Below are 40,477 nucleotides of genomic sequence, written 5' to 3' on the forward strand. Positions count from 1 at the left end.
TATAAAGTGGGTTGGGCTTTTATAAATCAGGAACATATCAATCGATTTTTTATTTATCCAATCCCACTAATTTTCGCAGTGGCATTTTCGGATAAATCAGCGATACTTTTATTCTATTTTTTATGATCTTTTGCACTTGTTCTTTTTCAGTCATGTAATTTCTCCAGTTTTTTTAATAAATGGTCGAGTAGTTCTCACATCTACTCGACCAAAACCTTCACTTAATATCATGAAAATCGACTTCATTTCTTTTTTAACTTTCAAAAAGAAACAATACCGATAATCGCTCTAACAATACTCAACAATGCCCAAAATATCTTTTTTATTGAAAGTACAATGTTAAACATACTGCTTAATAGACCACTTACTCCGATGCCTACTTTAGCTAAAATTTGTCTTTCCATGATTGAATCAACGATATTACTAAGCTTAGTATTTTTTATTTTTCCCTTCTTCATCATAGAAACTAATTCTAATTGAAAAATCCATGTTTTTTGTACGTAGCAGAAAATACGTCATCTTTTTGACTTTTCGCCGTCAATGATTTGATCGGATGTCGATTCAAATTTTTTTAGCAGGTAGATTTTTCTAATATTCAAGATTAATGTTTTCATCACTCCGTAAACAGGAATACAAATCAACATTCCCATGATACCAGCAACACTTCCAGCACCTATCAAAACTAAAATAATCGTTAAAGGATGAATATTCATCGTTTTACCAAATAATAATGGTTTGATAAGATTCCCATCTAGTTGCTGAATAATTAAGATTGCAAGCGCTACATATAATGCTTGCCACGGGGAAACAAACAAGGCAACAAGCACTGCTGGAATCGCACCAATAAATGGACCAACATATGGGATAATATTAGTGATCCCGCAAATAACAGCCAATAATAAAGCATAAGGCTGATTGATCAGAACCATTGCGATGAAACTCAACACACCAATAATGACTGCATCGAGCATTGTACTACTAATATAAGCTGACAAAGTTTCATTCAATTCTTTGACTGTTTGCCTTAATTCCCCACGAATACTCTGTGGGAAAAAATGAGATAAGGCATCAATAAACTTATGATCGTCTTTAAACATGAACAGCAAGATGAATGGTACTGTAAATAACAGAATAAAAAATTGCATCATAAATGAAATCAATTTTGAGACACTACTTGTCAAACTAACCAAAATAAGATTGAAGATATTACTAAGAGATAGATTGGCAGTAGCGAACTGTTCTTCGAGATTGATTCCTTTAAACTCTTCTCGCTGACTTAACTCATTTAGCCATTGACTGGTTTCTTCCGCATATAAAGGAAGATTTTTCGTTAATTGAATCGTTTGTTCTACTAGTTGCGGGATGACATTCATAATCGCTAAAACGACTAATATTATTAGAAAAATCAATGTAAATAAATAACCGTAAACTCTAGATACACGATGTTTTTCTAAAAATAAGACAACTGGATTAAACATATAGTAAAAAAAACCTGCGACAATTAAGGGTAATAAAATTGCCGAGACCATGTTTAAAACTGGTTTAAATACATTAGGCATCTGGAGAATAAAAAAGACACCGATAATTGTTAGCACTATTTCGACTGTCCAAAATAATAACTTTGACTCTCTAAATTTTCCTTGCATATCTTTCCTCCAACATATGATACCTATATTTTATCATTCTAAGTAAATTAAAGCGCTATTTTAATAGTAAAATAATCATTTTCCTTTTTAACAAGCAAAAAACAAATGTCTGTTTCCCATCTTTCCTTTGAAATAACCAATTGCTTGAATTTGAAAAGGAAACTCGCTGTTCTCTAGTTTTTTTAGTTTACATAATTTATTTACTGCCCTTATTACTCGATAAAAAAAGCAACACAAGCAATCCTATTGAAGGATCACATGTGTTGCTTTTGGTCTATTCTTCATTCGTAATTTCATAAACACAAGTATCAGCTTTATCTATCCATCTCATCGGTTGAATCTTTTTTTGAAGGAGGTGGACCTTTTCGCTCTGGACTCTTCCACGTGCCTGAACCTAAACCTAGAATTGTTTTGATTGCTGGAATAAAGGTGGTCACAATGGTCAGAGCATTTATCATCCAATAAAGCAACATATATAATGGTGCAAAAAATAAATACTTGAATTTTCTTCCTCGGTCATCCAAGATGAGTGAGGCGCCCAATTGAAAAATTCCTGAGATCATTTCAAAGCAGACAAAAAGGAAAGATAAAGTGAGCATGTGATAGATTCCTTCCGTGTTCCCCTCCAAAATAAATTTGAATAAACTCCATAAAAAAATAAAACTAGAAATCCAAAAGAAAAATGACCAAATGATACTGAAAGTTTGGTCAATGAACATGACCGTGTGTCCAATATTTCTAAATGGATGCAACATTATTTTTTTGAAATTCGTCAACCAAACTTCTGTTCCACCTTTAGCCCAGCGTTTCCTTTGGCGATAAAGCATTCTCAAAGATTCCGGAACCTCCATAAAAAACATGATTTGTGGAGCAAAAAGGGAAAGCCATCCATCCATTTGATGGTCCCAAGCGATACTAATATCTTCCGTTGCTCGGTCTTGCCTGAATAATCCAACATCGATCAATGCGTCTTTTCGATACATCGTATTTGCCCCGCTGTAAGCATAGATACTTCCTAATACACCAATTTGTGTCCGTTTTATGATTCCCACAATGCTAGAAAATTCGACTGTCTGTGACTTTGCAATCAATTTCGTTCTATTTTGCACATCCATATTGGCTGTAACTGCAGAAATATTTGTCGAATCTTGGCGAAGAAAATAGTTGACATACATATTCAAAGAATCAGGTTCTGGCACTGTATCTGCATCATTACTCAGAATCAATTTTCCTTTTGCAAATCCCATACCGATATTGAAAGCATGTGCTTTCCCCTTGTTCTTTTCAATTCGGATCACCCGTAGCTTGGGATATTTTTTTTGTAGCCGAGCTAAGATTTCAGGTGTACTGTCAGTAGAACCATCGTCTGTTACCAATACTTCATAATGTTCATAGTTTATTTTGGTCATTAAGTATTCTATTGTATTTTCAATCACGATTTCTTCATTGTGAGCAGGAACCATGATCGTAATGAATGGCTCGACCTCTATCGGGATATCGTCCCACTCTTTTTGTTTATATTTAAAAAGAAAGGTATAACACAACACACCGATAAACCAAGAAAAACCGCCAATAATTGGGTACGTAACTAGAACCAAAAACAGGATTGTTAAAAGAATATCGAATACATAATTACCAGTTTGAAAAAAAGTCATCATAGCTCCACACCACCTTTCTTATAAAGGTTGCGTACAAAATCTGTATCTAAGTTTTGTTCTTCCTGTACGGAATAACTACACACTTCTTTGCGAACTTCTTCAGGTCCAAACCGTTCATTAAATGCTTTGCTTAGTAACTGCCGTCTTTTCTCTAAACGATCTTCGTCATATTGGACCTTTTTTTGCAAAAAATTTTTAAAGTGAAAATTATTTCGTAGGGTCAATCCAATGTAAAATATAGCAATTACAATAAACATGATACTTAAGAAAACAACTAAAAATTTTAAAGTCTGTAACTCATCTTTATAAACAACTAAATGATTCTTCCATGCTTTTTCGGGGAAAATAAACGGTAGTAATAACCAAACGAAAGGTAGTATCACACAAATCCAACCAATAATGGCTACTACCGTTTGTAAAAGTTTTAGCGCATAGTTCTTTTTCTCAAAATATGCATCGGAGACTAGTAATTGTTCTACTTCCTCACGGGTAATTTTAGGTTTCATCTCTTTGCCTCCTTGTATATTAAAAAAATATTAAGTATTTATTATAATTTTGCCGTTTTTTCAAATGTTTTACAAATAATTCACCTTCCACAATTGAAAATTTGATTGATTTCTACTTAAAAACAACGATCTCTCGAAAAAATTTCTTACTTTTGGAGAGACAAGCGACGATGTATTTAATTAAATGGTTTCAATTTTCTGCGTGTTTGTTCATGTAATCAAAAGATTATTCTATCACTTCTTCATTTGGTCTTCAATGCTTTGTTGACTTTCCTTTCATTGAATATTCTTCCCAGATTTATTGTCACTGTTCATTGGTTTGATAAATATGTAGTTGGTAACTTGAATGACCATCGCTTAAAGCAAGAAATGAAACGACTAGCGATAGTTAGCCGTTTATGCGTAAGAGGCTAGTAGATAGCGCTGTACCAAACAGCCATTTAATGCCCTTCGTGTTTTCTAATTCATCTCTACTTTGCCGGATTTTATTCATTTAAGTAGATAAAAAAACTTGCGGATCATGTGAATAACAACATGATCCGCAAGTTTTTTCTTATGAAAGCAACTGCATTAAAAATCCTGAGATAATCAAGACAATTGCTCCACCTAAACGATTCCCCATTTGAGCAAATGCAATGAGTTCCATTCGATTCGCAGCAGAAAGTACTGCAACATTACCGGTGCCGCCCATTGAATTATTACATAGACCAGCTGTGATGGAAGACTCGATTGGATAAAGACCAAATAATCGACCAACAAAGCCAGATACTACAGAAATAACAATGACACTTGTTAAACAAAGTACCACAAACTGCCAAGTTAATGCAGAGGCTAATACATTTAAATTCAAAAGCGCAATCCCGATACCAGCAAGAACAGCCGCAGTCAAGTTTTTCACAATTAAGTTATTAAACATAATAGCTGCATCTTCATAATATTCAGGCAAGATATTCGTAATTTTACAAATGACAACGATAATGATCATAAACGCATACGCATGAACTTTTGGAACAAAGTAATTACAAATTTGGCCAAGAATGAAAAAGGTGATTGAAACCATCAATCCTACACCCAATTGAGAAATATTTGGTTTCACTGTACGAGGTTTCCCATCGCCAAGCTCACCTTTTTCCATTAGTTTTCCATTTCCGTTGATTTTAGGCATTGATTGTCCAGCACGTGCCACCAAAGCTGCACCGATAATGGCTAACACATTGGTCATTGCTGTTGCCGGAATCAAACGAGAAATAATTGCCGAAGCATCCGTCCCCAAAACATTGGCATAAATGCTGGATAACGGCACAGCACCAGCACCAACTCCGCCAGCCATTGCAGGGAGCGAAACATACAATACTGAATCAGCAAAGCCATTGCCAATCAACATTCCTACTAAGCCCACTGCAAAAAAGGAAGCGACCATTGAAATCAATGCCACTGGAATAAAACGTACAGAAGCTTTCATTAGTAAATTACGATTCATTCCTAAAATGCTCCCTGTAATCAATGCAGCAATATAAAAATCTAAAAAGCCCATATTATTGATGAAATTCTCCGTTGCATGGACTACATACTCAGGTAAAATACCAAAAGTTGCGATAGCTGCTGATGCAAAAATGGCAAAAACAGAACCACCACCAAGATAACTTTTTACAATTGGAAGTTTGGAACCAATGAAATGGAATAAATTTCCTAAAATAACTAATACAGCAATTGGACCAATCATGTTCGTCGGTAATTTCCCTAACGCCATTGCGACGATCAATACGACCACCATGATTAAATACAAGAGCAAACTGATACCACTAATTTTTGTTGACCAAATACTGGTCTTTTTTTCGTCTTCAACCGCTGAAACAGCTGTTGCTTTTTGTACCATACTTACAGATCCTTTCTCCTTTAGCAATATGTAAGAAAAACAGAGCAGCTTCGATGAACTACCCGCTTTTCTTACAATCTTGCACACAACTACTTCTAATTATTCTGCTACTAATTCTGTGTACTCTGGTACCCATTTAGCATCTGTAACAGCGGCTTTGATGTCTGTGATTTCTTCACGGTTTAACTCTTGTTCCACCACTGATTTGGCAACCGTTTCTGCAATGATTTGAGAAAATTCTGTAATTTTTGCAACAGGAGGTAAAATTGATGCTCCTGGTTGGGTCACATCAACGATTCCACCCAAAGCACGACTAGCTTGAGAAATAATTTCTGCATTCACACGTGTTGCAGTTGAAGCAATCAAACCTAGTCCAAGCCCTGGATACATCAATGCGTTGTTTGCTTGACCAATTTGGTAAGTGACACCTTGATAGTCAACATCCGCTGCGGGAATCCCAGTCCCTACTAAAGCTTTTCCATCTGTCCAAGTAATTAAATCCTGCGCTTTTGCTTCAGCAAGTTTTGTTGGATTTGACAAAGGCATAATAATCGGGCGTTCTGTATGGGCAGCCATTTCTTTAACGATTTCTTCAGTAAAGGCTCCCGGTTGTGTTGATGTACCAATCATAATTGTTGGGTGGATTGCTTTTACCACTGCAGTTAAATTAGTCAATTCTGCTGCATTTTCAAATTCGTCACGAGTTCGTGCAAAAGGAATTTGGCCTGGCGTTAGTCCTTCTGTGTCTGTAAATAGTAAACCTTGTTTGTCCACTTGGTAAAAATGGTTGCGTGCTTCTTCTTCTGGAACACCTTGACGAATCATTTCATCTAAAAGAATATTTGCAATCCCAACACCAGCAGTTCCGGCACCAAATGTTAAAATCGTTTGGTCTTTCAGTGCTTCACCAGAAATATTCAAACCACCTAAGACACCAGCTAAAACAACAATCCCTGTTCCTTGGATATCATCATTGAATGTAGTGATTTGGTCTTGATATTTTTCTAAAATAGTAGCTGCATTTCCACGACCAAAATCTTCCCAATGTAATAATAATTCAGGAAATAAATCAGTTGCCGCACTTACAAATTGATCAACAAATTGATAATAAGTTTCCCCTTCGATACGTTCATGACGATTACCTAAATATAATGGATCATTTAGTAATTCTTGGTTGTTTGTTCCTGCATCAATGGACACTGGCAATACTTGTGCCGGATTGATGCCAGCGGCTGCAGTATAAACCATTAATTTTCCAATCGCAATATCCACACCATTGACGCCCCAATCACCCATGCCTAAAATTCCTTCTGCATCAGTCACAACGATTAGACGAATATCTCGACCATCAGCAGCATTTTTTAGACTTGCTTTTATACTTTCTGGATCATCAATTGAAAGAAAAGCTGCGTCTTGTGGTTTCAAGAAAATTTCATTATATTGTTCAATTGAGTCAGCGACTACTGGATCATAAACAACTGGCATAAACTCAACTAAATGTTCACCCATCAATTTGTAGAAAAGTGTACGATTTGTATTAAATAAGTTCATTAAGAAAATTCGTTTTTCTAAATCAGATGGTTTGCTTAAATATTGACCATAAGCTTGAACTGATTGTTGTTCTAATGTTTGTACTGTACTAGGAAGCATCCCTGTAAGACCAAATTTTGCGCGCTCTTCTTTCGTAAATGCTGTTCCTTTGTTTAAAAATGGATTGTTCAATAAATTTAATCCTGTAAGCATAAAAAATTCCTCCTAAGTTTTACTACATGCGAAAGTATAGTCGTCGCTTTTAGCTATAGTCAAAACCAAGGGTCACGATAAATTTTATTTATATGTAGAGATAAAAAAAGTATGGCAAGTCCATGCCATACTTCTGTCGCTAACAGACATCTTTCAGTTAGGTGATTGATTCAAAAATAAGTTGGGCAACTTTAAAAATAGGGAATACTATTTTTGAAGTTTTTCTTTTTTCGAAGCTGATTGCTTTGAGCCACAACCATTATTCACGGTGTTCCCAAAGCAACTCCTCCATATAGCTTACAGTCACTTCAAAATATGAAGAGCTATTTTGAGTGCTTGCTCGCTATCTTGTCGGAGCTGACCGCTTTGTGCCACAACCTTATTCACGGTGTTCCCAAAGCAACTCCTCCATATAGCTTACAGTCACTTCAAAATATGAAGAGCTATTTTGAGTGCTTGCTCGCTATCTTGTCGGAGCTGACCGCTTTGTGCCACAACCTTATTCAAAATCTTCAAGTATTTCTCGAACCTCATCCGTCGTCTTCGTATTCATCAATTGCATACGTAAATCACTAGCACCTGGAAATCCTTTCACATATATCTTAAAGAAACGATGCAAGCCAACTATCGAACGCGGAACCAATTCCGCATATTGATCTTGCAAATCTAGTTGTAAATGCAATAAATCAAGTAGTTCTTTTGAAGAGTGTTCTTTAGGTTCTTTTTCAAAAGCATATGGGTTTTTGAAAATCCCCCGGCCAATCATCACCCCGTCTACGCCATATTCTTCAGCTAATCGGAGCCCAGTCTGTCGGTCAGGAATATCTCCGTTAATCGTAATCAATGTTTGTGGCGCCACTCGATCTCGAATGGCTAACACTTGAGGAATCAAATCCCAGTGTGCATCCACTTTACTCATTTCGTCGCGCGTTCTTAAGTGAATTGACAGATTCGCAATATCTTGTGCTAAGACATGTGATAACCATTTGTCCATTTCTGCGATATCTTTATACCCGAGTCTTGTTTTCACACTGACAGGAAGTCCGCCTGCTTTTGCAGCTTCAATTAGCTCTGCCGCAACTTCAGGACGTAAAATCAATCCGCTCCCTTTCCCATGACCAGCCACATTAGGAACAGGACAGCCCATATTCAAATCAATTCCCTTAAAGCCCATTTCTGCCAAGCCAAGACTCATCTCACGGAAAAATTCTGGTTTATCTCCCCAAATATGGGCCACCATTGGCTGCTCATCTTCAGTAAAAGTCAAACGTCCTCGAACACTTTGTCTACCATCTGGATGGCAATAACTGTCCGAATTAGTAAATTCTGTAAAGAAGACATCTGGTGCGCCTGCCGCTTGAACAACATGGCGAAAAACAACATCTGTCACATCTTCCATTGGTGCTAAAATAAAAAAGGGCTTTGGTAATTCTGCCCAAAAATTATTCATCATTATTTATCTCCGTTCTCTCTTCATTCCAATTCAAAAAAACATGCTTATTATACTAGGATTTTGAAAAAGAAGCAAAGGGAAGAACTTTCAGTTATTTTTCTTATTATAGTTATCCAAATCTTTTCCAAACAAAAAGTTGAGCAAAATAAGAGGATATTTTACTCAATCTTTCTTTTCATTATATTTAAGCATTCACACGTTTGATTTCTCGATGATGATTGAGTAAATAAGCCAATCCAGAATTGACAAGAACCAATACCGTTAACGTCGTGACAAGTGGGGCTATCGCTAATCCATTTGTAGAATAACCGATAATTCTTTGGATAAAATGGAAAAAGTATGCACGAGCTACCTCACCGCCAAGTTGGATACCCATTGCTAAAACAACTGGGATAATCAGCAACAAAACAAGGAAAATCAATTTCTTTAAGCCGGTGAAACGGTCATTGAAGATCCCCGCTAAGAAGCCTAGTGAGCTTGCCAACATTAATAAAACAAACAAGACGAACCAATTGAGGAAAAAGCCATCATTCGTATATTGATTGATCAGAGTCAAAGATAATCGGAAATCAGGACGAACTGTTTGATCAAGAAACTTAACTAGTAAACAAAGAATTCCCGAATAAATAAAAGCTAAAATCATATTACTGATCAAATTAATAATAAAAATCGTCTTACGAGAGAAACCGTTTTGAATAAATAATTTAAAATCAGTATTATTACCAATAAAAGCTAAAATGAACATATAAATCAGTGAAGGAAAAAGAGCATCTGATTGAATAACTTCTGTAGAATTTGCCATGAATATCCCAATTAACGGGAATAAGACGCCGAATAAAAGATAAAAGGCAAAGAAAATAGCCAACGATTGTGCTTGATAAAGTAAACGATAAGTAATAGCTGTTTTTATTCTCATGTTAATGTCCTCTCTTTCGATTCGTTAAGTGCACAAAATAATCTTGTAAACTTAATGGTGCTACCTCAATATTTTCAGGAAGTTCTTTGGATACAGGACTATTGACATAAGCAGTCATTGATTTACCCAAGTTTTCTTCACCGATCACTTTTTTTCCTTGGATAAAGTTCAACACTTCCTCTCTTGGCCCAGTAATAACTTTTCCTTCGCTCAGCAACTCTTCGACTGAATCTGTCCGAATCACTTTTCCACGATCTAAAATAATGACCTCTTCCAACAAATTAGTGATCTCTTCAATCAAGTGAGTAGAGATGATAAATGTGCGTACCCGTGTTTCATACGTATCAAGCAAGTAATCATAAAACAATTCTCGATGATTCGCATCTAATCCTAATACTGGTTCATCCAAAAATACATAGTCACAAGGAACGGCTAATGCCATGATTAGCTTTGTAATACTTCGATAACCAGTGGACAATTTCCGGAATTTTTGTTTCAAATCTAATTCAAAATCTTCAGCCATTTTGTTAGCTAAATCCCAGTCAAAATCGCCATAAAATCCTTCTGTTAATTTAAATAATTTTTTTATTTTTAATTGAGGTGGAAACAAGTTGTCTTCACTCATCAAATACAACTGAGTCAATTGGGCCTCATTTTCAGTCACAAGTTTTCCATCTAGAACAACCTGACCTTTGGAAGCGAAGCTACGATTATTGATGATATTTAATAGTGTGCTTTTTCCTGCTCCGTTACGCCCTAGTAAACCATAAATTTTTCCTTGTTCAAAAGTCAAAGAGATATCCTTCAAGATTACTTTTTCACGATATTGTTTTTCAACTGCTGCTATAGTTAGACTCATAACTGATACCCTCTTTCTATCAATTCTTTCAACTGTTCCATCGTAATCCCTAATTTTTTTGCATCTGAAATCAAGTTTAAGACCTCTTTATTTAGGAACTCTTCTTTTCGAAATTTTTTAATCTTTTCTTGTGCACCTGCTAAGACAAACATCCCGATACCTCGCTTCTTCTCAATCAATTCGGCATCTACCAATAGGTTCATCCCTTTTAAAACAGTTGCTGGATTGATTTGATATCCCTTTGAAATCTCTGTTGTTGAAGGAATCTGTTCACCTTCTTGATAAGAGCCATTCAAGATTCCCTCAATAATTTGATCTGCCACTTGCTGGAACAACGGCCGTTCTCCTGAATAATTGAATTTCATTTCTTCACCCCAGTCTTCTTGTTAGTTACTCATGTAGTTAACTATATATCCGATAACCCTCCTTGTCAACAAAAAAATAAACCTAGGACAGGCTTAATGTCCTAGGTTCTTAGCTTCTCTTTATTTTTTAAAATAGGTTGCTGTATCAGCTTCATCTTTTTTCAATTGCGTAATCAAATCATCCACATTCGTAAACTTTACTTGATCTCGCAAAAATTTATTCCAGCGAACAGCTACATGCTCGCCATAAATATCTTGACTAAAGTCTAAAATAAATAATTCAACAGTTAGCTCTCGCCCCTCACCAAATGTATCATTATGACCAATTGATCCCATTGCTGGATACCAGTTGTCACCAACCTTGATTTCAGAAACGTAGACACCTTCTCTAGGTAAATGAACCGTTCCTTTGACTTTTACATTTGCCGTTGGGAAACCTAACAAACGTCCCCGAGCGTCACCATGAACCACGACGCCTTCAATTTCGTAGACACTACCTAAAAGTTTGGTTACTTCTGTCACATCACCTGCGTCCAACAATTGACGAATACGTGTGGAACTGATTTTTTCACCAGCTTCAACCTCTTTTTGAACCGTTACGACCTCAAACCGATTGTTTGCATATTCAGGAAGATGTTCTACATCTGCAATATCTTTTGGTCCATACGTATAATCAAACCCAGAAACAGCATATTTAGCATGTAAACCAACAATGTATTGATCAACAAAATCTTGAGGTGCTAAATGTGCAAAAGCAGAAGTAAAATCAATTTCATATAAGAAATCCACACCGAGTGCAGCCATTTTTTCCTCTTTTTGTTCTAATGTAGTTAAATACTTAACACTTGCTGGGTCAATTTTTTTAAACACAATTGAAGGATGTTGGTTGAAAGTCATCAAAGCTAATTTCAAGCCTTCTTGATCAGCAATTTTCCGACCTGTTTCAATTACTTTTTGATGGCCTAAATGTACCCCGTCAAAAAAACCTAAGACAAGCACTACTTCCTCTGCGGGAATTTGTTTTTTTTGATAAGGGTGACGAATCTTGATAATTTCCATCAGTTATACCTCATTTCTTAACACTTTACTTGGTTTTAATTTATCTTTTTCCTTTGGATTAGGTTGATAGATGCTAACAACTTTATCTTGATAAAATAAAGCAATTTCTTGGTCCGGCATCGTTGACAAACCAAATACGTTGTAATCCAAACGCATGCCATTCTTAACTTTTTGCCAAACAGCTTCACTGATATCTACTCGTGGAAACTTCGCAACGCCCGCCTCTATCGGTAATAGATACTCAGAAATAGTCCCGTTTTCCATATATTCAGCTACCTGTGCCAAAGTGATTGCTTGTTTTTGATTCATTCCTGCGCTTGCTGTCCTTGTCAAGTCTGACATGTGAGCAGGAAATCCTAGTTTTTTCCCTGTATCAACAGCAAGTGTTCGCACATAAGTTCCTTTACCACAATCAACTTCAAAACGCCAAGATAATAACCCTTTTTCTTGATCCCAGTTTAATTCACTAGTGCGCTCAAAACGATAAATTTGAGCTTTTCTACTGGGACGTTCAACTATTTCATTATTACGTGCGTATTCGTAAAGTCGTTTGCCATTAACCTTCACCGCCGAATACATTGGCGGAATTTGCGTGATTTCCCCAATAAAAGAAGCCATGATTTGATCGATTTTTTCTTCTGAGATACGTTCTGTTACCGCTTGTTCTTCAACCACTTCACCAGACTTGTCTTCCGTTGTCGTACTGAATCCAAGCGTAATTTCGCCTTGGTAGGTTTTTCCAGAATCCGTTAAATATTCAATCACTTTTGTTGCTTTTCCAATACAGATTGGTAACACACCATCTACATCTGGATCTAGCGTTCCACCGTGCCCGATTTTTTTGGTATGTAATATTTTTCTTAATTTAAATACGCAGTCATGACTTGTCATCCCACGTTCTTTCCATAACGGTAATAGCCCTTCCATTTCTGCTCTCCATTTCTTTTTGATTCAACTGATTTATTATAACACAGCAAGAATGAATACTACATTTTTGAATCCAACTCCAACGATTTTTACATTTTGGATACACAAACGTAATAAAATTCATCGGGGTGTAAATAGAATCCGTGTTATTCTTTTTTTATACAAAAGGAGGGATCAGATGGAAAATATTTTCTTTGCACCCTTTGATTGGTTATATGGGTGGCTTTCAGGCAATTAAATATGTCTTCCCCAAGACAAACGAAGAGTTTTGAGCTTCGTGCAAAAAAACGGCAAGTCTCATTAGTTGAGAGACTTGCCGTTTTTAATTTCTCAAATTATTTTCTTAATATGGATTTCCACTAGGATCTGTTTCTTGTACTTCTCCTGTCGGTGACACTCGGAAAAAGGTTAATGTACCTGAACCGCCTTGTTCACTCATAGAAAGGCTATAAGCTTTGAAAAGATAATCGTCACCAATCATTTGCCAAAAGATAAAAGCAATATCTGAATCCTTATACTCAGGGTATTTTGCATAAATAGCATCTAGCGCTTGCTTTTGTTCTGGTGTAAACGCAGGTTCGCTCGATACGTTTGTTGTTGAATCTGGAACCGTGGTTGCTGATGTCTTTGTGTTTTGATCTGTTGAACTTGCTTGTGTTGTCGTCACAGTTGTGTTCGCTTCTTTGACACCTGTTGTCGTTTTTGAATCGCGTGTTGTCGTTTCAGAAGTAGTCATTGCTGTTGTTTCACTTGTTTGAACCATTGACTGTGAAGTTTCACTTGAAGTAGTTTGCTCATTTTTACCGCATGAAGCAAGAAGCAAAGTTAAACCAACCATACTTAACCCAATTATTTTTTTCATTATCGCCACATCCTTCTTACTTTTTTGAAAAGAAACCAGTTCAAAAAACACAAAAATTTCTGGAAAATCTTTTGTCTCACTCATCTCATTATAACAAAAAAACATTACTCGATACACGAGTAATGTTTTGGTTAGTTGTCTTTATCTATTTGGATAATGAAAAAAACTTTATAGCTTTAAAAGGTGGCATTCAAAACAGCATAGCTCTAAAACATAACGTGTTTGTAAAAGAAACAAAAGATGGTTTTGGAAGCATTCAAAACAGCATAGCTCTAAAACCAGTTATTAAAGACAGTATTTTTGAAGGCTGTTTTGGAAGCATTCAAAACAGCATAGCTCTAAAACGTAGACGTCTAGCTGTTGCATTGCCAAATTGTTTTGGAAGCATTCAAAACAGCATAGCTCTAAAACGCCCCGACAAGTATACTTTCCTCTTTATTCGTTTTGGAAGCATTCAAAACAGCATAGCTCTAAAACATTTAATGGAGAAAAAGTATTCACTTTTACGTTTTGGAAGCATTCAAAACAGCATAGCTCTAAAACGAAGCGCAGTTATAAAGCCTATTGTTTTTTGTTTTGGAAGCATTCAAAACAGCATAGCTCTAAAACCTCGGATTAAAATTTTTGAGGTTTTGTAATCGCGCTATTCGTTCATAGCAAAACTTCAGTTTGAATGCTCATCTAGCTTGGCTATTTTTATTTCAAAGACCGCATTTTTGTTTATTATAACATAGGAACTACTTGTTCAATAATTTTCCCAATAAACTTTTATTTTTTAATTCAAACAAAAAAGCATCCATACTTTCCTTGATAGGGATGGATGCTTTTTTTGTTAGTCCTTATTCAAATTACGCAACAGCTCATCGATGTGGTTACCATAACCAACAGACTCATCTAATTCAAAGATTAGCTCAGGTGTCTTGTAAATACTTAAGTTATGACCTAATTCACGACGGATTAGCCCACTTGCCTTACTCAAGCCTTCTTGCGCTTTTTTCTTATCTGAAGCAAGATCAGATAAGATACTGTAATAGATAGTTGCTTGTTGTAAATCACCTGTTACATGTACATCCGTGATCGTCACGTTTTCAACTCGAGGATCACGAACTTTTTTACGTAAAATGTCATTGACTTCTTTTAAAATTTCTTGACCGACTCGACGGTCACGATAGTTAGCCATAATGAGCGGCCTCCTTTATTTTTTATTAATCGTTTTTAACTTCTTCCATGATGAAGCCTTCAATGATGTCATCAACTTTAATGTCATTGAATTTTTCGATCATTGCGCCACATTCAAATCCCATTTTAACTTCTTTAACGTCATCTTTAAAACGTTTCAAGCTAGCTAATTGCCCTTCATAGATAACGATTCCGTCACGAATGACACGAACACCACTATCTCTGCGGATGAATCCTTCAGTCACATAAGCACCAGCAATCGTTCCAACTTTTGAAACTTTGAAGGTTTCACGAATGATCATTTGACCAGTGATTTTTTCTTCAAATTCAGGATCAAGCATCCCTTTCATCGCTGTTTCGATTTCTTCGATTGCTTTGTAAATGATGCGGTGTAAACGAATGTCTACTTCTTCTGAGTCAGCTTGGCTCTTCGCTTGTGGTGTAGGACGGACATTAAAGCCGATGATGATTGCATTACTTGCAGCAGCCAAGGTAACATCACTTTCATTGATTGCGCCAACAGCAGCATGCACGATTTTCACGCGAACGCCTTCGACATCAATTTTCTTCAATGAAGCAGCTAAAGCTTCTGCAGAACCTTGTACGTCAGCTTTGATAATAACATTAACTTCTTTCAATTCGCCTTCTTTAAGACTTTCAAACAAGTTATCTAAGGTTACGCGGCTTGTAGCAGCACGGTGCTCAACAACTGCACGTTTTGCGCGTTCTTCACCAGCTGCACGAGCTGTTTTTTCATCTTCAAATACAACAAAGTGATCCCCAGCTTGTGGTACATCATTCAATCCAGTGATTTCAACTGGAGTTGCTGGACCTGCATCTTTTTCACGTCGACCTAAGTCATTGACCATCACACGAACACGTCCATAAGTATTTCCGACAACGATTGGGTCTCCTACATGTAATGTTCCTTGCTGAACAAGTAAAGTAGAGATTGGTCCCTTACCTTTATCTAAACGTGCTTCGATAACTGTACCAATTGCGCGTTGTGTTGGGTCAGCTTTCAAGTCTTCTACTTCAGAAACTAATAGAACCATTTCTAGTAATTCTTCGATATTTTGACCAAATTTTGCTGAGATTTCAACAAAGATTGTGTCTCCACCCCATGCTTCAGGAATAAGTTCATATTCACTTAATTCTTGCATAACGTGTTGTGGGTTTGCACCTGGTTTATCGATTTTGTTGACAGCAACGATGATTGGCACATTTGCAGCTTTCGCATGGTTGATAGCTTCAACCGTTTGTGGCATTACACCATCATCAGCAGCAACAACCAAGATTGTAATGTCTGTGATACTTGCTCCACGAGCACGCATACTTGTAAAGGCCGCGTGACCTGGTGTATCCAAGAAAGTGATTGGTTTACCGTCAATATCAATTTGATAAGCACCGATATGCTGAGTGATTCCGCCTGCTTCATCATTCGTTACACGTGAGTGACGCAAAGTATCTAATAATGTTGTTTTACCATGGTCAACGTGTCCCATAATTGTGACAACTGGTGGACGTGAAACTAGATTTTCTTCATTCAATTCTTCTGGTTCAAAGAATTTATCTAAATCGGCAATATCCACTTGTACTTTTTCTTGTGGTTCCATACCATAATCTGTTGCTAATAACTCGATTGTATCTTTATCAAGTGCTTGGTTTTGATTGACCATGACACCTAACATAAAGAGTTTTTTGATGATTTCCGCTGGTTCACGGTGAATTTTTTTCGCGATATCTGCAACGTTCATGCCTTCTGTATACTCTAGAACTTCTGGTAGTTCACGGAATTTACGTGGTGGCACAGCTGGTTTATTTGAAGTTTGTTGTTTCCCTTTTCTTCCTTTTTTGTTAAAACGATTGCGGTTATTGTTGTTGAATTTTCCGCGATTGTTATTGTTGTTACGATTTTGATTTCCGCCTTGACGGTTTTGGTTATTTTGGTTGGATGATTTGTTTTGTCCTTGATTCACTTGACCGCTCCCTTGACCGCGATCTTGATAGTTGCGGTTATTTTTATTTTTTTGTTGTGTTACATTTTTTGTGTTTTCTTGAGTTTTATCATTTGGCTTTTGATTGACGGGTTTCTGGTTTGGCTTTTGTACAACTGGGTTTTTGAAAGCTTGCTGCAATTTATTCTCATCTTCGCGATTTAAAGTTCCCATATGGTTCTTTACGTCGATCCCTAGTTTTTGGGCTTTTTCGACAATCACTTTACTTGACTGATTGAGCTCTTTTGCTAATTCATAGACTCTTTTTTTTCCCATGTAATCACCTTCCTAACCTTCAATTAGCTCCTTGATTTTTTTCGCAAACCCTGCATCTAAGACGCCGAAGACTTTTCGTGGTTTTCCAATCATTTGCGTAATTTCAGCTTCTGAAAATAGTTCAAAACAAGGAACTTTGTAATAGGAACTTTTGTCTTGGATCTTTTTTCTTGTGTTATCACTAGCATCAGTCGCAACAAACACTACCTTTGCCTTTTGGCGACGAATATCTGCAATGGTTAACTCTTCACCGGTTACTAACTTCCCAGCACGCATCGCAAGTCCTAGTAAATTCATGGCTTTTTGCCGATTTACTGTGTTCATTTTCCGAAAAGCTCTTTTCGCGCTTTTTGGTGCGTAACATAATCTAGTAATTCTTGATAAAATTCATCTGTTAGTTTTACATCGAGAACTCGATCGAGGATTTGCTTATCCCAAGCTTTTTGCACTTCTTCCGGCTCAATTGAGACATACGCTCCTCGTCCAGGCATTTTTCCAGTAGGATCAATTGAAACTTCTCCTTCTTTTGAACGGGTCACTCGAATCATTTCTTTTTTCGGTTTCATTTCACCCGAAACCACGGATTTGCGTAAAGGAATTTTCCTTTGTTTCATCTCGTTTGCCTCCTTACAATTAAGCTTCTTGATCTGTTGTCTCAGTTGTTTCAGTTTCTTCAAAAGCCATTGTTTCGTATTCATCAGCTGTTAGGTCTGATTCAACGATTGCTTCATCATGAAGCTCTTCAACTTCTTCTTCTACAACTGCTTCTTTTTGTGCTTGTTTTTCATAAAACTCAGCCATATCTGATTCAGATTTGATGTCGATTTTATGATTTGTTAATTTTGCAGCTAAGCGAGCGTTTTGTCCACGTTTACCGATTGCTAAAGATAATTGATAATCAGGTACAACCACTGTACAAGCTTTCGCATTTGTTTCGTCAAAAATGACATCCATTACTTGAGCTGGATTCAATGCATTCGCAATAAAAATTGCTGGATCTTCGTTCCATTCAACGATATCCATGTTTTCACCTTTTAGTTCGTTTACAATTGCTTGAACACGTTGGCCTTTAGGTCCTACACAAGTTCCAACAGCATCAATATTTGCATCGTTTGAACGAACAGCAACTTTTGAACGGTCGCCTGCTTCACGAGCAATACTTACAATTTCCACTAATCCATCGTAAACTTCAGGTACTTCTTGTTCAAATAAGCGACGTAATAAGTCTGGATGACTACGGCTTACAAAAACTTGAGGGCCTTTTGACGTGTTTTCAACACGTGAAACGTAGACTTTGATTCGGTCATGTGGTTGATAAAATTCGTTTGGCATTTGGTCTTGTTTAGACAAGACTGCTTCGATCTTACCTAAGTTCACATAGATATAACGTTTGTCCTGACGCTCAACGATTCCTTGCATAATGTCTTTTTCGTATTCGCTGAATTCGTTATAAATAATGGTTCTTTCAGCTTCACGAACACGTTGCAAAATCACTTGTTTTGCTGTTTGCGCAGCAATTCGACCAAAGTCTTTAGGCGTAACTTCAAAACGGATTGTATCACCTAATTCATACGCTGGATTAATCAAAAGTGCGTCTTTTAATGACACTTCTAATTGGGAATCCATTACTTCTTCTGTAACTTCTTTCACCGCATAAACATGGATGTTTCCTTTTTTCTGATCAAACTCTACTTCTACATTTTGGGCTTGTCCATAGTGACGTTTATAAGCAGAAACTAAAGCAGCTTCCAAAGCGTCGATCACGATTTCTTTTGAGATACCTTTTTCAGCTTCTAAAGCATCCAACGCGTTCAACATTTCTTTACTCATTATTTTGATTCCTCTCCGTAATTAAAATTGAATAGCTAAGCGAGCTTTCGCAATATTTTTACGTTCAATGGTTAATTCCTTTTCGCGTGTTTTTATGCGAATTTTTAACGTTAGTTGCTCAGCATCAAATGATTGAAGAAAACCCTCGTATTGTTTTTCTCCATCAACAGGTTGATATAAAGACACATGGACATAATCACCTAGTGCTTTTTCATAATCTGCTTCTTTTTTCAATGGACGTTCTGCTCCAGGAGATGACACCTCTAAGAAATAGGCTTGAGGAATCGGGTCTGGATCTGCAGCATCTAGCTTCTCACTTAATTTTTCACTGACATAGACACATTCATCGATGTCAATTCCGCCTTCTTTGTCAATGAATACTCGTAAAAACCAGTTTTTGCCTTCTTTTGTAAACTCTACTTCTACAAGTTCAAAATTTTGTTCATCTAAAATCGGGGTCACCATTTCTGTGACTGTTTCAACGACGCTACTCAAAAATTTCGCCTCCTTAAAATTGGCTACGTAATTCCATTAAAAAGAGTGAGCGAAAATTCCGCTCACTCACAATTAGTATCATTACCAATGAAAACTATATCACAAATTTCATAAAATGACAAGTTTACTGGTTATTTATTGCTGTCTTTGGCAACTCTATTCGTTTAAAATAAATACTTCCTAAATTTTTTTCTTGTTTTCATTCATTTTTATTTTTTTATAAAAATTGTTCTCGTAAAAATAAAAGGCACCAACGTTTAAACGTTGGTGCTTTTTATTTACTCTTTCGTTAAGAAAAATTGTTTATAGCATATCAAACAATGATAATTGATTTTCATCTGGCAGATCTTTTAATACACCATTGTCGTCCATATATTCAATCAATGTTTTAGAAACTTTTCCTCGCGTTGCTAAATCTTCTTTTGATAAGAACGGTCCATCTTTTCTTGCTTCCACGATTTGTTTTGCCACGTTGGTTCCCAAACTAGGAACTGCACGGAATGGTGCAATCAGCGTATCACCATCAATCACGAAATTTGTTGCATCTGATTTGTACAAGTCGATCATACCAAAATGATAGCCACGTTCTAGCATTTCATTCGCTAATTCGAGTACCGTTAACTGATTCTTTTCTTTCACCGAAGCTTCTAATCCTTTATCAGTGATTTCTTTCATCGCTTCTTTGACGGCTTCTTTTCCTTTACACATCGCAACTAAATTAAAATCATCCGCACGAACAGAAAAATAAGCACAGTAATAAAGAATTGGGAAATACACTTTAAAGTATGCTACCCGCAAGGCCATTAGCACATAGGCTGCCGCATGGGCTTTCGGGAACATGTATTTGATTTTTGAACAGGAGTCAATATACCAATCTGGCACGTTGTTTTCCTTCATTGCTGTCAAATACGTTTCTCTTAAATCATCAGGAATTTTTGTCCATAAACCTTTACGAACGGTTTCCATGATTTTAAATGCCATCCCACTATCTAAGCCAGCATGAATCAAATAAACCATGATGTCATCCCGACAACCGATTACTTCAGCCAAGGTTGCATCTCCACGTCGAATCAGTTCTTCCGCATTGCCTAACCAAACGTCCGTCCCATGAGATAGTCCAGAAATCTGTAACAATTCAGCAAATGTTGTTGGATGTGTTTCTTCAAGCATCCCACGTACAAAACGCGTGCCGAATTCGGGAATTCCTAAAGTACCCGTTTTTGAAAAAATCTGATCCTTATCAACTCCTAATACTTCTGGGCCAGCAAAAATTCGCATGACTTCCGGATCATCTGTCGGAATCGTTTGTGGATCGATTCCAGATAAATCTTGAAGCATCCGAATGACGGTCGGATCATCGTGTCCAAGTATATCAAGTTTCAATACGTTATCATGAATCGAGTGGAAATCAAAGTGAGTTGTCTTCCATTCAGAGTTCTGATCATCTGCAGGATATTGAATAGGTGTAAAGTCGTAAACGTCCATATAGTCAGGGATAACAATGATCCCCCCTGGATGCTGTCCAGTTGTTCGTTTCACACCAGTTGCACCCTTAGCTAAACGATCGACCTCAGCTCCACGAAATTGTAAATTGTGGTCGCGTTCATACCCTTTGACAAATCCGTAAGCCGTTTTGTCTGCAACAGTTCCAATGGTTCCAGCTCGATATACATATTCCTCACCAAATAAAACTTTCGTGTAGTTATGCGCCTCTGCTTGATAGTCCCCCGAGAAATTCAAATCAATATCGGGAACCTTGTCACCATGGAAACCCAGGAACGTTTCAAATGGAATATCGTGACCATCTTTATTTAAACGTGCGCCGCATTTTGGACATTTTTTTTCTGGCATATCAAAACCAGAACCATACGTGCCATCTTCAAAAAATTCCGAATACTGACAGTTAGGACAATAATAATGTGGCGCTAATGGATTAACCTCTGTGATCCCTGTCATTGTCGCTACAAAACTTGAGCCAACAGAGCCACGGGAACCAACTAAGTAACCATCCTCATTACTTTTATGCACGAGTTTTTGAGCAATCAAGTAAATAACCGAAAATCCATTGCCGTTGATTGAATTCAATTCTTTTTCCAAACGCTTTTGAATAATTTCTGGTAAAGGATCGCCGTACAATTCTTTCGCACGATTATAACTCAACTCGGTGATTTCATCTTCTGAACCAGGAATTTTTGGTGTATATAGTTCATCTTTAACAGGGACGATTTCTTCACAGCTATCCGCAATTTTATTGGTATTATCAACAACAATTTCTTTGGCAAGTTCTGCTCCTAAAAAGTTGAATGCCGTTAACATTTCATCCGTCGTTCTGAAGTGCACATCCGGCAAACTGTGACGGTTAAGCGGATTGGCTCCTCCCATCGAGTTGATTAAGATTTTTCGATAAATGCCATCTTCTTCATTTAAATAATGGACATCGCCCGTAGCAACAACAACCTTGTCTAACTTTTTACCAATATTTACTAGATTTCGAATGATTTCTTCTAAATCGTGTTCATTTTTCACTAATTCTTGTTCCAACAAAGGAGCATAAACTGCTTTTGGCATCACTTCGATATAATCATAAAACTTCGCACGATTTTCTGCTTCTTCGACCCCTTTTTGCATCATTGCTTCAAAAATTTCACCTTTATCACAAGCAGAACCAACTAAGAGATTTTCTCTAAATTTTTTCAGCTGTGAACGAGGAATTCGAGGAACCCGCTCAAAATAATTGATATTTGACATCGAAATCAACTTGAACAAATCTTTTAGACCAGCTTGATTCTTCGCTAAAAGCGTTGCGTGAAACGGTCTAGCTCGTTTATAAGAGTCCCCTTCACCGACATGATCATTTAGCTGATCGTGATAAAGCATCTCATGATTTTCCATTGCCTCTTTGACAAAAATCCAAGCTAAATGACCTGTTGCCTCCGCATCAAAAATGGCGCGGTGATGTTGTTCTAAGCTAACACCAAATTTTTTGGTCAATACACCCAAGCCAAAACGTTTAAATTGAGGATATAAATAACGTGCTAATTCTAATGTGTCAATCACAGGATTTTTTGCTTCTGGGATGCCATAACGAGCATAACTTGTATTTAAGAAACCCATGTCGAAGGTTGCATTGTGGGCAACTAAGATCGAGCCTTCAGAAAATTCAAGAAACATTCTTAAAACTTCTTCTTCAGATTTCGAGCCACGGACCATTTCATCTGTGATACCTGTTAAGTCTACCGTTGTTCTTGATAAACGATGACCAGGATCAATAAATTCATCAAAGCTTTCAATGACGTTTCCTTTATGCATCTTGACTGCAGCTAATTCAATAATCGTATCATAAACAGCTGATAGACCAGTCGTTTCCACGTCGAAAACCACATAAGTCGCATCATTCAATGAATCGTGTGCATCATTATAGGCAATTGGCACACCGTCATCAACAACGTTTGCCTCTACGCCATACAAAATCTTGACTCCAGCCTTTTTTCCAGCGCTATGTGCTTCAGGAAATGATTGAGCACCACCGTGATCTGTAATGGCAATTGCTTTATGGCCCCATTTACCTGCTTGCGCAACGAAATCAGAAATATTATTTGTCGCATCCATTGTACTCATGTTGCTATGAAGATGTAATTCGACTCGTTTTTCCCCTTCAGGAGCGTAGTCTTTACGTGGTGTGCGCTTGACTTCAACAATATCTTGAGCATTCATTACCAAATCACGCACAAATGTATCTTCTTGGATACTTCCTCGAACTTTTAGCCAACTTCCTTTGCTAATTGCATCGAAAACTTGTTCATCTTTTTCACCATTCGAAAACTTTTTGACAATGAAAGAAGAGGTATAGTCTGTGATTTTCAACGTCAATATTTTTCGTTTAGAACGTAGTTCACGAACCTCTTTATCAAATACATATCCCTCCAAAATAACACGGCGCTCTTCTTCAACGATGTCAATCATTGGTGTAACAGGATCATCAGTTGGAATATTGCGGCCAAGTTGAATTGGTCCCTCCAAAGCAGGTGCTTGCTCTTTCTTTTCTTTTTTCTTTTGTTCATGAACAAGTAGACTTTCAGCTGCTTGCTTCATGAATGCTTCTGCTTGCTCTTGCTTGCGTTCTTCAAAAAGTTCGAGCACACGAGCCGCTTGTTCTTCATCGACTTCCGGTTCGATATGGAATTTAGGAAACCCATAGTTAAGATAAAGTTCTTCTACCAAAGGTAAATATTGTTGTTTCAAATAAGAAATCGCACCCGTTTTGTCAACTGGCAGCACAATTTTTCTATCTTTTAAAATAGGAACTTGCGTCTTTAAGACTTGTTGGACTAAAGGAGTGTCACATTGTTGGCTTTCTAAAGCCTGTGCCCAATAGTCTTGCAACAACTGTTCATCAAACGATTGATCTTTCGCTTTGATTATTAATTTAACCTGTGCGATTTCGTTAAACGCGATTGTCAGATGTTGTAGGAATGAACGATACAGCATAATCGGTAATATTTGCGAAAAATGAAGCGTAAATTCCCATAGACGTGATTTACGATGTACGACAACACGTTCCATTTCGCCAGTAGAAATTAACGGATGATTTTTTTCTTCATCTTCTAGTTGAATTTGTTCTAATAGTTTTTCAAACAAATCTCGTTTTTCTGACAAAAAAATACGCCCTTTCTAGTTTATTTGTTTTGAGACAAATAAATTTTTTCAATACTATTTAGTATACTCGTTTTTCTTTTGATTTACATTAAAAAATTCGAGAAAGACTTCGTCTCTCTCGAATTTCGAGTTTTTTTGAATTATTCGCCTTGGTTCAAAAGAATTGGTAAAGTATTCGCAAGTTCTTCTTTACGTACTTCTACCATTTCACCAGTCTTCTTGATTTTCACTTCGACGATTCCATCAACGGCTTTTTTACCAACAGTAATCCGAATTGGGCACCCAATCAAATCTGAATCCGCAAACTTAACTCCCGCACGTTCGTTACGGTCATCCACTAATACTTCGTAGCCTGCTTCCATCATTGTTTGCTCAACTTCATTTGTCAAGTTTGTTTGATAGTCGTCTTTTAAGTTCATTTGAACAACATGTAGATCATAAGGAGCAATTCCTTTAGGCCAATTGATACCATTTTCATCTGCATTTTGTTCAACGATTGCTGAAAGTAAACGACTCACACCAATACCATAACAACCCATAATCACGAATTTTTCGCGACCATTTTCATCTAACACCGTTGCACCCATTGATTCACTATAACGAGTACCTAGTTTGAAAATGTGTCCAATTTCAATTCCTCTTGTGAAAGCAAGAACACCATTATTATCTGGTGAAGGATCGCCCTCTTGGACGAAACGTAAATCTTCATAAGAAAGAACAGAAAAGTCACGTTCTGGATTTACATTGATGTAATGGAAGCCGGTTTCATTTGCCCCAGCAATCGCATTTGCCAAGTCTTGAACGTGACGGTCTGCATAAACTTTTACTTCATCTGCTAAGTTCACTGGACCAACAGAACCAAAATCAGCTCCAAGATATTTTTGCGCATCTTCTTCTGATGCTTCTTCTAAGAAGTCAGCACCTAAGAAGTTTTTCAATTTGACATCATTGACTTCATGATCACCACGAATCAATACCAATACAGGCTCTTCATCTGCAATGAATAAAACAGATTTGATGATTTTTTGTGATTCTACATCAAAGAAACCAGCAACCTCTTCAATTGTTTTAACATCAGGTGTTGCCACTTTTTCTAATTCCAGTTGTGTTTCATGTGATTTTTTAGACACATAGTAGCTGGTCGCCATTTCTAAATTAGCTGCATAGTCACTTTCTGTTGAATAACAAATCGTGTCTTCTCCGATTTCAGAGATTGCCATAAATTCTTTAGAATCTTTTCCTCCCATGGCACCACCATCTCCGATAATTGCGCGGAAGTCTAAACCACAACGCTTGAAAATCTCAGCATAAGCTTTTTCATAATCTTTATAGGTTTCATCTAAACTTTCTTCTGAAGCATGGAAAGAATACGCATCTTTCATAATAAATTCACGACCACGTAACAACCCGAAACGAGGACGTTTTTCATCGCGATATTTTGATTGAATTTGATACAAGTTTAATGGTAATTTTTTGTACGAATTGATTTCATTACGAATCAATTCTGTAAATGTTTCTTCATGAGTTGGTCCCAAAATCATTTTGCGATCGTTGCGGTCATTTAAACGGTACAAGTTTGGACCATATGTGTCATAACGACCAGATTCTTGCCAAAGTTCTGCCGGAAGAATTGCAGGCATCAACATTTCAACAGCACCAATTTTTTCAAATTCTTCCCGCATGATTGTTTTTAATTTTTCCAACACACGGTTTGCCAATGGCAAGTAAGAATAAATACCAGCAGATACTTGACGAATATAGCCAGCTCGTAACAGCATTTGATGACTTAATACTTCGGCATCATTTGGTACTTCCCTCAGTGTTGGGATCAACATCTTTGATTGTCTCATTTTATATACTCCTTTAATCCTCAAAATAGTTATCGCTTGTTATTATACCCTATTTGTCAACTCTAGTTAAAAAAAGAATCGTTGAATATCATTCCATGTTACTAAAACCATCAATAGCATCAAGAAACCGAACCCAATCAAAGTTAAGACGCCTTCTTTTTCTTGACTTAATGGTTTACCACGTACACCTTCAATGACATTTAAGACCAATTTACCGCCATCTAATGCTGGGATTGGTAATAAATTCACGATTCCTAAGTTCATTGAAAGCATCGCCATTAACCCAATAACAGTCATCATTCCTTGACTCGCTGCTTCAGAGGACAATTGGAACATCATCACTGGACCACCTAATTTATTCAAACTAAATCCTGTGAATAGTGATCCTAGCGCTTTGAAGATTTCTAATGAGCTACTGAAAGCTTGTCTCGTTCCACCAACGATTTTATCAACAAAACTGGTTTTCATCGGAGCTTGTATACCAAGCTGCCCCACTTCTTGCCCATTTGATTCTACTGCTTTTGGTGTTACTTCGATTGCTTGAACTTTTCCATCACGTTGCACTTCAAAATTCAATTTTTTCCCAGGATTTGCAGTAATCTGACTTGTTAAATCAGTCCATGATGCAATTTTTTTATCATTAATACTTAAGATATGATCATTTTCTTTTAAGCCAGCCACTTCAGCAGCGCCATCAGGAAGTACCGTGCCAATTTGATTCGTATTTGTTACCTGGACGCCCCCTTGCATGAATGCAAGCACAATGAACAAAAGAATCGCTAAAATGAAATTATTCATTGGCCCAGCAAAGTTAGTTAACATGCGTTGCCATAATTTTGCCGATTGAAATTGAACATCTTTTGGCGCAATCCGAATTTCTGTTCCATCCGTCTCAATAATTGTAGCATCGTGATCTACCGAGTAGGTCACAGCTTCAGTATCATCACCATTAACAAAGGCCGTAATCGTCAGCTCGTCCTCTAGGTCGTAACGAACAAGTTCTACTGGGATTCCATTCGTTAATTGAACTTTTTTACTTAAATTGATTTTCTCTACGACACCATCAGAATTGAGTGAAAGTGACAGCGGCATCCCTGGAGCCATCTCTGTCTCATCATCGCCATTACCTGCCATTCTTACATAACCACCAATCGGTAATAACCGAAGTGTATATGTCGTTCCATCTTTTGCTTGATGTCCATAAATTTTTGGACCCATACCAATTGCAAATTCTCGGACTAGGATTCCTGATCGTTTCGCAAAGAAGAAATGACCAAATTCGTGGACAATAACCAAAATACCAAAAACGATGACAAAAGTTAGAATCGTTTTCATAGTTTACTTCTCCTTTACTTTTTTCTAGCATTATTCTAGTTTTTGTGAAGATAAACAACATAATTTTACCACAGTCTGACACAGACACCAATAGCTACCTTTAGAAAACAAAAAAGAGCAGCGACAATATTCACTACTCTTTTCATAGGATCAAAAAATTTTTTTGACAGATTTAAAAATGATTTTGGCTTACTACTTTCTAATTAGCACTGATTACTTGAAGCCACAACTCTATCTACAGTGTTCAAGAAGTAACTTCTTCAAAATAAATCTGTATTTCTCAAAATTTGGGAAATAATTTCTAGCAATTTATTTTTATTAGAGCTAAACACTTCTTTTGCATCCTTTTAAATCACACCAAACAATTGCATGATTGGGAAAACAAATAGCAAACTGTCAAAACGATCTAAGATTCCACCATGACCCGGTAAGATATTTCCAGAATCTTTTACATCATAGTGACGCTTGATTGCTGACTCAACTAAATCCCCAAACTGACCAACTACTGAGAAGACAATGGTTAATAACAACATAACTAGTGTTCCATGATTGAAGTATTCTTTTCCAGGGAATAACAAGAGATAGATCAATGCCACAACAATTGCACTTGCGATACCTCCCAAAGCTCCTTCGATTGTTTTATTTGGTGAAATTGCTGGAATCAGTTTGTGCTGACCAAAGCGACGACCAAACATATAAGCACCGATGTCCGTTGCCCAAACAATAAACAAGCCAAATAGCAACACAACTAAACTTTCAGTTCGCGCATTCACGAAATTCTGGAACCCCATACCAACGTATAAACTTACGACAACAGGAAATCCAGCTTCATCAATGGTATACGTATTTTTTGATACCACACTTGTTCCCAATAAAATCATTACAACAAAATAAAAAAGCATAAATGTACTCGTATTTTCTGGTAAAAAGAAAAACCACCGTTCTTTTGGTAACACTAGAAAAACCGCACCTATAGCAGATAAGATTCCTTCAAAGCTTAATAACGTTAATCCTTTCATCCTAAACAGTTCGTAGACACCTACCACTGCTAGCAACGCTCCTAACAATTCAACAGCCATTCCACCAATCCAAATGATTGGAATGAATAAAATTAAAGCGACGACAGCTGTGATCACTCGTTGTTTCATGATTGATCCTCCTCATTTTTATCCAATTTTTTTACGCCACCAAAACGACGGTCACGATTTTGATAAGAAGCAATTGCTTCCTCTAAATGATTGCCATCAAAATCTGGCCATAATGCTTTTGTAAAATAAAGTTCACTATAAGCAATTTGCCATAACAAGAAATTACTGATTCTTTCTTCTCCACTAGTCCGAATGACTAGTTCAGGATCACGAAGTTCCTTTGGTAAGAAACCTGTCATCAAATGATTCGCAATTATTTCTTCGTCAATTGCTTCAACAGCTAATTCTTGATTACTGATTTCAGTCGCAATCTCTTTCACTGCCGTCACTATTTCTGCTCGACTCCCGTAATTCAATGCGAAATTCAACACCATTCCAGTGTTTTCTTTGGTCTGATCGATTGCACGACGCACAGCATCTTGTGTGTGACTTGGCAATACGTTTTCGTAACCCATCACGTGGACTTTTACATTTTCCTTGATAAGTTCTGGCACAAACGTATCAAAAAAATCAACAGGCAATTGCATCAAAAAATTGACTTCATCTGTTGGTCGCTTCCAATTTTCAGTCGAAAATGCATAAAGAGTCAATACTTTCACACCCAGATTTGATGCTACCTTCGTTACTTTTTTTACAGTTTCCATGCCTTCTTTGTGTCCTGCAACTCGAGGTAATCGGCGATTTTGTGCCCAACGACCATTTCCATCCATGATGATGGCAATGTGTTGAGGAATCTTTCCCTCAGAGTTAAATTGAAACTCACTTTTTTCTTGAATATATTTGTTTTTTTGCGGAAAAAAACGTAACATTCTTTTCCCTCCTATGCTTAAAATTCCCACTATCCTACACATTATAGCAATATCTCTTTCTATTTCCTATGAAATCTTGGCTTTTTCCAAAAAATTTGTTTGTTTTTTTGAAAATTTTTAAGTTTCCATCAAAAAAGGAGTAGCAAAACCAAGATTGATTTTGCTACTCCTTATGAAAAAACTTGGAAGACTAAACTTCTAATAATTCTTTTTCTTTTTCGCCAGCAATTTTATCTAGTTCTTTAATGCTGTCATCAGTCAACGCTTGAACATCTTTTTCTAGTCCGCGCAAGTCATCTTCCGTAATGTCACCATTTTTTTGTTGTTTTTTGTAGGCATCCATTGCATCACGACGAATATTACGAATAGCGATTTTTGCATTTTCTGCTTCTTTTTTAACATCTTTCGCTAATTCTTTACGACGTTCTTCCGTTAATTGTGGGATAACTAAACGAATAACATTTCCATCATTCGTTGGGCTGATACCAATGTCACTTGCCATGATTGCCTTCTCTACATCTTGAAGAATACTTTTATCAAAAGGCGTGATCATCAATACACGAGCTTCTGGAATTTGGATTGATGCCATTTGGTTCAAAGGTGTTGGTGCACCGTAGTAATTAACTGTGATTCGGTCTAATAAACTTGCATTCGCACGCCCAGCACGGATTTGTCCAAGTTCACGTTGTAAACTTTGTGCTGCTTTTTCCATTTTCTCTTTTGCTTCTGCCATAATTGCATCTGCCATTTTTATTTCCCCCTTACAGTAGTTCCAATATTTTCGCCTAAAATTGCACGGCGGATATTTCCATGTTCATTTAGATTGAAGACAACTAATGGGATATCATTATCCATACTTAATGAGCTTGCTGTTGAATCCATTACTTGCAATCCCTTAGCAATCACTTCCAAGTGAGTTAGTTCTTCAAACTTAACTGCATTTGCATCAACTTTCGGATCTGCAGAATAAACACCATCTACATTGTTTTTAGCCATTAAAATAACATCAGCGCCAATTTCAGCTGCACGCAATGCTGCCGTTGTATCCGTTGAGAAGTAAGGGTTACCTGTACCTCCAGCAAAAATAACAATGCGACCTTTTTCCAAATGACGTTCTGCTTTACGACGAATATATGGTTCTGCGATTTGACGCATTTCGATCGAAGTTTGTACACGTGTCGGTACACCAACGTTTTCTAATGTATCTTGTAAGGCTAAAGCGTTCATAACAGTCGCTAACATGCCCATGTAATCAGCTTGTGCACGTTCCATACCCATTTGAGCACCCGTTTGTCCGCGCCAGATGTTTCCGCCTCCTACAACGATTGCCATTTCAACGCCTAACTCGTGGACTTCTTTGATTTCTTGAATAATTTCTTTAATGACTGGAGGTTTAATTCCAAATCCTTCATCTCCAGCTAAAGCTTCACCACTTAATTTTAAGACTACACGTTGATATTTTGGTGTGACCATGTTCATTCCTCCAATGTTTTCTATTGCCATTTTACCATAATTAGTTGATTTAGCCATTAAATGCTTGCATTTTTTGGCATTTGCCTAAAAAAAGGGAGCGCACAATAGTGTGCGTTCCCATCTGTTTCATTCAACAGAATTATTTTTTCACTTGGCTCATAACTTCTTCTACAAAGTTATCTTCACGTTTTTCGATTCCTTCGCCAACTTCAAAGCGAACAAATGATTTAACAGTTGCGCCTTTAGAAGCTACGAATTTTTCAACAGTCATATCAGGATCTTTAACGAAAGGTTGGTCAACCAAAGCGATTTCTGCTTTGAATTTCTTCAAGCGACCTTCCACCATTTTGTCAACGATGTTAGCAGGTTTCCCTTCGTTTAATGCTTGTTCAGTTAGAACAGTTCTTTCATGTTCTAATTCTTCAGCAGGGATTTGTGATTCATTTACATAACGAGGGTTGATAGCAGCAACGTGCATAGCAACGTCACGAGCAACTGAATCGTCAGTTGTACCATCTACAACTGTCAATACAGCAATACGTCCGCCCATGTGTAAGTAGCCACCAAATGCAGCGTTATCTTCTTTTTCAACTACTTCAAAACGACGGAAGCTGATTTTTTCACCGATAACTTGTGTTGCTTCGATTAATTCAGATTCGATTGTACCTTTTTCAGTTTTGATTTGCATTGCAGCTTCCATGTCAGCTGGTTTGTTTTCAGCAACCAATTCTGCAATTTCTTTTACTAAATCTTGGAACATTTCGTTTTTAGAAACGAAGTCAGTTTCTGAGTTAACTTCAACGATTGCTGCAGTGTTACCTTTAACAGCAACTGCTGCTAAACCTTCAGCTGCAATACGATCATTTTTCTTAGCTGCTTTAGCCATTCCTTTTTCACGTAAAAGATCAACTGCTTTTTCAATGTCGCCTTCTACTTCTACTAATGCTTTTTTCGCATCCATCATACCTACGCCAGTCATGTCGCGTAGTTCTTTTACCATTTTAGCTGTAACGTCTGCCATTTTATAGTCCTCCTAGTAGTGTTTTTCTTTAAAAAAAGCTGTTTCAAAGGAGAGTGAGGCTTGTCGCCTAGCCTTTGAAACAGCTCCATCATTCAAAAATTATTCTGCTGAAGAGTTGTCGCCTTCAACAACATCAACGATTTCTTCGATTGATGTTGCATTGTTTTCTGCTACAAAATCTTCTTCAACCACTTGGTCTTCACCTTGGTTTCCTTCGATAAATGCATCAGCCATTTTTGAAGTGATCAATTTAACGGCACGAATTGCATCGTCATTTGAAGGGATTACTACGTCGATTTCATCTGGATCGCAGTTTGTATCAACCATAGCTACGATTGGGATATTTAATTTATGAGCTTCTTGAACAGCAATACGTTCTTTACGAGGATCAACGATGTACATTACATCTGGGATTCTTGGCATATCAGCGATACCACCTAAGAATTTTTCAAGACGTTCGCGTTCTTTATTCAAACCAGCAACTTCTTTTTTAGGTAGAACTTCAAAAGTTCCATCAGCTTCCATTGCATTGATTTGTTTCAAACGGCTAATACGTTTTTGGATTGTATCCCAGTTAGTCAATGTTCCACCTAACCAACGGTGGTTTACAAAGTATTGACCTGCACGAGTTGCTTCTTCTTTGATTGCTTCTTGTGCTTGTTTTTTAGTACCTACGAATAATGCTACGCCACCTTCTTCAGCAACGTTTTTCATGTAATCATAAGCTGCATCTACCAATTTAACTGTTTTTTGTAAGTCAATGATGTAGATACCGTTTCTTTCTGTGAAGATATATTTCTTCATTTTTGGGTTCCAGCGACGTGTTTGGTGACCAAAGTGTACGCCGGCTTCTAGTAATTGTTTCATAGAAATTACTGCCATTTTATGTTTCCTCCAATTAGGTTTTTTATTTTCCTCTTCTTGTCTTCAAACTTGCCAGCAAACTTTTACAAGCACCTACTGACAATCCAACAAAAATGTGGATTTATTGATGCAAAAAGCATCCTTAGTTATTATACAGATAAAGTTTATCCATAGCAATAAGAAAAAGAGTTTTCTGCTCAACATTCATTAGTTTAACGGAATCGTTTGATTTTTTCAAGTAAAATTCTTATTTTCACTTGAATTTTCTACTATAATTTCTTCTTTAACTCTTTCGATTTAAAAAAAGCGGGTGGGCAATCCTACCTTTTTTTGTTATGATACGAATGAAATCTTTTGTAAAGGAGAAAACGATGCGAAAAGCCGACCGACATTTATTGATTAAACAAATTATTGAAGAGTTTCCCATTCGGACACAAGAAGATTTATTAACGAGATTAGGTGACTATCAGGTAACTGCAACGCAAGCAACGATTTCTCGCGATATTCGCGATTTGAAAATCGTCAAGGCACCTGATGCTGATGGTCTTTCCCGTTTTGTTTTATTTCATGGTGAAGACGATGACGAAACAAAAAATGAAGAAGAACAACGTTTAATTCGTATGATTGAAGAAATCGTACTAAAAGTCGAACGTGTCCACTTTTTGACAATCATCGGTACCTTACCAGACAATGCGCATTTATTTGCTTCCATTTTAGATGATATCAAGCCACCACACATGCTTAGCACCATTGCTGGATTTGATACAGTCATCGTACTTTCTGAATCAGAAGAAGACGCAAAGAAAATCGAATTCTATTTTAAAAAACATTTATTACATTGATAATCAAAAAAGCAACAGACTTCAAACTTTACATTTGAGTCTGTTGCTTTTTATTTTTGTTTTCGATTCTAAGAAATATGTTTCAATTACATTTTATCTGGTGCATGTAAGCCAAGTAAACGTAAATCTTCTTTCAATAGAACAGCTACTGCATAAACTAGTGCTAGACGAGATTCTTTTTGACCATCATCAGCCAAAATCTTTGTATGCGCATAGTACTTGTTAAATGCTTGAGCTAATTTGATTGCATGTTTTGCAATAATTGAAGGTTCATATTTTTCACCAGCAGATAAAACAGTTTCTGGATATTTTTGAACCAACTTGATTACTTCCCAGCTACTTTCATCATTTAATGAATAATGTGTATCAGCTGATGGAACAAAGTTTGCTTTTTCGAGCAAGCTCATTGCACGAGCATGTGTGTATTGAACGTAAGGTCCTGTTTCACCTTCGAAACGTACAACCTCTTCTAAGTTGAAGTCAAATGTATTCAAACGATCATTTTTCAAATCATGGAAAATTACTGCACCAACCCCAACTTGTTTGGCAACAATGTCTTTGTTTTCCAAGTCTGGATTTTTTTCACTGATTTGTTCTTTTGCAGAATCGATTGCTTCATTCAAGACTTCTTCAAGTAAGACAATTTTGCCTTTACGTGTGGATAATTTTTTGCCACCTTGGGTAATCAATCCAAATGGAATGTGATGCATTTCATCTGACCAATCAAAACCAAGTTCTTTCAAGACAGCTTTTAATTGTTTGAAGTGGTAGCTTTGTTCATTCCCAACAACGTATAGAGATTGTGCAAAATCATACGTACGTTTGCGGTAAAGTGCCGCAGCCAAATCACGAGTGATATAAAGTGTTGCACCATCTGATTTTTTGATTAAGGCAGGATTTAAATCATAAGCAGTTAAATCAACGATTTCTGCACCCTTGTCTTCTTTTAATAAATGTTTTTCTTCTAAAAGCTCTACGACTTCATCCATTTTGTCGTTATAGAATGCTTCACCATTCAATGAATCAAAACGAACTTCTAGCAAATCATAGATTTTATTGAATTCTTTCATTGATTCATCGCGGAACCATTGCCATAATTCAATAGCTTCTGCGTCGCCTTCTTCTAAACGTTTGAACCATGAACGTGCTTCATCATTTAATTCTGGCTCAGTTTCAGCTACTTCATGGAATTTCACGTAAAGACGCAATAATTCATTGATTGGCTCAGCTTTAACTGCTTCTTCTGCACCCCACTTTTTATAGGCAACGATCAATTTACCAAATTGAGTTCCCCAGTCACCTAAGTGATTGATCCGAATGGGTTGATACCCAATTTTTTCTAAAATAAACCCAATTGAGTTTCCAATAACTGTTGAACGTAGATGTCCCATTGAGATTGGTTTGGCAATATTTGGTGAGGACATATCGATTGGTACTGTACCTTGATTGCCAATTGTGCTATCGCCATAATGTACTTGTTGTTCCACTACTGCTTCAAGTACAGCTTGACTGATTGCTTCTTTGTTCATAAAGAAGTTTAAATAAGGTCCAACAACTTCAATTTTTTCAAAGTTTTCTGGTGCAATTTTTTCAGCTAAATCTGCTGCAATCTGCTGTGGTGCTTTGCGATAGATTTTTGCTAATGAAAAAGCTGGAAAAGCGACATCCCCATGATCAGCTGATTTTGGATTTTCTAATAATTGTTGTACTTGTTCAAGTGTCAAGTCGTCTTTCACTACATCATAAACGGCTTTTGCGACTAAGTCTTTGTTATTCATCTAAGTTCCTCCTAAATTTCCCATGATTGTTGAAGACAATAAAAAAAGTCTCTAGCAATCACAATTACTGTGTTTGCTAGAGACGAGATTACCCGCGGTACCACTCCAGTTGTCTTATCCATTAAGACCTACTCAATCTGCTATCGGTAGATGACCGTCCGCTTTGATTAACACAAAGACGGAAATTCTCCAAGTGCGCTTCGTTGTGTTTTCTTCATTCGGCTCCCACCAATCACCCGAACTCGCTCAGCAAGAATCAGCACAAGTACTCTCTTGTTCAACAAATCATAAAAGTATTAAACTGCTTTGAATTATAGCAGAAAAAAACATTTCTGGCTAGCTCCTTTATAAAAAAACTGCCCAGATGGTCTAAAGGAGAAGAAACTCCACCTGGGCAAGAATAGCTATAAATCATTTCGTTTACACGAAAGACTTAACAAATTAATCAGCAACAACAATCGTTCCTTCTTCAGATGCCAATAAGTTTTCAATGTTTTCTAAAGAAGTGATGATTGCTTTTGCTTTTGGTCGAGCTTCTACAAATTGAATAGCTGCTTCAACTTTTGGCAGCATGCTACCAGGAGCAAATTGGTCTTCACTGATATATTGTTTCATTTCTGAAATAGTCACAGTTTCCAATTTCTTTTGATCAGGTTTTTGATAGTTGACATAAACATTATCCACGCCAGTTAAAACAATCAATAAATCAGCATCAATGATTTCTGCCAATTTTTCTGAAGCAAAGTCTTTATCAATTACTGCTTCACGGCCTTCTAAGCCTGTTGCTGTTTCAACTACTGGAATACCACCACCACCAACAGAAACAGTAACTACACCTTGATCAACCAACGCTTCAATTACACGTGCTTCTTTGATTGAAATTGGTTTTGGTGAAGCAACTACTTTACGCCAGCCACGACCAGCATCCTCTTTAAACGTCACATTTGAATCTGCTTTCATTTGTGCAGTAGCTTCTTCTTCTGAATAGAACGGACCAATTGGTTTTGTTGGATTTTTGAAAGAAGGATCGTTTTCATCTACAATAACTTGTGTGACTAATGAAACGACATCTTTGTCAATACCTTTTTGTTTCAACACTTCACCCATTGCATTTTGTAACCAATAGCCAATAGAACCTTCAGTCATTGCAACACAAGTATCTAATGGCATTGCTGGTGTTTTCTCTGAATCAGCTGCTTGTTGTTGAATCAATAAATTACCAACTTGTGGTCCATTTCCATGAGAAATGATCAACTCGTCGCCTTGTTCAATAAATTTTACTAAGTATTTTGCCGTTTCCATCAATGCTTCTTGCTGTGCTTTTGCACTTGCATCTGTTGATAAAATTGCGTTACCGCCTAAAGCGACAACAACTTTTCGATTTGCCATATTATTCGCCCTTTCTTCAGACAATGTTAATCAATGACAAAACGAGGCAGCAAGCACTCGCGTCCTCTGCCTCGTTTTGTACATGAGATGAATGTGGTTTATTAAACGCGAGGGATAAATAAGTTGCCTAATGTTGCAGCCATAATTGCTTTGATTGAGTGCATACGGTTTTCAGCTTGTTCAAATTGACGTGCATATTTACTGCGGAAGACTTCATCCGTTACTTCCATTTCAGTAATACCGAAGCGTTCTTTCATTTGTTCACCGTAAACAGTGTTTGTGTCATGGAATGCTGGTAAGCAATGCAAGAAAATCAAGCGATCTGTGTTATGTGTTTTTTCAACCATTTCCATGTTGATTTGGTAAGGTTTCAACAATTTGATACGTTCTTCAAATTTGTCTTCTTCACCCATTGATACCCATACATCTGAATAAAGTACGTCAACGCCGTCAACACCTTTATCAACATCGTCAGTAATCATTAGTTTTGCACCTGATTTAGCTGCAAAGCCTTCTGCTAATTTCACGATTTCTTCTTCTGGTTGTAATTCTTTTGGTGCAACGATACGCATGTTTGTTCCTAAAATAGCACCAGTAACTAATAATGAGTTCGCCATGTTGTTACGGCCATCACCACAGTAAGCAACAGTGATTCCTTCAACTTTTCCAAAGTTTTCTTGGATTGTTAAGAAGTCGGCGATCATTTGAGTTGGATGCCATTCGTCAGTTAAACCATTCCAAACTGGAACGCCTGAGAATTCAGCAAGTTCTTCAACCATTTTTTGACTGAAGCCACGGAATTCAATTCCGTCAAACATACTACCCAATACTTTAGCTGTATCTTCTGTTGATTCTTTTTTACCTAATTGGATATCATTTGCGCCTAAGTATTCTGGATGAGCACCTAAGTCAACAGCGGCAGTTGTAAATGCTGCACGTGTACGTGTAGAAGTTTTTTCAAATAATAAAGCAATGTTTTTACCTTCTAAGTAATGATGTGGAATGCCACGTTTTTTCAAATCTTTTAAATGTTGAGAGAAATCAATCAAATATTGTAACTCTTCTTTCGTAAAATCTTTTTCTGCTAATAAGCTTCTTCCTTGAAATACTGATTCTTTCATAATAAAACATTCTCCTTTAGTTTGTTTTTATAATTTAAGACGGAATTTCATTGATTTAAGAGGAAATCCCAGCGACAGCTGACAGTAGGACCATCGCTGGAATACTCAAACTTATTTCAAGTCTTCACGTACAAGTGGTTGGCTCATGCAACGTGGACCACCACGACCACGAGACAATTCACTTGAATTGATTTCCAACACTTTGATACCGTAGCTTCTTAGTAATTCATTTGACACATAGTTACGGTTATAAGTGACAACCACACCTGGTGCAATAGCTAAAGTATTTGAGCCATCATTCCATTGTTCACGTGGTGCAACGATTGCATCCCCATTACCAGTTGGAATCAAGACTAAATCATCTAATCCTAAAGCATCTTTCAATGTTGCATGTAGATCATCTGAATGCGTGATCTTGATGTCATCACCATCTGGAACAATTGTATAGACATCGATTTTTCCGTTTTTGCTTTGAATTGCTGGATGGATCGTAAATTTATCATAGTCAACCATAGTAAATACTGTATCCAAGTGCATCATAGCACGATTATTAGGAATCTTGATTGCTAAAACTTTTTCAAATCCTGAGTTTTTAGCGAACAAACGACGTGCCATTGTTTCTAAAGCTTTTGCATTGGTTCTTTGTGAGATCCCTACTGCGACAACTTTGTCACTTAAGACGAGTTCATCTCCACCTTCAATATGTTCAGTAGTATCACGATCTAACCAAACTTCAACGCCTTTATTCGCAAAACGTGGATGATGATTCAAAATATACTCAGTGAACATTGATTCGCGACGACGTGCTTCGAAAGTCATACGGTTGACAGTCATCCCATTTCCGATTGATGCGGAAGGGTCTCTTGTAAAGTATAGGTTTGGCATTGGATCCATGTAGAATGGATATTCATCGTCTGCTGACAAGTCGTACAAGCTGTTTGAACGAACTTCAATGTCCTTTGTACGAACACCTGCCATAATTTTATCTACCATTTCTTGTGTTTCCATTGATAGAAGGAACTCATGAAGACCATCTCTCACAGCATTTGATGCAATGTGCGATTCGTCTAACATTTTGTTTAGGAATTGCTCTTTCACATTACCTGCATCAATTGCTTCTGCAGCGAGTTTTTCTAAATAAAGTGTTTCAACGCCTTCATTTTGTAACGTCTTAGCAAATAAGTCATGTTCCTCTTGAGCAATTGGAAGATATGGAATGTCATCAAATAATAGACGATCCATAATATCTGGTGTTAAGTTTTCAACTTCCTGTCCAGGCCGTTTTAATAAAACGGTTTTTAACTTCCCTATTTCAGAGAAAACGTGAATTGGTTTATCCATGTTGTGTTGCCTCCTTCGTTTTGATTACATGTATAGAATACCGTCATTTTGTAACCCTTTTCATAATTTCTTTGCATTTAAAATGAGAGATCCTTCACGTTAATATTCCGTTATTAAATAATTAAACGTTTTTCTTCATTTTATTAAGTTTTATTCATTCTTTACAGACAAAAACACTCTAAAAAAAATATTTATTCACTAAAAAAATATTTTTGAATATGATAAAAATTATTGAAATAATAGCGTTGTTAGCGTTTACTTATGAAGTGATTTCTTTTTTTATGCAATATACGCCAAACAAATCCACTAATATTCATTTAAGCGGATTATTAATGAATATTTTCTCTTTAATAACAAAAGTTTTTATCTGTCCACTAATTTATCTTTCAATTACCGTTATTTCTTTACCTTTACAAATCAAGTGAAAAACGGGACAATAGTAGTAGTGAGAAATAAGGAGAGAGGTTTGACATGCGAATAACTAAAATTGATTACCATTTTTCTAAGTTAAGATATCAACCAGACTTCATGCATTTTACTGACGAAGAATTTCAATTGATCAAGGAACATACTGTCCTTCGTTCCTATAAAAAAGGACAGATTCTTTTTGATGAAGGCGACGAACGTCAACGCTTCTATATTTTAACGACAGGACTCGTTCGTCTTGAACGTTATGATGAAAGTGCCACTTATTACTACTATGATTATGTCAATGCAAGTACACTATTTCCTATGGCAGGAATCTTTGAAGCGCAATCCTATGCTTATACCGCACAGGCAATGACAGACATAGATACATTTTATTTACCTGTCAGCATTTACGAGAAACTTGCGCGAAACAATTCTGAGCAACTGATTGCACTTATTCATAAAATTTCAAAAGTTGTTGAGATGCATGAATTACGAATTCAAATTGGCTTAACCTCCAGCGCATTTGATCGGGTGAAACAAAATTTATTTATTTTAAAAGAAGAGCTTGGTGTTCCAACGGAAGATGGACACATTTGTATTCCTTATCCAATCACCCTAAAAGAGTTAGCTGTTAATAGCGGAACTACCAGAGAAACTGCTGGACAAGTCATCAAACAATTGCGTGATAGCGGATTACTTGACTATCGAAAAAAACAATTTACCTTTTGTAAAACCGCAGTCACTCCTGCCTTAAGAGACACCAATGAATAAAAAAGAGAAAAAAGTAGCGAA

The 40,477-nt window shown here is 36.9% G+C and carries 33 protein-coding genes, 1 CRISPR repeat array and 1 other annotated feature; of the genes, 2 read left to right on the forward strand and 31 right to left on the reverse strand.

What is annotated here, in order from left to right; all coding sequences use genetic code 11:
• Positions 1–515: 515 nt before the first annotated feature.
• The 27 genes from JZO71_RS11510 to rpsB all read right to left on the reverse strand — a co-directional run bounded on the left by JZO71_RS11510 (position 516) and on the right by rpsB (position 32,821).
• Positions 516–1,646 (reverse strand): AI-2E family transporter, encoded by a 1,131-nt coding sequence (locus tag JZO71_RS11510; RefSeq protein ID WP_206899788.1) that lies wholly within the window; start codon positions 1,644–1,646, stop codon positions 516–518.
• Between the two features lie 314 nt (positions 1,647–1,960).
• Positions 1,961–3,304, reverse strand: coding sequence for a glycosyltransferase family 2 protein (locus tag JZO71_RS11515; RefSeq protein ID WP_206899790.1), 1,344 nt, complete (start codon positions 3,302–3,304; stop codon positions 1,961–1,963).
• Positions 3,301–3,810 carry a cell division protein gene (locus JZO71_RS11520; protein WP_206899792.1) on the reverse strand — a complete coding sequence of 170 codons (510 nt, stop codon included), beginning with the start codon at positions 3,808–3,810 and terminating at the stop codon, positions 3,301–3,303. Before JZO71_RS11520 ends, JZO71_RS11515 begins: the two co-directional genes overlap by 4 nt.
• Positions 3,811–4,363: 553 nt before the next feature.
• Entirely contained in the window at positions 4,364–5,686 is a 1,323-nt protein-coding gene (locus JZO71_RS11525; protein WP_206899793.1) for a 2-hydroxycarboxylate transporter family protein, read from the reverse strand.
• A gap of 99 nt (positions 5,687–5,785) precedes the next feature.
• Positions 5,786–7,429 (reverse strand): malolactic enzyme, encoded by a 1,644-nt coding sequence (locus JZO71_RS11530; protein WP_206899795.1) that lies wholly within the window; start codon positions 7,427–7,429, stop codon positions 5,786–5,788.
• Positions 7,430–7,928: 499 nt separating this feature from the next.
• A complete protein-coding gene (locus tag JZO71_RS11535) occupies positions 7,929–8,882 on the reverse strand; it encodes a tRNA dihydrouridine synthase (RefSeq protein ID WP_206899797.1) in 954 nt (317 codons plus the stop codon).
• Positions 8,883–9,066: 184 nt separating this feature from the next.
• Positions 9,067–9,798 carry a hypothetical protein gene (locus JZO71_RS11540; protein ID WP_206899800.1) on the reverse strand — a complete coding sequence of 244 codons (732 nt, stop codon included), beginning with the start codon at positions 9,796–9,798 and terminating at the stop codon, positions 9,067–9,069.
• Between the two features lies 1 nt (position 9,799).
• Positions 9,800–10,657 carry an ATP-binding cassette domain-containing protein gene (locus tag JZO71_RS11545; protein WP_206899801.1) on the reverse strand — a complete coding sequence of 286 codons (858 nt, stop codon included), beginning with the start codon at positions 10,655–10,657 and terminating at the stop codon, positions 9,800–9,802.
• Entirely contained in the window at positions 10,654–11,022 is a 369-nt protein-coding gene (locus tag JZO71_RS11550; RefSeq protein ID WP_206899803.1) for a GntR family transcriptional regulator, read from the reverse strand. The genes JZO71_RS11545 and JZO71_RS11550 overlap by 4 nt, the downstream gene beginning before the upstream one ends.
• Positions 11,023–11,142: 120 nt before the next feature.
• Positions 11,143–12,081 carry a riboflavin biosynthesis protein RibF gene (gene ribF, locus JZO71_RS11555; protein WP_206899805.1) on the reverse strand — a complete coding sequence of 313 codons (939 nt, stop codon included), beginning with the start codon at positions 12,079–12,081 and terminating at the stop codon, positions 11,143–11,145.
• A gap of 3 nt (positions 12,082–12,084) precedes the next feature.
• Positions 12,085–13,008 (reverse strand): tRNA pseudouridine(55) synthase TruB, encoded by a 924-nt coding sequence (truB, locus tag JZO71_RS11560; protein ID WP_206899806.1) that lies wholly within the window; start codon positions 13,006–13,008, stop codon positions 12,085–12,087.
• A gap of 343 nt (positions 13,009–13,351) precedes the next feature.
• Positions 13,352–13,870 carry a hypothetical protein gene (locus tag JZO71_RS11565; protein ID WP_206899808.1) on the reverse strand — a complete coding sequence of 173 codons (519 nt, stop codon included), beginning with the start codon at positions 13,868–13,870 and terminating at the stop codon, positions 13,352–13,354.
• 177 nt (positions 13,871–14,047) lie between these two features.
• Positions 14,048–14,479: direct repeats of the CRISPR family, unit length 36 nt; unit sequence GTTTTGGAAGCATTCAAAACAGCATAGCTCTAAAAC.
• Positions 14,480–14,702: 223 nt separating this feature from the next.
• On the reverse strand, positions 14,703–15,050 hold the full coding sequence (gene rbfA / locus JZO71_RS11570; protein WP_067484229.1) for a 30S ribosome-binding factor RbfA: 348 nt from the start codon (positions 15,048–15,050) through the stop codon (positions 14,703–14,705).
• A 25-nt stretch (positions 15,051–15,075) separates the two neighbouring features.
• Positions 15,076–17,322 carry a translation initiation factor IF-2 gene (gene infB, locus JZO71_RS11575; protein ID WP_206899811.1) on the reverse strand — a complete coding sequence of 749 codons (2,247 nt, stop codon included), beginning with the start codon at positions 17,320–17,322 and terminating at the stop codon, positions 15,076–15,078.
• Between the two features lie 12 nt (positions 17,323–17,334).
• Entirely contained in the window at positions 17,335–17,646 is a 312-nt protein-coding gene (locus JZO71_RS11580) for a YlxQ-related RNA-binding protein (RefSeq protein WP_206899813.1), read from the reverse strand.
• Positions 17,643–17,936 carry an RNase P modulator RnpM gene (gene rnpM / locus JZO71_RS11585; protein ID WP_067484224.1) on the reverse strand — a complete coding sequence of 98 codons (294 nt, stop codon included), beginning with the start codon at positions 17,934–17,936 and terminating at the stop codon, positions 17,643–17,645. The genes JZO71_RS11580 and rnpM overlap by 4 nt, the downstream gene beginning before the upstream one ends.
• A gap of 19 nt (positions 17,937–17,955) precedes the next feature.
• Complete coding sequence (gene nusA, locus JZO71_RS11590; RefSeq protein WP_206899816.1) at positions 17,956–19,152, reverse strand: transcription termination factor NusA; 1,197 nt, start codon at positions 19,150–19,152, stop codon at positions 17,956–17,958.
• A 21-nt stretch (positions 19,153–19,173) separates the two neighbouring features.
• Positions 19,174–19,647, reverse strand: a complete 474-nt coding sequence (rimP, locus tag JZO71_RS11595; RefSeq protein WP_067484222.1) for a ribosome maturation factor RimP — start codon at positions 19,645–19,647, stop codon at positions 19,174–19,176.
• A gap of 303 nt (positions 19,648–19,950) precedes the next feature.
• Complete coding sequence (locus JZO71_RS11600; protein ID WP_206899818.1) at positions 19,951–24,303, reverse strand: PolC-type DNA polymerase III; 4,353 nt, start codon at positions 24,301–24,303, stop codon at positions 19,951–19,953.
• Between the two features lie 140 nt (positions 24,304–24,443).
• Positions 24,444–26,153 (reverse strand): proline--tRNA ligase, encoded by a 1,710-nt coding sequence (locus JZO71_RS11605; RefSeq protein WP_206899819.1) that lies wholly within the window; start codon positions 26,151–26,153, stop codon positions 24,444–24,446.
• Positions 26,154–26,219: 66 nt separating this feature from the next.
• The gene (gene rseP / locus JZO71_RS11610; RefSeq protein WP_206899821.1) at positions 26,220–27,488 is read right to left on the reverse strand and encodes an RIP metalloprotease RseP; all 1,269 of its coding nucleotides are present in this window, start codon (positions 27,486–27,488) and stop codon (positions 26,220–26,222) included.
• Positions 27,489–27,835: 347 nt separating this feature from the next.
• Complete coding sequence (locus JZO71_RS11615; protein WP_206899823.1) at positions 27,836–28,636, reverse strand: phosphatidate cytidylyltransferase; 801 nt, start codon at positions 28,634–28,636, stop codon at positions 27,836–27,838.
• Positions 28,633–29,445, reverse strand: coding sequence for an undecaprenyl pyrophosphate synthase (uppS, locus tag JZO71_RS11620; RefSeq protein ID WP_206899825.1), 813 nt, complete (start codon positions 29,443–29,445; stop codon positions 28,633–28,635). Before uppS ends, JZO71_RS11615 begins: the two co-directional genes overlap by 4 nt.
• Before the next feature lie 190 nt (positions 29,446–29,635).
• Positions 29,636–30,193 carry a ribosome recycling factor gene (frr, locus tag JZO71_RS11625; RefSeq protein ID WP_206899827.1) on the reverse strand — a complete coding sequence of 186 codons (558 nt, stop codon included), beginning with the start codon at positions 30,191–30,193 and terminating at the stop codon, positions 29,636–29,638.
• 2 nt (positions 30,194–30,195) lie between these two features.
• Positions 30,196–30,918 (reverse strand): UMP kinase, encoded by a 723-nt coding sequence (pyrH, locus tag JZO71_RS11630; RefSeq protein WP_206899828.1) that lies wholly within the window; start codon positions 30,916–30,918, stop codon positions 30,196–30,198.
• A 139-nt stretch (positions 30,919–31,057) separates the two neighbouring features.
• Positions 31,058–31,939 carry a translation elongation factor Ts gene (gene tsf, locus JZO71_RS11635; RefSeq protein ID WP_206899830.1) on the reverse strand — a complete coding sequence of 294 codons (882 nt, stop codon included), beginning with the start codon at positions 31,937–31,939 and terminating at the stop codon, positions 31,058–31,060.
• A 99-nt stretch (positions 31,940–32,038) separates the two neighbouring features.
• The gene (gene rpsB, locus JZO71_RS11640) at positions 32,039–32,821 is read right to left on the reverse strand and encodes a 30S ribosomal protein S2 (protein ID WP_067484207.1); all 783 of its coding nucleotides are present in this window, start codon (positions 32,819–32,821) and stop codon (positions 32,039–32,041) included.
• 353 nt (positions 32,822–33,174) lie between these two features.
• Between rpsB and JZO71_RS11645 the strand changes: the two genes are divergently transcribed.
• Positions 33,175–33,645 (forward strand): arginine repressor, encoded by a 471-nt coding sequence (locus JZO71_RS11645; protein ID WP_206899831.1) that lies wholly within the window; start codon positions 33,175–33,177, stop codon positions 33,643–33,645.
• An 86-nt stretch (positions 33,646–33,731) separates the two neighbouring features.
• On the opposite strand, the gene argS is transcribed toward JZO71_RS11645, so the two are convergent.
• The 4 genes from argS to arcA all read right to left on the reverse strand — a co-directional run bounded on the left by argS (position 33,732) and on the right by arcA (position 39,274).
• Positions 33,732–35,423 (reverse strand): arginine--tRNA ligase, encoded by a 1,692-nt coding sequence (argS, locus tag JZO71_RS11650; RefSeq protein ID WP_206899833.1) that lies wholly within the window; start codon positions 35,421–35,423, stop codon positions 33,732–33,734.
• Positions 35,424–35,498: 75 nt separating this feature from the next.
• Positions 35,499–35,713: a binding site (T-box leader), on the reverse strand.
• Positions 35,714–35,864: 151 nt separating this feature from the next.
• Entirely contained in the window at positions 35,865–36,812 is a 948-nt protein-coding gene (gene arcC, locus JZO71_RS11655) for a carbamate kinase (protein ID WP_206899840.1), read from the reverse strand.
• Positions 36,813–36,913: 101 nt separating this feature from the next.
• Positions 36,914–37,933, reverse strand: a complete 1,020-nt coding sequence (gene argF, locus JZO71_RS11660) for an ornithine carbamoyltransferase (protein ID WP_067484199.1) — start codon at positions 37,931–37,933, stop codon at positions 36,914–36,916.
• Between the two features lie 111 nt (positions 37,934–38,044).
• Positions 38,045–39,274, reverse strand: a complete 1,230-nt coding sequence (arcA, locus tag JZO71_RS11665) for an arginine deiminase (RefSeq protein ID WP_206899841.1) — start codon at positions 39,272–39,274, stop codon at positions 38,045–38,047.
• A gap of 471 nt (positions 39,275–39,745) precedes the next feature.
• On the opposite strand from arcA, the gene JZO71_RS11670 reads away from it, so the two are divergent.
• Positions 39,746–40,456 (forward strand): Crp/Fnr family transcriptional regulator, encoded by a 711-nt coding sequence (locus JZO71_RS11670; RefSeq protein WP_206899843.1) that lies wholly within the window; start codon positions 39,746–39,748, stop codon positions 40,454–40,456.
• Positions 40,457–40,477: the final 21 nt, after the last annotated feature.

The sequence above is a fragment of the Candidatus Enterococcus courvalinii genome (genome assembly GCF_017315945.1).
Classification (GTDB): Bacteria; Bacillota; Bacilli; order Lactobacillales; family Enterococcaceae; genus Enterococcus_B; species Enterococcus_B courvalinii.

Bases quoted from the DNA above. Each gene is read 5' to 3' on its own strand.
- JZO71_RS11530 (WP_206899795.1), bottom strand. From the start codon at position 7,429: ATGCTTACAGGATTAAATTTATTGAACAATCCATTTTTAAACAAAGGA.
- JZO71_RS11580 (WP_206899813.1), bottom strand. From the start codon at position 17,646: ATGAACACAGTAAATCGGCAAAAAGCCATGAATTTACTAGGACTTGCG.
- argS (WP_206899833.1), bottom strand. From the start codon at position 35,423: ATGAATAACAAAGACTTAGTCGCAAAAGCCGTTTATGATGTAGTGAAA.
- JZO71_RS11670 (WP_206899843.1), top strand. From the start codon at position 39,746: ATGCGAATAACTAAAATTGATTACCATTTTTCTAAGTTAAGATATCAA.
- truB (WP_206899806.1), bottom strand. From the start codon at position 13,008: ATGGAAGGGCTATTACCGTTATGGAAAGAACGTGGGATGACAAGTCAT.
- JZO71_RS11510 (WP_206899788.1), bottom strand. From the start codon at position 1,646: ATGCAAGGAAAATTTAGAGAGTCAAAGTTATTATTTTGGACAGTCGAA.
- JZO71_RS11520 (WP_206899792.1), bottom strand. From the start codon at position 3,810: ATGAAACCTAAAATTACCCGTGAGGAAGTAGAACAATTACTAGTCTCC.
- JZO71_RS11525 (WP_206899793.1), bottom strand. From the start codon at position 5,686: ATGGTACAAAAAGCAACAGCTGTTTCAGCGGTTGAAGACGAAAAAAAG.
- JZO71_RS11645 (WP_206899831.1), top strand. From the start codon at position 33,175: ATGCGAAAAGCCGACCGACATTTATTGATTAAACAAATTATTGAAGAG.
- JZO71_RS11545 (WP_206899801.1), bottom strand. From the start codon at position 10,657: ATGAGTCTAACTATAGCAGCAGTTGAAAAACAATATCGTGAAAAAGTA.
- JZO71_RS11515 (WP_206899790.1), bottom strand. From the start codon at position 3,304: ATGATGACTTTTTTTCAAACTGGTAATTATGTATTCGATATTCTTTTA.
- rseP (WP_206899821.1), bottom strand. From the start codon at position 27,488: ATGAAAACGATTCTAACTTTTGTCATCGTTTTTGGTATTTTGGTTATT.
- JZO71_RS11615 (WP_206899823.1), bottom strand. From the start codon at position 28,636: ATGAAACAACGAGTGATCACAGCTGTCGTCGCTTTAATTTTATTCATT.
- argF (WP_067484199.1), bottom strand. From the start codon at position 37,933: ATGAAAGAATCAGTATTTCAAGGAAGAAGCTTATTAGCAGAAAAAGAT.
- tsf (WP_206899830.1), bottom strand. From the start codon at position 31,939: ATGGCAGACGTTACAGCTAAAATGGTAAAAGAACTACGCGACATGACT.
- JZO71_RS11535 (WP_206899797.1), bottom strand. From the start codon at position 8,882: ATGATGAATAATTTTTGGGCAGAATTACCAAAGCCCTTTTTTATTTTA.
- JZO71_RS11605 (WP_206899819.1), bottom strand. From the start codon at position 26,153: ATGAGACAATCAAAGATGTTGATCCCAACACTGAGGGAAGTACCAAAT.
- rpsB (WP_067484207.1), bottom strand. From the start codon at position 32,821: ATGGCAGTAATTTCTATGAAACAATTACTAGAAGCCGGCGTACACTTT.
- uppS (WP_206899825.1), bottom strand. From the start codon at position 29,445: ATGTTACGTTTTTTTCCGCAAAAAAACAAATATATTCAAGAAAAAAGT.
- rnpM (WP_067484224.1), bottom strand. From the start codon at position 17,936: ATGAAACAAAGGAAAATTCCTTTACGCAAATCCGTGGTTTCGGGTGAA.
- frr (WP_206899827.1), bottom strand. From the start codon at position 30,193: ATGGCAGATGCAATTATGGCAGAAGCAAAAGAGAAAATGGAAAAAGCA.
- ribF (WP_206899805.1), bottom strand. From the start codon at position 12,081: ATGGAAATTATCAAGATTCGTCACCCTTATCAAAAAAAACAAATTCCC.
- JZO71_RS11550 (WP_206899803.1), bottom strand. From the start codon at position 11,022: ATGAAATTCAATTATTCAGGAGAACGGCCGTTGTTCCAGCAAGTGGCA.
- pyrH (WP_206899828.1), bottom strand. From the start codon at position 30,918: ATGGTCACACCAAAATATCAACGTGTAGTCTTAAAATTAAGTGGTGAA.
- arcC (WP_206899840.1), bottom strand. From the start codon at position 36,812: ATGGCAAATCGAAAAGTTGTTGTCGCTTTAGGCGGTAACGCAATTTTA.
- rbfA (WP_067484229.1), bottom strand. From the start codon at position 15,050: ATGGCTAACTATCGTGACCGTCGAGTCGGTCAAGAAATTTTAAAAGAA.
- arcA (WP_206899841.1), bottom strand. From the start codon at position 39,274: ATGGATAAACCAATTCACGTTTTCTCTGAAATAGGGAAGTTAAAAACC.
- JZO71_RS11565 (WP_206899808.1), bottom strand. From the start codon at position 13,870: ATGAAAAAAATAATTGGGTTAAGTATGGTTGGTTTAACTTTGCTTCTT.
- nusA (WP_206899816.1), bottom strand. From the start codon at position 19,152: ATGAGTAAAGAAATGTTGAACGCGTTGGATGCTTTAGAAGCTGAAAAA.
- infB (WP_206899811.1), bottom strand. From the start codon at position 17,322: ATGGGAAAAAAAAGAGTCTATGAATTAGCAAAAGAGCTCAATCAGTCA.
- JZO71_RS11540 (WP_206899800.1), bottom strand. From the start codon at position 9,798: ATGAGAATAAAAACAGCTATTACTTATCGTTTACTTTATCAAGCACAA.